Origin of the sequence: Aeromonas sp. QDB23 (assembly GCF_027707745.1) — a bacterium.
Classification (GTDB): domain Bacteria; phylum Pseudomonadota; class Gammaproteobacteria; order Enterobacterales; family Aeromonadaceae; genus Aeromonas; species Aeromonas allosaccharophila.
In genome coordinates this window covers 1-57,671 of the sequence record NZ_JAPCJA010000024.1, presented here as the reverse complement: position 1 = coordinate 57,671, position 57,671 = coordinate 1, and the positions used below count along the sequence as shown (strand labels likewise).

The window sequence follows — 57,671 nt, the reverse complement described above, 5'->3', positions numbered from 1 at the left end:
AACAAGTTGATAACAAACGGAAGTTAGGAGATGCCGATGGAAAGCAAAGTAGTAATCCCGACCCAGGGTCAGAAAATCACAGTCGATGCCAACGGCAAGCTGCAGGTTCCCAACCATCCGATCATTCCGTTTATCGAAGGGGATGGCATCGGTGTTGATGTAACCCCGGCCATGTTGAATGTGGTGAATGCTGCGGTCGAGAAAGCCTACAAGGGCGAGCGCAAGATCGCCTGGATGGAGATCTATACCGGCGAGAAATCGACTCATGTTTATGGTGAAGGTGCCTGGCTGCCGGCCGAAACCCTGGATTTCATTCGTGAATATTGCGTGGCCATCAAGGGCCCGCTGACCACGCCGGTCGGCGGCGGTATTCGCTCCCTCAACGTGGCCCTGCGTCAGGAGCTGGATCTCTACATCTGCCTGCGCCCGGTTCGTTACTACGAAGGGACCCCGAGCCCGGTCAAACGTCCGGATCTGACTGACATGGTGATCTTCCGCGAAAACGCCGAAGACATCTACGCCGGTATCGAGTGGAAGGCCGACAGTGCCGAAGCGAACAAGGTGATCGCCTTCCTGCAAAACGAGATGGGCGTGAAGAAAATTCGCTTCCCCGAGTCCTGCGGGATCGGCATCAAGCCGATGTCCAAGGCCGGTACCGAGCGTCTGGTGCGTGCCGCCATCGAGTATGCCATCGACAACGATCGCGACTCCGTGACTCTGGTGCACAAGGGCAACATCATGAAGTTCACCGAAGGTGCCTTCAAGGATTGGGGTTATGCTCTGGCCCAGAACGAGTACGGTGCCCAGCTGATTGACGGCGGCCCCTGGTGCTCCTTCAAGAACCCGAAAACCGGCAAGACCATCGTCATCAAGGACGTCATCGCCGATGCCTTCCTGCAGCAGATCCTGCTGCGCCCGGCCGAGTATGATGTCATCGCCTGTATGAACCTCAACGGTGACTACATCTCCGATGCGCTGGCCGCTCAGGTAGGCGGTATCGGTATCGCACCGGGCGCCAACATCGGTGACGGTGTGGCGCTGTTCGAAGCGACCCACGGTACTGCACCGAAATATGCCGGTCAGGACAAGGTCAACCCGGGTTCGCTGATCCTCTCCGCCGAGATGATGCTGCGCCACATGGGCTGGGTCGAAGCGGCCGATCTCATCATCAAGGGGATGGAAGCGGCCATCGCCAACAAGACCGTCACCTATGACTTCGAGCGTCTGATGGAAGGTGCCACCCTGCGCTCCTGTTCCCAGTTCGCCCAGGACATGATCGATCAGATGTAATGAGCGGTTGAGGGTCAGAAATGCAAAACCGGCGCCATGAGCGCCGGTTTTTTATCGGTGAAGAGCGAAGGGGCTTATTGCGCCTGCTCTACGTGTTGCTGGTAGCGTTGCTGCCATTTGCTGGTTTCTGCTTCATCACCCTGTGCCTTCCAGAAGGCGCAGATGGTGTTGGCAAGTTCCGAAGCCATCGCGTGATCTCCGTCACGGCGACTCATCAGATAATCACCCAGCCAGCCTTGATATTGTTTCATTACCCGATCTCCTTATCTCATGTGCCCTTGATGGTGTCCTCTCTGATGGGAACCGGATGGCTCGCCATGAGGGGTGACATCACCAGACATGATGGTGCAGAGTCACGACCCGGGCAGAGTGCCCAATGGGCAATCTGGCGGCGAACGTGACGCGAGATGTCAAAAAACGAGCGCCATTTTAGCACAAACTGAGCAACTTGGGGAAATTGTCGCCACGGATTGCAATGGAGCGGCCCCATCCCCTTGTTCCCAAAACAGAAAACCCGCCGTGATGGCGGGTTTGTTTGCAGATAAATGTGGCGAAACAGCCTAGATCTTGGCGCTGGCCAGGTACTTTGCCATCTCCTCGGCGGGCACCATGCCACCACCGGTGGCCCATACCAGATGGGTGGCCTGTGCCATGGTGGTCTCATCGAAACCACGCGCCGCCTGCCACTCCGGGTTGGCCGCCACGCGCCACGGGCCTGCCATACCCGCCAGGGCGGAAGGTTCGAGTTTGATCTTCTCATCGCGCGCAAGCAGCCCCAGCAGGTCATACATCTCCTGATCGCTCAGGGTGTAGAAGCCATCGAGCAGTCGCTCCATGGCGCGACCGACGAAACCGGAGGCGCGACCTACCGCCAGACCATCGGCGGCGGTGAGGTTGTCGATGCCCAGATCCTGCACCGCAATGGCATCGTGCAGCCCGGTGTGGACTCCCAGCAACATGCAGGGGGAGTGGGTGGGTTCGGCGAAGAAGCAGTGGACGTTGTCCCCGAACGCGAGCTTGAGACCAAAGGCCACCCCGCCCGGGCCGCCGCCGACACCGCAGGGCAGATAGACGCACAGCGGGTGCTCGGCATCCACCTTGATGCCCATTTCGTCGAACTGTTTTTTCACCCGCTCGCCCGCGACCGAGTAGCCGAGGAACAGGGTGCGGGAGTTCTCGTCGTCGATAAAGAAGCAGTTGGGGTCGCGCTCGGCCTCTTTGCGCCCCTGTTCCACCGCCACCCCGTAATCTTCGGCATATTCGACCACGATCACCCCGTGCTCACGCAGCTTGCGCTTCTTCCACTCCCGCGCATCGGCCGACATGTGGACGGTGACGGTAAAGCCGAGCTTGGCACTCATGATGCCGATAGACATGCCGAGGTTGCCGGTGGAGCCCACTGCAATGCTGTACTGGCTGAAGAACTGGCGAAACTCGTCCGTGAACAGTTTGCGGTAGTCATCCTCTTCCCGCAGCAGACCGGCCTTGATCGCCAGTTGCTCGGCATGGGTCAACACCTCGTAGATACCGCCGCGCGCCTTGATGGAGCCGGAGATGGGCAGGTGACTGTCTTTTTTCAGCAGCAGCCTGCCGGTGACCTCAACGCCGTAACGCTCATTGAGGGTGCGTTGCATCGCCGGAATGGCCGCAATCTCTGACTCCAGAATGCCGTTGCTGGCGCGGGTCTCGGGGAAGGCTTCACACATGTAGGGGGCAAAGCGTGCCAGACGGGCGGAGGCATCCGCCACATTGTGGTTATCGAGCCCGACATAGGGCAGACCGACTGCCAGGGTGGTGGCGTTGGGGTTGAACCAGCTGACCTGCTCGAGATCAATCAGGGATTGCACCAGCGGGAATTGGTTGGTGAGCTGTTGTACGTCGATGTTTTTCATGGGGTTCTCGGTCTTGTTACACGATATAGGAGAGCAGGAAAGTACCGGCCAGTGCCATCAGGGAGGCAACAAAGGTGGCGGTGGTGTAGTACTTGAGCGTTTCGTTCAGGGTGGCACCGCAGTATTGCTTGACCAGCCAGAACAGGGAGTCGGTCACCATGGTGCAGCCGATGGCGCCGGAGCCGATGGCGAGCGTCATGATCTCCGGGCTGATGTTCGGGTAGTGCACCATGATGGGGGAGACGATAGCGGTGGCGCCCATCATGGCCACGGTGGCGGAGCCCACGGCAGCGTGCAGCACGATGGCGACCAGCCAGGCCAGCAGTATGGGGTGCATGTCCAGCTGGGAGAGGATGGTGGCCAGAGAGTCGCCCAGCCCGCTTGCCTTGAGTACGCCGTTGAAGGCGCCCCCTGCACCGATGATGAGCAGAATGTTGGCGATGGAGGAGAAGCACTCCTCGGTCTTGTTGAGCAGTCCTTCCATCTTCATCTGCTGGCGGATCCCCAGCACGTAGTAGGCGGTGAAGGCGGCGATAAACATGGCGGTGATGGGGTTGCCGATAAACTCCAGCACAACATAGAGGTGGCTGGCGTGATCCATGTTGAGCTCGGCGACTGTCTTGGCCAGCATCAGCAGGATGGGCAGCAGCACGGTAAAGAGTGAGGCACCCAGGGTCGGGAGAGTTGCCTCATCGCGGGCCTTGATGTCGGCAAAGGCGGCGGGCACTTCCTTGAATGGTACCCGTTTGCCCAGCAGTTTCAGGAACAGCGGGCCACCTACCAGCGAGGCAAAGAGGCCCACCGCCAGACCATAGACGATGACGGAACCGATGTCGGCACCCAGCTGATTGGTGACATAGAGGGCGGCAGGGTGAGGCGGCACTATGCAGTGCACGGCCATCAGGGCGGTGCAGAGCGGAATGGCCAGGGTCAGCAGCGAGGTTCTGGTCTTGCGGGCGATGGAGAAGGCGAGCGGAATCAGCAGTACCACCCCCACTTCGACGAACAGGGTGATGCCGCACACCAGACCGACCAGCACCATGATGACCTGGGGCGAGAGCCAGCGGCATTGCTGCAGGGCGAGACCGATGCGCTCCGCCGCGCCAGATACTTCCATCATTTTGCCGAGTATGGTGCCAAGGCCGATGACGGCGGCGAGAAAGCCCAGAGTGCCACCAATGCCCTCTTCCATGGCACTGACCATCTTGAGAGGGTTCATCCCCATCATGGTGCCGACATAGAAACTTGCCAGCAGCAGGGCGAGGAAAGGGTGTACCTTGCCCTTCACTATGGTTACCACGATAAGAATGATGCTGCTTAGCAATGTAGCGATGACCCACAATTCTGAACTCATACTGCGCCTCGACATCTGTTATGTGTGATTGTTTATGCGCTATTGAATGAAAATGGCGGGTCGCTGACAAATGATGAAATTCGGCTCTTGGGTGAACTGAGATGATGCTAATTCGCCACATTCATCACATTTTCTCGAAACCACATTTCTTGATTCTTCTCAGGTCACCCTGAAGGCGGGGCCTTGGGTGTATCATCGGCAGCCATTGCGAAGAGGGGGATGAATGTATAACGGGGATAATTACATATCGCGCAACAAGCTGCTGAGTGGTTACCAGCTGGCCAAGCTGCATACCTTCGAGGCGGCCGCCCGTCACGGATCCTTTGCCATGGCGGCCGATGAATTGTCGCTGAGCCCCAGTGCCGTGAGTCACCGGATCAGCGCGTTGGAGGACGCGCTGGGTTTTCAGCTATTTACCCGTTTTCACCGCAAGGTGGTACTGACGGCGGAGGGACAGCGGGTATTCTGGGCGCTCAAATCCTCGCTGGAGTTCATCAATCAGGAGATCCTGGAGATCAAGAATCAGGAGCTCTCCGGTACTCTGACCATCTATTCGCGCCCCTCCATCGCCCAGTGCTGGCTGGTGCCCAGGTTGGCGGACTTCTCCCGCCTGCATCCGCAGATCGAGCTCAATATCATCACCGGCAACGAGAACATCAACCTGCACGGTTATGGTATCGATTTGACCCTCTATTTCGATGAGAAGAGCCCGGATCGGCTCGCCATCCACTCGCTGATGGATGAGTACATGCTGCCGGTCTGCAGCCCGGAATATGCCGAGCAGCACGGGCTTGTCGGCAATCCCGCCAACTTGTCCCGGTGCCGTCTGCTTCATGATCGGCAGGCGTGGGGATTTGACTCGGACACCGACGAGTGGAGCTGCTGGGCTCGCCATGCCGGGGTCAGCCTTGAGGCATGTCAGCTGAGCATGGGCTTTGATCGCTCGGATCTCGCCATTATCGCCGCCATGAATCACGCCGGTATCGCTATGGGGCGCAAGAATCTGGTGAGCAAGCGGCTGGTGCGCAACGAGCTGGTGGCCCCTTTTGCCGGGCTGGAGGTCAAGTGCGAGCAGCGTTATTACATGGCGACTCTGCCCAACCGCGAGTGCCCCAAGATCCAGGCCTTTATCGACTGGGCACAGGGGATGGCTGCCGAGATGGAATGAACAGAGGCCGGTGCGCAAGAGCAACATGAAGACGGTAAAGCGCGAGTGAACGAAGGTAGCGGTTTAACGTAGCGGGAATATTGGGGGAGAGAGGTTGGCTGATGGTGGTTGGTCGCGAGTGGCCTTGCTGCCAACACCGGATGGCTGGCAGCAAGGCAGCGGTTGGGATCAGGTGGTCTTTTCCAGATGGTTCTGGTAAATCTGCTGCCACTTGTCCAGTTCGTTTTCATCACCCTGTTGCTGCCAGAACTCGCAGATGGAACTCGCCATCTCGCATGCCATGGCGTGGTCACCGTCACGGCGACTCATCAGGTATTGCCCCAGCCAGCTTTGATACTGTTTCATTGCAGATCTCCTTATCTATTTAACCCTTGATACTGCTGCTGTGGGCCACCCGTCCGGCAGTGTTGCACCACACTCCACCTTCGCCGCGCGCTGCTTGTTATCGCCTCGCTTGTTGTCAATCAGGACAGAGAGCGTATGAGAAAACAGCGAAAGTGTTAAAAATTGGCCACCACCTTATCACAAAATGGTGTGATATGCAGGCTTTGGGGCCAATTGAGTTATAAGCGTGAGCTGAGTATCCCGATATAACGACAGAGATTGACGGAGGGCGCCGGCACGCAACTTGTACCGCGAGCAGGGGTGTAAGCCGTTACTGGGTCACCCGACGCGCCTGCCAGTAGCGGCTGTTCCAGTAGACGTTGTCGAGGCGCGAGCGGATCACCCCCTTGCTGGTGGAGGCGTGAATAAACTCGCCAGCACCGGTGTAGACCCCCACATGGTACTGCTGCCAGCCGGTCTTGAAGAAGACCAGATCCCCGTGTTGCAGCCGGTAGCGATCCACCGGTTTGCCAATGCTGGCCTGGGATTCGGTGGTTCTTGGCAGGTTGAAGCCCAGCACCTGACCGTAGGCGAGCTGGGTGAAGGCGGAGCAGTCGAGCCCGGCGCGGCTGGCACCGCCCATCCGGTAAGGGACTCCGCGCCACTGCTGGTAGAAGCCATCAAAGGCACTGCTCTGCCGGGGGGCCGGAGGCGGCTCCGGCGTGCTGGAGCAGGCGGCCAGCAACAGAGTCAGCAGGGATAGCAGCAGCGTGCGATACATCGGGGCTCTCTCCACGGACGGATCTACCAAACGAGACATTCATCGAGCGCCAGTTTCTGCCCCACCGTTTTGGCTACAGGCGCTGGCGCGACAACTTTTCCATCATAAACAGGGATCTGGCTTCATACCTAGTCTCTGGAGGGAAAAATGTGGCGGGGGATTGAAAAACGCCAGCCCGAGGGCTGGCGTTTGTTGTCACTTGCAGTGGCTGACCAGCGGGGTCAGCAGCTCTGCCAGCTTGTAGAAGGTCTGCACCCGGGTGGTACTGGGGCGCCAGACCAGACCGATCTCGCGATAGGGGGTCTCTCCCGGCAGCGGGATGGCCACCAGATCGGAGTTGGCGAGAATGCCGGCATCGATGGCCATCTGCGGCAGGAAGGTGGTGCCGAGGCCCGCTTCCACCATCTGCACCAGGGTGTGCAGGCTGGTGGCGGCAAACGGGTTGATCTTGCTCCTGTCCCGCAGGCGACAGGCGCTCACCGCGTGCTCGGTGAGGCAGTGCTCCCGCTCCAGCAGGAAGATGCTCTGGTTGGGCAGCTCCTTGTAGTCGAACGGGGTATGCAGACCGGCCGCCATGCTGGCGGGCATCACCATGTGGAACGGATCCTGACCGACGGTCTTGCAGTGAAATCCACCGATCTCGATGGGCAGGGCGAGGATCAGCAGATCGAGCTGGCCCTGTTCCAGCTGCTTGAGCAGATTGCTGGTGGTGTCTTCACGCAGCAACAATTCGAGGTCAGGATAGGTCTTGCTGCACTCTTTCAGCAGCTTGCTCAGCAGGAAGGGGGCGATGGTGGGAATGCAGCCCAAACGTACCGTCCCCTGCATGACGCCACCCTGATGTTGCCCGAGCTCCATCAGGTCCCGCGCATCGGAGAGCAAATTGCGAGCGCGCTCGACGATTTCCATGCCGACCGGGGTCATAATGAAGCTCTTGTGGTCCCGCTCCACCAGTTGCAGGTTCATCATATCCTCCAGCGTCTGGATCCCGGTACTCAGGGTCGACTGGCTGACATGACAGGCCTTGGCGGCGCGGTTGAAGTTCTTGTGCTCATCGAGAGCGACCAGATATTGCAGCTGTTTGAGGCTGGGCCAACGTTGCATAGAAAAACCCGATTAATGCTATCTATTTAATTTGATTTAACTAATCTACCACCGGGTCTATAGTTTGTCGCTTGAATTAGATGGACTTGGCTCTAGGTAGCCCAATCCTCACCGGATTGTTCACTTCACATAAAGAGGAATTGAATATGGTATTGGTAGGCCGTCCCGCACCCGATTTTACCGCCGCTGCTGTTCTGGGTAATGGCGAGATCGTTGATTCATTCAACCTGTCATCCCACATCAAAGGCAAAGCTGCCGTTGTCTTCTTCTATCCGCTCGATTTCACCTTCGTCTGCCCGTCCGAGCTGATTGCCTTTGATCACCGATATGAAGAGTTCCAGAAGCGTGGCGTGGAAGTGATCGGTGTTTCCATCGATTCCCAGTTCTCCCACAACGCATGGCGCAACACCAAAGTGGAAGATGGCGGTATCGGTCAGGTCAAATACCCACTGATCGCCGACGTGAAACACGAAATCTGCAAAGCCTATGACGTTGAGCATCCGGAAGCCGGTGTGGCGTTCCGTGGCTCCTTCCTGATCGACAAGAACGGTGTCGTTCGTCATCAGGTGGTCAACGATCTGCCGCTGGGCCGCAACATCGACGAGATGCTGCGCATGGTCGATGCCCTGCAATTCCACGAAGAGCACGGCGAAGTGTGCCCGGCTCAGTGGGAAAAAGGCAAAAAAGGTATGCAAGCCTCTCCGGACGGCGTTGCCAAGTACCTGTCCGAGAATGCTGACTCCCTGTAATCGGGTCGCACTCTGCGTGAAGAACCGGCGTCTTGGCGCCGGTTTTTTTATACCTGCGATTTACCTATCCCCTGACATATCGGTCACACTCTTCGCCTCTTCGCCTCTTCGCCTCTTCGCCTCTTCGCCTCTTCGCCCCTTCGTTACTCGCTATTCCAAGCAGCCGTTCGCTGGCGTACTCGTCGTTTCGGAATGAGATGCTGACCCTGTGGTTGGGGACGGGATGGCCCGACAGACAAACAACAGCCATAAAAAAAGCGCGCCATAGGCGCGCTCAGTTCACAAGCGGAGGCGTTACTCCTCAAAGATCCCGAAGTGATCCTTGGCGAAATTGACCCGCTGCTCCACGTTCATCTTCACCTGGCCCAGCTTCTCGATGGTCTTGAGATTGGGCACCAGGCCGCGACCGTTGGCGATTTGAATGGCCAGACCCGGGCGGGCGTTGAGCTCCAGCAGCATGGGGCCGCGGAACTTGTCCAGCACCATGTCTGTTCCGATATAGCCCAGACCCGACATCTCGTAGCAGGAGGCAGCCAGGGTGAGCAGGGTATCCCAGTGGGGCACCTTGAGCTCATAGAGATCGAGGCCGGTATCCGGGTGGTGACGCAGCGGATTGCCAAACTGCACCGCCCGCAGGGCACGACCGGTACGCAGGCACAGACCCACCCCCACGGCGCCCTGGTGCAGGTTCGCCTTGCCGTCCGAGGCGGCGGTGGAGAGGCGCATCATCGCCATCACCGGGAACCCCTTGAAGATGATGACCCGGGCATCGGGTACCCCTTCGAAGGAGTAACCGTCGAACACATCATCAAAGTTGATGAGGCCTTCGACCAGCGCCACGTCTGGCTTGCCGCCCAGCGAATAGAGCCCTGCCAGAATGTTGGAGACATGGCGCTCCAGATCCTGACCGGTAGAGGCGCTGCCATTGGGCTTGTAGAAGAGGCCATTTTCCTGACGCAGGATCACCAGGATCCCCTTGCCGCCCGAGCCACGGGCCGGCTTGATGCAGAAGCCCGGCCAATCTTTGACCAGCTCGGTGATGCGACCCACATCGTGCTGGGCACGGATGGTGCCGATAAGCTCCGGCACGGTGACCCCTGCATCCAGCGCAATCCGCTTGGTCTGCAGCTTGTCATCCACCAGCGGGTAGAGGCTGCGCGGATTGTAGCGGCTGATGTAGGAGTGGTTGCGCTTGTTCATGCCGAGGATGCCTGATTGGGACAGGCTCCACGGGGTGGTGTATTTTTCCCAGAACCACATCGGTTACTTGTCCTTACCCGGGGTGACGCCAGATTTCATCTCGTCCACCAGCGGCTTGAAGCGCTTCAGTTCGCTCAGCTTGTAGCCGGTGTAGTTACCCATCAACAGTACGGTCGCCATCAGCACCAGCTGCAGGCCGAGGAAGTTGAAGGTGAGGTGACGGATCAGCTCGTTATCCATGGCCAGATAGGCGATGACGGCAACCAGCAGAGAGCCACCACCCTGGCGGAACACCTCTTTCGGGCCCTCTTCTTCCCACAGGATGGACATCCGTTCGATGGTCCAGGAGAGGATGATCATCGGGAAGAAGGTGATCTTCATCCCGTCGGTCAGCCCCAGCTTGAAGGCGAACGCGGAGAAGATACCGATCATCGAGATAACCATGATGATGATGGCCGATATTCGGGCGACCAGCAGCAGGTTAAGCCGCGACAGGTAGGAACGGATAACAAGACCGGTACCGACGATCAGCAGGAAGCCGATGAGACCGGTGACCAGCGAGGTCTGGATAAAGGCAACCGCGATCAGCACCGGCATGAAGGTACCGGAGGTCTTGATCCCCACCAGCACCCGCAGGAACACCACCATCAGCACGCCGATCGGGATCAGCAGCAAGCCCTTGAACAGGGTCTGCTCTTCCAGCGGCAGGCTGTGGATGGAGAAGTTCATCATCTCTGATTTCTCGAACTTCTGCGCCAGTGCCACGCTCACCGGCTGTTCCTGCTCGATCATCGAGAAGCTGACACGGGAGTTGTGACCACCGGTCACGTCCAGCAGGGCGCCGGAGTTGTATTCCCACAGCAGCAGGTTGGCCGGACGACCCTGTTCACCGGTTTGCGGGTTGAACAGTTTGTAGTCGGTCGGGCTGTTGAACACCTGCAGGTAATCCACCAGCTCCTGACGACGGCGGCCATCTTCCAGATTCAGGGCATGCACCACGCGGGTCGGCACGTCAGCATTGTTGAGCAGCTCGGCGATCAGGTTGGCGCGGCTCTTGTGCTTTTTCAGCAGCTCGGCGTTCTGCTCCTGCTTCTCGATCTCCTTGATGATCTCGCGAGTCAGGGTGTAGCCGTCGGCGGAGCGCTCCTGCGCCCGCTCGAGGATCTGCTTCATCGCGGTGGCGTAAGGCTCACTCTCGATCTGCTTCTCGATGGCGGGCGGCTGTGGATTGGCGGCCGGTTTGGCATGGGCATCCGCCATCATGTCGACGCGGTAGTAGAGCTCCTGACGGCCAGAGGCGGTGCGGATGGACCACTCGGCGCGGGCATCGCCATCTTTCTCGACAAAGGAGAGGCCGTAGCCGGGGCTGGCGGCGTTCTCGTTCATCAGGGTGAAACCGGGCTGGGTGCCCGGAATGGCCAGGGAGGCGATCACCGGATCACCGGTCGCCTCGAACTCCAGCTTGGCTTCGATGGACCAGATCTGGCGCTTTTCACCGGGCGTCAGCGGCACATCCAACGCGATATGGTGATAGATCGTCATCCCCAGGCCGACAATGTACAGCAGGGCTACCAGCAAATAGAACGGCTTACGGGAAACCATGGATTATTTCACATCCTTGAGCTTGGGTTTGGGTTGGATATATTCGCGGGCCACATCAACCACGGCGATGTCTTTCAAAAATTCGCGACCCAGCAGCACAGGGAAGGTCATGTCGCTACGGTCTTTCAGGGTAAATTCGGCTTTCTCGGTCATGTCGCCAATGCGCACGGCCAGACGCACCACCGGACGGCGGTCAAGATCATCGGCAGAGGCCTGACGCACCCGCACGTGACGTACCAGCGGCGCTTCGATCTGGATCTTGTCGTCCACATCCTGATGGCTCAGGAAGAAGCGCACCCAGTTTTTGCCGTTGCGCTCGAAAATGGTGATCTCCTGCGCACTGATGGAGGAGGTGGTCGCACCGGTATCGACCCGTGCCTGGAAGGCGTCGTTGGCGGCATCAACCCAGATCCACTCGGCTTCACCGACCATCAGCTTGCCATCGATGGTGTGACCCTGATTGGGGGCCGGGCACTTCTCGGTGGGGATGGCCATCGGCTTGGGCGGCTCGGACGGGAGGGTGGCGAGCTTGTGGTCTACTTGTTTGACGGACTCTTTCATATTGGTGACATCTGTGTTGAGCTGAACCAGCAGGTGCTGTTGCTGCACATACTGCTTCTGTTGCTGTTCCATGGATGTTTGCAGGCGCTGCTCGCTCTGGCTCAGCTCGCTACGAAGCTCGGCCAGCGTCAGAGCTGGAACCTGAGGCGCTTTTTCCATATTGACACACCCGCCGAGACTAAGCAGGGAGAGCAGGGTCATTCCTTTTAATTTGCTTTTCATGTCATTCATTTAACTGTGCTTCCTGGAATGGGGTCAGTGTAACTTCCACAAGCGCCACCGGCTAGTCTTTGGCCTTGCGGGCAATCAGTACGGCACGTTTCGGCGCCGGGTGTCCTTCAACCGTGAGTGCCGGATTGTCTGGATCCAGATAGTCACTCAGGGATTCATTAATCATCCAGTCGGTACGACGCTGTTCGTCGGTGCTGGTCATATTCTCGTCTACTATCCGCACGTCGGTAAAACCGCAGCGCTCGACCCACAGCTTGAGGGCGCTACTTGAGGGAATAAACCAGACGTTGCGCATCTTGCCGTAACGGTCGGTGGGCACCAGCACATCGTTGACGCCACCATCGATCACCAGCGTCTCCAGCACCAGCTCGCCATCATCTTTCAATTGATTGCGTAGCTGTTCGATGTGCTCGATGGGGGATTTGCGGTGATAGAGCACCCCCATGGAGAAGACGGTGTCAAAGGCGCGCAGCTCCGGCAACTCCTGAATGCCGAGCGGCAACAGGTGGGCGCGCTGATCATTGCCCGCGAAGTGGCGAATGGCCTCGAACTGGCAGAGGAACAGCGGGCTCGGGTCGATGCCGACTGCCAGCTTGGCCCCTTCACCCACCATGCGCCAGAGGTGGTAGCCGCTGCCACAGCCTACATCCAGCACGTAGCGTCCCTCGAGCGGGCTGATATGGGGCAACACCCGATCCCACTTCCAGTCAGAGCGCCACTCGGTATCTATGTGGATGCCGTGCACGGTGAACGGACCTTTGCGCCATGGCATAAAGTGGCGCAGCAGGCTCTCGACCTTCTTTCGCTCCCCTTCGCCAAGGCTCTCGGCCGAGCCTATCTCGACCCGGCTTTTCAGCTCGATGTTGCCGGGGGATACCACCGGCAGCTTGTTGAGGGCACGATTCCAGCGCGGCAGATCGCCATGCTGGTTGTCATGTTGCCAGGCATGCAGCTGGGCGGGCAGGGTATGCAGCCAGTGGCTCAGCCGGTTTTTGGCAATCAGTTGATAGAAATTGGCAAAGTCGATCATGGCTGGGCGTCGCTGGATTTGATGGCAATCATGGAGCCGAAGTTGAAGCACTGGAACCAGAGATCCTGATGGGTGAAACCGGCGTCCCGCAGGCGGGCACGGTGGGTCTCCAGGCTGTCGGTGCGCATCACGTTCTCAAGGGCGGTGCGTTTCTGGCTGATCTCCAGCTCGCTGTAGCCGTTGGCCCGTTTGAAGTCGAGGTGCAGCTCGATAAGCAGCTCGTTGACCGGTTCATCTTCGAAGCGGAACTTCTCGCTCAGGATCAGGATCCCGCCCGGGCGCAGACCATGGTGAATGCGCTGGATCAGGGCAGCCCGTTTCTCTGGCTCGACAAATTGCAGGGTGAAGTTGAGCACCACCACAGAGGCGTTCTCAATCTCGATGTCGCAGATATCTGCTTCCACCAGCTCCACCGGCACCTCGGATTTGAAACCGGAGAGGTGGGCGCGGGCACGCTCGATCATCGGGTGGGAGAGATCCACCGCGGTGATGCGGCACCCGGGCTGGCTGATATGGCGACGCATCGCCTGAGTGGCGGCGCCCAGTGAACAGCCCAGATCATAGAGTCGGCTCTCGGGCTGAGCGTAGCGGGCGGCCATCATGCCGATGGCGGAGATGATGTTGCTGTAACCCGGCACCGAGCGCTGGATCATATCGGGAAATACGTCGACGACCTGTTCGTCAAAACAGAAGTCGCCCAATCGGGCGATCGGGGCGGCAAAAATTTGGTCTTTGGTCTGCATGCTGGCGCAACCTGACAGTCGGGACATCACCCGGCTGTATTGTTCAATTGAGTCGTTGGATGACACCCATAAGAGTAGGTCAATCATCTGTTTACGAACGGGGTGGCTGGTCATGAAATCCTTTGGACCTGTCCTGTTCGTACGGGCCATGTTCCGGACCCTTACTTGGGGCGGTAGTGTAGAGGATTGATGGCCGTTTGTCTTGACGCCAGGGCTTGCCTCGCCACAAAAAAGCGCTTTTTTTGCAGCGAAACGATGGCCGCAGAATGGGTTGGCTAAAAGCGCAGCACTCCCTGACGTGCGCGATCGTTTTCCCCCGGCCAGGGGGCCATCTCCTGCTCCAGCAAGCGGGTGATCTGGCGGGCCAATTCCGGTGCCTGGGCGTTGTCGGCAGTATGTATATAGAGGTAGAGATCTTTCCCTTCCGCGAGCCACTGACGCCAGTGGGGGAGCCAGCTTGGCAGGAAGGGGTGGTTCGCCGCCGGATCCGGCAGGCCGATAAAGCGCACCATGGGGGCACTGGCGGTGGCCAGCAGATGCACCGGCAGGCGCGGCTTCTTGCCCTGGGCATCGACAAGGGCCGCCGTGGTTGCTGGCACCGAGAAGAGCGGGCGGCTATCGAGCATCACCCGGTTGACCCCTTGTTCCATCAGCAGCCGGTTCAATGCCCGCTCGGCCTCTCCCTTGGCGAAGAAGTCGGGGTGACGCACCTCGAGGGCGTAGCGAAACGCCTGCGGCAGCCGCTCGAGAAAGGCCGACAGTCTGGCCATCCCCTCCGGGCCGAAACGGGCTGGCAACTGCAGGGTGAGCAGTCCCAGCTTGTCATGCAATGGGGCAAGCAGCCGGATAAAGTCGGCTACCTGTTTGTCTGCGCTCACCAGATCGCTCTGGTGGCTGATGGTTTGCGGAAACTTGAAGTTGAAGCGAAAGTAATCGGGCACCGCATCGGCCCAGCGCTGCACCGTATCGGGGGTCGGCAGGGCGTAGAAAGTGGTGTTGCCCTCCACCGAATTGAACACGGTGGCGTAGTGGGCGAGGTGTTCGGCAGGCTTGGCGCCAAGGCCCAGCAACTGACCGGGCCAGCTGGGGTGGGACCACTGCGGCAGGCCCAAATAGAGGCTCATGGTGGCTATTCTCTTCGCTCTTGGTGCATTCGTGCCGATTTTTTGCCCGCTTTTTGCCATCGAGTGCAAAAAACTGGCGAAAGGAGGCTGCTGGCCATTTTACCCAAAAGGGGGTTTTCCTCTATAATGCCAGCCCTTTTGTTTTTCAATTTCTTGTGACCCATGCCTATCTACGAATATCGTTGCGACGTCTGTGGCCATGAATTGGCAAAACTGCAAAAGCTTTCCGATGCCCCTCTGACCGACTGTCCGGCCTGTAGCAAGCCGAATCTGGTCAAGCTGATATCGGCGGCAGGCTTCCGGCTCAAGGGAACCGGATGGTACGAGACTGATTTCAAACCGGGTAAGAAAAAGAATCTGGCCAGCTGTGAGACAGACGGTGCTTGCCAGTCGTGCCCGGCGGCCCAAGGTTAACCGTCTCTCTACAATTTCGAAGGAAGAAGTCCATGCGCTCTATCTATTGCGGACAGGTCAATGAGGCCCATGCAGGGCAGACCATTACATTGTGCGGTTGGGTTCATCGTCGTCGTGATCTCGGCGGTCTGATCTTTATCGATATGCGCGACCGGGAAGGGATCGTTCAGGTGTTCTTCGATCCGGACAAGCCGGACGCGTTCGCGCTGGCCTCCGAGCTGCGCGGCGAGTTCTGCATCCAGGTGACCGGTGTGGTGCGTACCCGTCCGGACTCCCAGCGCAACAGCGACATGGCCACTGGCGCCATCGAAGTGTTCGCCCACGAACTCAACATCATCAACCGTGCCGAGCCGCTGCCCCTTGACTTCAATCAGGTCAACAGCGAAGAGATCAGCCTCAAGTATCGCTACCTGGATCTGCGTCGCCCCGAGATGGCCAAGTACCTGAAGACCCGTGCCAAGGCCAGCGCCTTCGTACGCCGCTTCATGGACGAGCACGGCTTCCTCGATATCGAGACCCCGATGCTGACCAAGGCCACCCCGGAAGGTGCCCGTGACTATCTGGTGCCGAGCCGCGTGCACAAGGGCAAGTTCTACGCGCTGCCGCAATCTCCGCAGCTGTTCAAGCAGTTGCTGATGATGTCCGGCTTCGACCGCTACTACCAGATCGTCAAGTGCTTCCGTGACGAAGACCTGCGTGCCGACCGCCAGCCGGAATTCACCCAGATCGACGTGGAGACCTCCTTCATGACCGCGCCGCAAGTGCGTGAAATCATGGAAGAGATGATCCGCAAACTGTGGCTGCACATCCTGAACGTGGATCTGGGCGACTTCCCGATCATGACCTTCGACGAAGCCATGCGTCGCTTCGGCTCCGACAAGCCGGACCTGCGTCTGCCGATGGAGCTGGTCGATGTGGCAGATCTGCTGACCGCCGTCGAGTTCGCCGTGTTCGCCGGTCCTGCCAACGATCCGAAAGGCCGCGTAGCAGCCCTGAAAGTCCCGGGCGGCGCCGAGCTCTCCCGCAAGCAGATCGACGAGTACACCAAGTTTGTCGGCATCTACGGTGCCAAGGGCCTGGCCTGGATGAAGGTCAACGAAGCCGCCAACGGCCTCGAAGGCGTGCAGTCTCCGGTTGCCAAGTTCCTCTCCGACGAGATCGTGCGCGAGATCCTGGCCCGTACCGGTGCAGCTGACGGCGACATCATCTTCTTCGGCGCTGACAGCAAGAAAGTGGTCTGCGATGCCATGGGCGCTCTGCGCCTGAAAGTGGGCCGCGATCTGGGTCTGCTGGAGAACAGCTGGAAGCCGCTGTGGGTCATCGACTTCCCGATGTTCGAGGAAGATGGCGAAGGCGGTCTGGCTGCCATGCACCACCCGTTTACCGCACCGAGCAACATGGGCCCCGCCGAGCTGAAAGCCAACCCGGTGGCGGCTTACGCCAACGCCTACGACATGGTGATCAACGGTTACGAAGTGGGTGGCGGTTCTGTCCGTATCCACAACAGCGAAATGCAGTCCACCGTGTTCGACATTCTGGGTATCACTCCGGCCGAGCAGCGCCTGAAGTTTGGCTTCCTGCTGGATGCCCTGAAGTACGGTACCCCGCCGCACGCCGGTCTGGCCTTCGGTCTGGATCGTCTCAGCATGCTGCTGACCGGCACCGAAAACATTCGGGACGTGATTGCCTTCCCGAAAACGACCGCGGCTGCCTGTCTGATGACAGACGCCCCCAGCCTTGCCAACGCCGCCCAACTGGGTGAGCTGGCGATTGCAACCACCGTCAAGGGCGACGAGTAAGCCGATACCGGCACCGGAGGCCGCCGCCGTGCGGCCTCCGTGTTTCCCTTGGGTTAGTCATGACCAGTGTTACTGACATTTAAAAAATAACGGAGAGTCTCTATGGCAGGTCACAGTAAATGGGCCAACATCAAACACCGCAAGGCCGCTCAGGACGCCAAGCGTGGCAAGATCTTCACCAAACTGATCCGCGAAATCACCACTTCCGCGCGTCTTGGTGACCCGGATCCGGCCAACAACCCGCGCCTGCGTGCCGCGGTGACTGCCGCCCTGACCAACAACATGACCCGCGACACCATCAACCGTGCCATCCAGCGTGGCGCCGGTGGTGGCGATGGCGAGCAGCTCGAGACCATCGTGTACGAAGGCTACGGCCCGGCTGGCTCTGCCGTGATGGTGGAGTGCCTGACCGACAACCGCAACCGTACCGTTGCCGAAGTGCGTCACGCCTTCAGCAAGTGCGGTGGCAACCTGGGCACCGACGGCTCTGTCGCCTATCTGTTCAGCAAGAAAGGTCTGCTGACCTTCGTGGGCGTTGACGAAGATGCCCTGATGGACGCCGCACTGGAAGCGGGTGCCGATGACGTGGTCACCGAAGAGGATGGCTCCATCGAGGTGTACACCACCCCGAACGACTTCGGCACCGTGTTGGATGGTCTGGAAGCTGCTGGCTTCAAGGCCGAGAGCGCCGAAGTGACTATGATCCCTTCCACCGAAGCCGAGCTGGATGCTGAAACTGCGCCCAAGCTGATGCGTCTGATCGACATGCTGGAAGATCTGGACGACGTGCAAGAGGTGTATCACAACGGCTCCATCTCCGATGAAGTTGCTGCGACCCTCTGATCGCTGAATCGTGCTCTCCCGATGGCAGCCAGATGGCTGCCATTTTTTTATCTTTGCATCGGGGCAACTGCTGACGAGTCAGGTGATCCGCCGCTGCAACAGCGCTCTCCACTTATTCCTATTCCGTTTTCTCTGTTGATGGTCATTCCAGGCTTCCTGTGGGTTGGTTCGCCCCGAACATACGCTGATCATCGTTCTGCTGCGTTGCGTTGCGTGGTGATGGCGCGGCTCCGCTTATCCTGTTTATCACGCGCTCAGCTCTTTAGATGGCGTTGACTGCTCACATCTGCCCGTCAGGGCAATTGCGTTGCGGGTAAGGGAGACGAGGTGATGGGGGCGCACCCTTGTTATCACAGGGTGGCCAGCAATGCTGAGTTACCGGTTGGGATGCTGATAACGGATTAGCCAGGGCCGGGTTTGCAGGTTGGTTGGTTGATGGGGAGAGTACCGCAATCGGCAGGGAGAGGAGGGTGGTGATAAGTGGCAGATAAAAAAAGCCCGCGCAATGCGCGGGCTTGTAATCTCAGGGCTGGTTATCAGGCCTTGGATTTTTTCTTGCCTTCAACCTTGGCTTCAACCGGTGCAGCAGCAGGAGCAGCAACGCCTTCGGTGAACGGACGGCCGTAGTAGGTGTCCATCAGGATGGCTTTCAGCTCGCTGATCAGCGGGTAGCGTGGGTTGGCGCCGGTGCACTGGTCATCGAAGGCTTCGATGGCCAGCTGGTCAACCTTGGCCAGGAAGTCAGCTTCAGACACGCCAGCTTCACGGATGGAGGCCGGGATGCCCAGAGTGGCTTTCAGGTCGTCCAGCCATACCAGCAGCTTCTCGATCTTGGCAGCGGTGCGGTCACCGGCAGCGCTCAGACCCAGATGGTCAGCCACTTCGGCGTAACGACGGCGAGCTTGCGGACGGTCGTACTGGGAGAACGCAGTCTGCTTGGTCGGGTTGTCGTTGGCGTTGTAGCGGATCACGTTGCTGATCAGCAGGGCGTTGGCCAGACCGTGCGGAATGTGGAATTCAGCACCCAGTTTGTGAGCCATGGAGTGGCACACACCCAGGAAGGCGTTGGCGAACGCGATACCGGCGATGGTAGCGGCGTTGTGTACTTTCTCGCGAGCAACCGGGTCGTTGGCACCGTTCAGGTAGCTGGACGGCAGGTACTCTTTCAGCAGTTTCAGAGCTTGCAGCGCCTGACCATCAGAGTACTCGTTAGCCAGTACGGAGACGTAGGCTTCCATGGCGTGAGTCACGGCATCGATACCACCGAAGGCACACAGGGATTTCGGCATGCCCATAACCAGGTTGGCATCAACGATGGCCATGTTCGGGGTCAGCTCGTAGTCAGCCAGCGGGTACTTCATGCCAGTGGCGTCGTCGGTTACGACCGCAAACGGAGTCACTTCAGAACCGGTACCGGAAGTGGTGGTGATACAGACCAGTTCGGCCTTCACGCCCATTTTCGGGAACTTGTAGATACGCTTGCGGATGTCCATGAAGCGCATGGCCAGATCTTCGAACGCAGTTTCCGGGTGCTCGTACATGACCCACATGATCTTGGCCGCATCCATCGGTGAACCACCACCCAGCGCAACGATAACGTCAGGCTTGAAGGAGTTCGCCATCTCGGCACCTTTGCGTACCACAGACAGAGTCGGGTCAGCTTCTACTTCGTAGAACACTTCCACTTCCATCTTCAGGCCCTTGAGCAGACGAACCACTTCGTCGGCGTAACCGTTGTTGAACAGGAAGCGGTCGGTCACGACCAGTGCGCGCTTTTTACCTTCCAGGTCGCCCAGAGCGATCGGCAGGGAACCACGACGGAAGTAGATGGATTTCGGAAGTTTGTGCCACAGCATATTTTCTGCCCGTTTTGCGACTGTCTTCTTGTTGATCAGGTGCTTGGGACCCACGTTTTCGGAGATGGAGTTACCACCCCAAGAACCGCAACCCAGCGTCAAGGACGGAGCAATGGCAAAGTTGTACAGGTCACCGATACCACCCTGAGTGGTCGGGGTGTTGATCAGGATACGGGCGGTTTTCATCTTGTCGCCGAAGTACTTGATGCGGTCGGCGTTGCGATCCTGGTCGGTGTACAGACCGGAGGTGTGGCCGATACCACCCAGGTTGACCATTTTGCAGGCCATTTCGACGGCTTCTTCGAAGTTCTTGGCACGGAACATACCCAGAGTCGGGGAGAGCTTCTCGTGAGCGAACTCTTCCTCTTCACACACTTCCAGACCTTCACCGATGAGGATCTTGGTGGTAGCAGGTACGGTCACGCCAGACATTTCGGCGATCTTGGTAGCAGGCTGGCCCACGATGTTGGCGTTCATGGCACCGTTGATCAGGATGACCTTACGGACCTTGTCAGCTTCTTCTTTGGTCAGCACATAACCGTTGTGAGTCGCGAAACGCTCTTTCACCTGGTCATAGATGGAGTCAACCACAATAACGGCTTGCTCGGAGGCACAGACTACGCCGTTGTCGAAGGTTTTGGACATCAGGATGGAGGCGACAGCACGCTTCACATCGGCAGTTTCGTCGATAACAACAGGTACGTTACCGGCACCTACACCGATAGCCGGCTTACCGGAGGAGTAAGCAGCTTTCACCATGCCCGGGCCACCGGTGGCCAGGATCAGGTTGATGTCGTTGTGCTTCATCAGGGCGTTGGACAGTTCAACAGTCGGTTGATCGATCCAGCCGATGATGTCTTTCGGTGCACCGGCGGCAATGGCTGCATCCAGTACCAGCTTGGCAGCGGTATTGGTGGAGTTCTTGGCACGGGGGTGCGGGGAGAAGATGATGGCGTTGCGGGTCTTCAGGGAGATCAGGGATTTGAAGATCGCAGTGGAAGTCGGGTTGGTGGTCGGTACGATACCGCAGATGATACCTACCGGCTCGGCGATGGTGATGGTACCCATCTCGTCATCTTCACTGAGGATGCCGCAGGTCTTCTCTTCTTTGTACTTGTTGTAGATGTATTCGGAGGCGAAGTGGTTCTTGATAACCTTGTCTTCGATGATACCCATACCGGACTCTTCCACGGCCATTTGGGCCAAGGGGATACGGGCATTGCTGGCGGCCAGGGCGGCGGCACGGAAGATCTTGTCTACCTGCTCTTGTGAGAAGCTGGCGAATTCACGCTGGGCTTCCTTAACGCGGGCGACCAGTGCATCCAGTTCAGCCATATTGGTTACTGCCATGTTTATCTCCTGATTATTTGAAAACTGTTTAGTAAGACGTTGGCAATGCCCGGCAATTATAGTCGCCCTGTCAAGACGGTATCGTTGCAACAGCTTTTTCACATGCCTTACTAAATCGCTTTCTGAGTCGATTATAGAGCGGGGCTGACTCAGAAAAACTTGATCTGGATCATGTGTAACAAAAGAACAAAAGAAATTTTATTTCACAATCCTTGTTTGACTGATGTTACAGGAGTGTGCTGACAAGGGGAAGGCGAGTGACTTGTTAATACAGGGTAATAAACCACATTTATCAAATGGTTAATTGCACTTTGAGATCAGGGTGAAGAGCTGTTTTTGCGGTATTGGTTAGCAAATATGAGTGAATCGGTTTCAAAACCACCGACAAACGCGCTTTATTCCAGCATTTGTTGCGAAAATGATTGTTGTTTTAATCCATGACTAATCTGCTTTATTGCCCGAGGGGGCCATTTCTGCCCGCTTTACCCATTTTGGCATTGCGGCTCTCCGGCCGAGTCATGTCAGTGGTGCCGGGCCGGAAAGATGGAGAACGTCGCAGGTGGAGTCTCTCGGGTCGCTTTTCCATTCGGTCAGTCACCGTCAGCGCTGCCGAGCCTGATTACACAGACTTGCGTTCACGCTTGTGACGCGGGTCGGGCGGTGGCAGGGGCTTTTGGCATTTGTTTATGCCAGTTAGCGCGGATGCATTAGATGAACTAACTAAAAACCCCCAAAAATGGTGAGATTATTTGATTGGTGCCCGCTCTGGCTATGATGTAAATTTACGCACGAAATTAATGGACTGGCCCAGTGGGCCCGAAACTCTATTGGAAGGCGCCTATGGCAGCAATTGACGTCTCGCTGTATCTGAAGTTTTTTGTCGGTTTGTTCGCAATTATCAACCCGCTGGGTCTGTTGCCGGTGTTTGTCAGCCTGACCAGCCACCATACCCAGGCCGAGCGGATGAAAACCAATACCACCGCCAATATCGCGGTGATGGTGATCCTGCTGGTCTCCATGTATATGGGGCAGCTGATCCTCGATGGGTTTGGCATCTCGCTGGCGTCGTTCCGCATTGCCGGCGGTTCGCTCATCACCCTGATCGCCTGGTCGATGCTGCAGGGCAAGCTCGGTGAAGTGAAACACAACAAGCAGGAGAAGGGTGAACTGGCGGTGCGCGAGTCTATCGCCGTGGTGCCGCTGGCGCTGCCGCTGATGGCGGGCCCCGGTGCCATCTCCTCGGTCATCGTCTATGCCAGCCAGAGTCACTGGCAGCAACTGCTCGGCATGTCAGTCGTTGTCGTTGTTTTCTCCTTCTGCTCCTGGCTCATCTTCCGTGCCGCGCCGCTGCTGTTCAAGATCATGGGCAACACCGGCATCAACGTGGTGACCCGTATCATGGGTCTTATCATGATGTCCCTTGGCATCGAGATCATGGTGGCTGGCATCAAGGGGGTTTTCCCCAGCTTGATGTGAGCCAGGTCTGTTTTATGAAAGCCGGTCCTCGTGACCGGCTTTTTATTGGTTGCTTTTTGCCCGCGCTTTTCTAGAATCGGTCGTTTGTGTAAAAAATGAGCGTAGCGCTGGTGTTTTAATACTGAGAAAGCGCGCTGGTGCTGGTTTTTTGACCATAAAATGCCGATTACCCTGACAATATCTGTTGCATTATCGGAATTGGCAGGGAATTATGCTGGGAGCGGGTTTTAACCCCGTCACTTTAAAAAACGCATGGAATGTTCTTGTTGGAGTAGGGAAATGACTCATAAAAAAACAATGATTAACACACTGCTGATGGCTGCACTGTTTGGTGGCGTCAATGTGGCTCAGGCTGCCGATGTCCCGGCGGGAACCAAGCTGGCTGAAGTCCAGCAACTGGTAAAAGGCAACGGCTCGGAGCCTGCGACCCTTGACCCGCACAAGACCGAAGGAACGGTCGAATCCAATATCCTGCGCGACCTGTTCGAGGGTCTCGTTGCTTCCGGCCCGAAAGGGGAAATTCTCCCGGCGGTGGCCGAATCCTGGGAAACCAAGGATAACAAGCACTACGTCTTCCACCTGCGCAAAGATGCCAAGTGGTCCAACGGTGACCCGGTCACCGCGCACGACTTCGAATTTGCCTTCAAACGCGCCGTCGATCCGAAAACCGCCTCTCCTTACTCCTGGTATCTGGAGATCCCGACCATTGCCAACGCATCCGAGATCATCGCCGGCAAGAAGCCTGCGGATACGCTGGGCGTGAAGGCGACCGACGACTACACCTTCGAAGTGCAGCTTGAGAAAGCGATCCCTTACTTCGTCAGCATGCTCTCCCACACCACCACCTACCCGGTGCCGAAGAAGGTGATCGAGAAGTTTGGTGACAAGTGGACCCAGCCGGAAAATATGGTATCCAACGGTGCTTATGCCCTGAAGAGCTGGGTGGTGAACGAGCGCGTCGAAGTGGAACGCAACAAGCACTACTGGAACGATGGCAAGACCGTTATCAACAAGGTGGTCTATCTGCCGATCCAGTCTACCAACGCCGATCTGAGCCGCTATCTGGCGGGCGAAGTGGACATCACCTATCAGATGCCCATCGAGCGCTTCAAGCAGATGAAGAAAGAGAAGCCGGACGAGCTGAAAGTGACCGGTTATGTGGGGACTTACTACTACCAGTACAACGTCAAGAAGAAGCCGTTTGACGATGTGCGTGTCCGTACCGCGCTCTCCTATGCCATCGATCGTAACGTGATCGCCGACAAGGTGATGGGTCAGGGTCAGACGCCGGGTTACACCCTGGTGCCGGACTTCGTCGATGGCTTCAAGCCGGTCGCCCCCGAGTGGTCGAAGATGACCCAGGCCGAGCGTGATGCCAAGGCCAAGGCGCTGCTGGAAGAGGCCGGTTTCGATGCCAGCAAGCCGCTGAAGTTCGAGCTGCTCTACAACACCGACGACAACCACAAGAAAGTGGCTGTGGCCGTTGCCTCCATGTGGAAGAAGCTGGGCGTGCAGGTCAGCCTGGTTAACCAGGAGTGGAAAACTTACCTGGAAACCAAGAAACAGGGTCAATTTGACGTAGGTCGTGCCGGCTGGATCGCCGACTACAACGAAGCCTCGTCCATGCTGGATCTGATGCAGACCACCCACGGCAATAACGACGGCAAGTACTCCAATCCGGAGTTCGACAAGCTGATGGATTCGTCCCGTGATCAGGTTGATGTGGCGGCCCGCAACAAGCTCTACGTCCAGGCTGAAGAGATCCTGGCCAAGGACATGCCGATTGCGCCCATCTACCAGTACGTGACTGCCCGTATGGTTAAACCCTATGTAGGCGGCTACCCGGCCAACCCGCTGGATAACCTCTACAGCAAAGATATGTACATCATTGCTCACTGATTTAAAGCAACAAGTCGCATAACAAGCAGGGCCCGCCAGACGGCGGGCCTTTATTACAACCGCGACCATTTGGAAGCAGTTCAGGACAGGTAATGTCTATGTTGAAATTCATTTTTAAACGGCTATTGGAAGCGATCCCGACTCTGCTGGTCTTGATCACCGTCTCTTTCTTCATGATGCGTTTCGCCCCGGGTAACCCTTTTACCAGCGAGCGCTCACTGCCCCCCGAAGTCATCGCCAATATCGAGGCCAAATACGGGCTCGACAAGCCGATTGGCATGCAATATCTCACCTACCTAGGCAACCTGGTGCAGGGTGATTTGGGCCCCTCTTTCAAATACAAGGATTTCACCGTCAATGATCTGGTGAGTCAGGCGCTGCCTGTGTCTGCCAAGATCGGGACCGCGGCCTTCTTCTTCGCCGTGCTGCTGGGGGTCACCTTCGGCACCATTGCGGCCCTGAAACAGAACACCATCATCGACTATCTGCTGATGTCGTCGGCCATGGCCGGGGTGGTGATACCGGGCTTTGTGCTGGCGCCCTTGCTTGTGCTGTTTTTCAGTATTCATCTGGGCTGGTTCCCTGCCGGTGGCTGGCAGGGTGGTGGCGTGCAGTTTATGGTGCTGCCGGTGTTCGGCATGATGATGTACTACATCTCCGCCATTTCGCGGATCATGCGGGGCAGCATGATCGAGACCATGAACTCCAACTTCATCCGTACCGCCCGTGCCAAGGGCTTGCCGCTGCGCCACATCATCCTGAAACACGCGCTGCGTCCGGCCATGCTGCCGGTGGTCTCCTATCTGGGCCCGGCCTTTGTCGGCATCATCACGGGGTCTGTGGTGATCGAGACCATCTTCGGTCTGCCGGGGATCGGTCAGCTGTTCGTCAACGGTGCCCTTAACCGTGATTACTCCATGGTGCTCGGTCTGACCATTCTGGTCGGCGCTCTCACCATCACCTTTAACGCTGTGGTCGATATTCTCTATGCCTTTATCGATCCCAAGATCCGTTACTAATTCGGGAGTTCATCATGGTTGTTTCAACTGAAAAACGCGATGCCGTCGAGGCCTTCGCGCAAAAAGTAGAGGTGGTGGAGGGGCGCTCCCTGTGGAAGGATGCCCGTCGCCGTTTCCTGCGCAACAAGGCGGCACTGACCAGCCTGATCATTCTGACCATCATCGGTCTGGCGGTCATCTTTGGCCCCCATTTGTCACAATTCACCTTTGACGATCCGGACTGGGGCGCCATGCAGTCGCCGCCGGATATGGAAGCGGGTCACTACTTCGGTACCGACAGCCTGGGCCGCGATCTGTTCGTGCGCACCTTGCTGGGCGGGCGCATCTCGCTGATGGTCGGCATCATGGGCGCCATGGTGGCGGTCATCATCGGCACCCTGTATGGCGCGGCCTCCGGCTTTATCGGCGGGCGGGTCGACAGCCTGATGATGCGGGTACTGGAGATCCTCAACGCCTTCCCCTTCATGTTCTTCGTCATCATGCTGGTCACCTTTTTCGGCCGCAATCTGGCGCTCATCTTTATCGCCATCGGGGCGGTGAGCTGGCTCGACATGGCGCGGATCGTGCGCGGCCAGACCCTGAGCCTCAAGAGCAAGGAGTTTATCGAGGCGGCCCACGTCTGTGGCGTCTCCAAGTGGAAGATCATCACCCGTCACATTGTACCGAACGTGCTCGGTATCGTGGCCGTCTACGCCACCTTGCTGGTGCCGGGCATGATCATGTTTGAATCCTTCCTGAGTTTTCTGGGCCTTGGTGTTCAGGAACCGATGACCAGCTGGGGTGCCCTGCTGGATGAAGGCTCCAAGTCGATGGAAGTGGCCATCTGGCAACTGCTGTTCCCCGCCTGCTTTATGGTGGTGACCCTGTTTTGCTTCAACTTCCTCGGGGATGGTCTGCGTGACGCCCTCGATCCGAAAGATCGTTAATCGAGCATCGGATCGACAGGAAAGCATCACGAAAGATCGATAAGGAGTTTTTATATGAAGTTACTGGATGTGAAAGATCTGCGGGTCGAGTTCAAGACCCCGGACGGCAATGTGGTGGCGGTCAACGACCTCAACTTCTCCCTCGCCGCGGGCGAGACCCTGGGGATCGTGGGTGAGTCCGGCTCCGGCAAGTCCCAGACTGCCTTTGCCATCATGGGCCTGCTGGCCAAAAACGGCATTATTACCGGTTCCGCCAAGTTTCAGGGGGAGGAGATCCTCAACCTGCCGGAGTCCAAGCTCAACAAGATCCGCGCCGAGAAGATCGCCATGATCTTTCAGGACCCCATGACCTCGCTGAACCCCTACATGAAGGTGAAGGATCAGCTGATGGAAGTGCTGATGCTGCACAAAGGGGTAAGCAAGGCGGAAGCGTTTGAAGAGTCAGTGCGGATGCTGGATGCGGTGAAAATTCCCGAAGCGCGCAAGCGGATGGGGATGTATCCCCACGAGTTTTCCGGCGGCATGCGTCAGCGGGTGATGATCGCCATGGCACTGCTCTGCCGGCCGCAACTGCTGATCGCCGATGAGCCGACTACGGCGCTCGACGTGACCGTGCAGGCCCAGATCATGACCCTGATGAACGAGCTCAAGCGCGAGTTCAACACCGCCATCATCATGATCACCCACGACCTTGGCGTGGTCGCCGGTATCTGCAACAAGGTGCTGGTGATGTATGCCGGTCGTACCATGGAGTACGGCAAGGTAGACGATATCTTCTATCGCCCGAGCCACCCCTACACCGAAGGCCTGCTGCGCGCCATTCCTCGTCTCGATACCGAAGGGGAAGTGCTGCCCACCATCCCGGGCAATCCGCCCAACCTGCTGCGTCTGCCGACCGGCTGCCCCTTCCAGGAGCGTTGCCACCGGGTCAGCGAGATTTGCGGCCAGCAGTCACCGATCCTGACCCCGTTCAACGACGGTCGGGAGCGGGCTTGCCACTGGGTTTCGGATGCCATGAACAAGGGGGCCAACTAAATGGGTGCCGACAAAAAATTGCTGTTGGAAGTGTCTGACCTCAAGGTCCACTTCAGTATCAAGAGTGGCAAGGCGTGGCCCTGGGCCAAGCCGTCTGATCTGAAAGCCGTCGATGGCGTGACCATGCGTCTCTACGAAGGGGAGACCCTGGGAGTCGTAGGCGAGTCCGGCTGCGGCAAGTCGACCTTTGCCCGCGCCATCATCGGTCTGGTACCGGCCACCGATGGCAAGGTGGTGTGGCTCGGCGACGATCTCACCAAGCTCGACCAGAATGCCCTGCGCGAGAAGCGCAAAGAGATCCAGATGATCTTTCAGGATCCGCTGGCCTCGCTGAACCCGCGCATGACCATCGGCGACATCATCGCCGAGCCGCTCATCACCTTCTACCCCAAGCTGCCACGGGAAGAGGTGAAGGAGAAGGTGCGCGCCATGATGAGCAAGGTGGGGCTGCTACCCAACCTGGTGAACCGCTATCCCCACGAGTTCTCCGGTGGCCAGTGCCAGCGGATCGGGATTGCCCGGGCGCTGATCCTCGAGCCCAAGATGATCATCTGCGACGAGCCGGTCTCGGCGCTTGATGTATCTATTCAGGCGCAGGTGGTCAACCTGCTCAAATCCCTGCAAAAGGAGATGGGGCTGTCGCTCATCTTCATCGCCCACGATCTGTCGGTGGTCAAACACATCTCCGATCGGGTGCTGGTGATGTATCTGGGCAACGCCGTCGAGCTGGGGACCCGCAAGGAGATCTTCGCCAATCCGTTGCACCCCTACACCAAGGCGCTGATGTCAGCGGTGCCGATCCCGGACCCGGAGCTGGAGCGCAACAAGGTGATCCAGATCCTGGAGGGGGACTTGCCCTCACCGATGAACCCGCCGTCCGGTTGCGTGTTCCGCACCCGCTGCCCGGTGGCTGGCCCCGAGTGCGCCAAGACCCGGCCCGTGTTGGAGGGGAATTTCGATCACGCGGTCTCCTGCCTCAAGGTCGATCCGCTTTGACAGGGGTGTGTTGAACCTGTTTGCGGGGCTCCTTGATGGAGCCCCGATTAATTTTGGCAACAGATGAAGATGCCTCTTGGCGTTATCTTTTTCCGCTGTTAATATCCGCCGCACAAGGGGAGTAACTTCTCGCCGGTTTGTCGTCATTACGGTGCATCCATATCCTGCAGTGCACCCGGCAGCCGGGCAGTTGATGAAAATCAGCTGTAAGTGAGACCTTGCCGAGAGGCAAGGTGTATCTGCTCCAAACGCAAACCCACGCCTCTCGGTCGTGGGTTTTGTCGTTTTTGGGGAGAAGTGAAAATGGGTGAATGGTGGATGTGGACCGGTTTCTTCAGCATAGTGCTGGTCCTGTTATGGATAGACATACGCTTTGTCGGTGGCGGCAAGTCACACAAGGTGTCTCTCAAAGAGGCGGGTGTCTGGTCCCTCATCTGGATCAGTGTGGCCCTGCTCTTCAACCTCGCGATCTGGCTCTGGCTGGATCACAGCGCAGGCCGTGAAATTGCCAACCAGAAAGGGCTGGAGTTCCTCACCGGCTACCTCATCGAGAAAGCGCTGGCGGTGGACAACGTCTTCGTCTGGCTGATGCTGTTTGGCTACTTTGCCATTCCGGCCGAGCTGCAGCGTCGGGTACTGCTCTACGGGGTACTGGGTGCCATCGTGATGCGTGCCGGTATGGTGTTCGCGGGCAGCTGGCTCATCGAGCAGTTCCACTGGATCCTCTACCTGTTTGGCGCTTTCCTGCTGCTGACTGGTGCCAAGATGCTGTGGGCGGCCGACAAGGAGCCGGACTTGGCCAACAACCCGCTGCTGGGCTGGATGCGCCGTCGCTTCAAGGTGACCGAGACCCTGGAAGGGGAGAAGTTCTTCGTCTGGCGTGACGGTGTGCGTTATGCCACCCCGCTGCTGCTGATTTTGGTGCTGGTGGAGGTGAGCGATCTCATCTTCGCGGTGGACAGTATTCCGGCCATCTTCGCGGTGACCACGGATCCCTTCATCGTGCTGACCTCCAACATCTTCGCCATCATGGGTCTGCGTGCCATGTACTTCCTGCTGGCCGGTGTGGCTGATCGCTTCGCTCTGCTGAAGTACGGTCTGGCGCTGATCCTGATGTTTATCGGGGTCAAGATGCTGCTGCTGGATATCTTCAAAATCCCGACCGGCATTGCGCTTGGCGTAGTCGCGCTGATCCTGCTGGCATCCATGGGGCTGAGTCTGTTTGTGACCCGTAAAAAAGCCGCTTGAGCGCGGCAGACAATGAAGTAATAACAGCAAGGGCTCCAGTGGGAGCCCTTTTTCATGTCGCGTATCAGCGTTTGATCTTTTTGGGGTTGGTGTAGCCCCAGATGGTGTACATGTCCGCCAACAGGGCGCCGTTGTACTCTTCCAGATCAGCCTGTTTCACTTCGGCCTCACCCTGACGGCCAAACAGCACCACCTCATCACCGGGTTTCACCCCTTTGAGATCAGTGACGTCCACCATGATGGTGTTCATGGAGGTCTTGCCGACCACCGGTACCTTCTGACCCTGGATCAGCACATAGGCCTTGTTGCTCAGCGCACGGCGGTAGCCATCGGAGTAGCCCAGCGGCAGGTTGGCGAGCCAGGAGTCGCGCTTGAGGGTGAAGGTGCGGTCATAGCCGACGGTGTTGCCGGCCGGGTAGTGGTTGACCGAGGCGACCTGGGTCTTGAATGCCATCACCCGCTTGTATTCGGTGTAGGAGGGGATGGAGTCGCCGTAGAGCAGGCCACCCGGGCGCACCATGTCGAAGTAGGCATCCGGCACTTCCAGGGTAGCGAAGGAGTTGGCGGCGTGGATGGTGATCTTGCTGCGATCCAGCTTGCCCGCTTCCAGCAGCCACTGGGAGTCCAGTTTGAACTGGGCCAGCCCCATCTTGACGTCCTCTTTCTCCTCCACCGGGAAGTGGGTCATGATGCCGACCGGGGTGATCCCCTTGAGCTTGAGCATGGCCAGCGCATCCTGCTTGGCATCGGCTAGACGCAGGTCGATGCCGTTGCGGCTCATGCCAGCAGAGTTGAGACCTATGTGTACCGGAATATTGGTGTGGTGGCGCTGGGCGATGTCAGCGATCCCCTGGGCACTCACCAGACTGCCGATGAGCTCTTCCATCTTGTAGGGCAGCGCCTGCTCGACCTCATCCGGCGTGGCGGCACGCACCCGCATCAGACGGCCGGTAAAGCCCTTCTCGCGGGCGACGCGGGCCTCTTCGTTGCTGGCGATGCCGATACAGGGGATATTGGCCTTGACCACGGAGGGGACCAGCAGGTCGATGCCATGACCATAGGCGTCGGCCTTCATGATGGCGCAGATCTGCGGACCCTTGTCACCGAGGCGATCCTTGAGGGTCTGGATATTGTGTTCGAAGGCGCCCAGATCCACTTCCAACCAGGCGTTGCTGGCGGTTTGCTCCTGACCGTTGCGATGATCCGTCGCAAGGGGCAGATAGGGAGCCGCAACGGCTTGGCCCGCGAGCAGGCCGAAGATCAGGGTGGCCAATAGCGTTTTCTTGTGCATGGTGATTCCTTTTTGTTGTTCGCGTTGGATAGTTTGGATGAGAGCGTCAACATTGGCTGTGGTCTAACGACAACTTGTTGTTATTATTATGATCTTTGTCACTCTCAACAGGCGCTGACTGGTTGGGAGTCTACCGCAACACGGGGTCGGCTGACACTTGTCAGGGGAAGAAAATGGTCAATCTTGAGTTACGTTTGCCACCACCGCTGATCTTCCTGCTCTGTGCGGGAACCATGTGGTGGCTAAGAGGGGAGAGCCAGCCCGGTATCTGGGCAATGGTGCTGATGGCTGCGCTGATCGTGGTAGGGGCCATCATGGGCCTTGGCGCCCTGCAACGGTTTCGTCACCATCAGACCACTGTCAGTCCCACCAGGCCTCAGCACACCAGTCGTCTGGTGACCTGTGGCGTCTATCGTGTCAGCCGCAATCCCATGTATCTGGGGTTGCTCTGCTGGCTTGCCGCCTGGGGCTGTTATCTCGGTGGAGGTTGGGTTTGGGCTGGGCCGATCGTGCTGGTGGCCTGGTTGACCCGTTTCCAGATCCTGCCGGAGGAGCGGCTGCTGCGCGCCCGCTTCGGTGATGAGTATGTGGATTATTGCCAGCGCGTTCGCCGCTGGTGCTGAAGGGCAGTGATCTGTGCGGGGTGAGCGGATAAACCAGATGGGTTGCCGCGGATAAAGAGAACCCCGGGCTGGCCCGGGGTTCTCGCTGGTGGCAGATTAGAACATATCGTCCTTCTCGTCCTTGGTGGGTTCGAGGCTCCAGCCAGTGGCATCGCTGCTGCTGGCAATCTGTCCCTTCTCTTTCCACAGCTTGATCTTGAGGCGCAGGTTGTTGGCCGAGTCGGCGTTCTTCACTGCTTCCTCCTCCTCGATCACCCCTTCCACCACCAGATCGAACAGGGCGCTGTCGAAGGTGACCATGCCGAGCGCCTTGGATTTTTCCATCACCTCTTTCAGGCCGCCAAATTCGCCGCGCTTGATCATGTCACGGATGGTGTGGGTGCCGAGCATGATCTCCACCGCGGCCCGGCGGCCGCCATCGGTAGTTTTCACCAGCCGCTGGGAGACAAAGGCCTTGAGGTTGTTGCCCAGATCGTTGAGCAACTGCGGGCGGCGCTCCTCGGGGAAGAAGTTGATGATGCGATCCAGCGCCTGGTTGGCGTTGTTGGCGTGCAGGGTGGAGATGGCAAGGTGGCCGGTTTCGGAGAAGGCCAGCGCATGCTCCATGGTCTCGCGGTCGCGAATTTCGCCGATCAGGATCACATCCGGTGCCTGACGCAGGGTGTTTTTCAGGGCAGCGTGGAAGCTGCGGGTATCGACCCCCACCTCCCGTTGGTTGATGATGCTCTTGCGGTGGCGGTGAACGAACTCCACCGGATCTTCGATGGTGATGATGTGGCCGCCGCTGTTGCGGTTGCGGTGGTCGATCAGCGCCGCCAGCGAGGTCGATTTGCCCGAGCCGGTACCGCCGACAAACAGCACCAGACCCCGTTTCTCCATGATGGTGTCGAGCAGCACGGGCGGAAGTTTCAGGTCTTCAAAACGGGGGATTTCGGTCTTGATGTTGCGCGCCACCAGGGAGACTTCGTTGCGCTGCTTGAAGATGTTGACCCGAAAGCGGCCGATCTGGGGCAGGGAGATGGCGAGGTTCATCTCCAGCTCCTTGTCAAACTGCAGTTTCTGCTCGCCATCCATGATCTCGGCGGCGATCCGTGCCACCTCTCCCGGCTCCAGCGGCGTTTCATTCAGGGGGCGCAGGCCGCCGTTGAACTTGGCGCAGGGAGGGGCGCCGGTCGACAGATAGAGGTCTGAGCCATCCTGCTTGGCCAGGATCTGTAACATGTCTCGCAATTCCATTTTTTTGCCTCTTCGATCAATGAGATGCCATGAGCGGGATGATATTGAGTGTACAGCGTCAGGCGCCGGTCAGTTTCTCGCGAAAGACAAAAAAGACTGCACCCATAATGCAGAGCCCCGCCCAGAGGTAGTCCCATTTCAGGTCTTCCTTGAGATAGAAGATAGAGAAGGGGACGAATACGGTGAGGGTGATCACTTCTTGCAGAATTTTCAGTTGCCCCACACTCATCACCGTATGGCCGATGCGGTTGGCGGGCACCTGCAACAGGTATTCGAACAGGGCGATGCCCCAGCTCACCAGCGCGGCAATGATCCAGGGTTTGTGGTTCATGCTCTTGAGATGAGCGTACCAGGCGAAAGTCATGAAGACGTTGCTGCACAGCAGCAGGCCGATACTGGCGAAAATCGGGTTCATAGGGTTCTCCTTTAAAATCCGGCGCATTTTATCCCTGAACCACGGGTTTTCATACGTGGTGCGGAAGGGTATTTTTAACCAACAAGATCGGGCCGTGCGAGGTATGCGACGGGATGGGCAAGTTAAGTTGGATAGCGTTGTTACTGTTATTTGCCATGCCGGTGCGAGCGACCTCGACGCTGACGGTGGCCACCGATCTGTGGCCGCCGTTTCGCATCCTGCAGCCGGATGGCCGGTTTTACGGGCTGGACATGGATATTCTGCAACAGCTGGAGAGCCGCAGTGGCATTCGCTTCAAGGTGAAACGGATGCCTTGGGGACGGGCGCTCAAGCAGATGCAGACCGGTAGGGTCGATCTGATGATTGGGCTCGCCTATACCGCCGAGCGAGCGCAGTTCATCGACTATCTGCAGCCTCCCTACTACCAGTGCTGGCCCGCGTTTTACGGTAAGCCGGTCAATGTGGCCCGGATCCACCAATACCGCGACCTGCAGGGGGTGAAGGTGGGCTATGTGCTCAACTCCGCCTACTTTGAGCCCTTCAACTCTGACAGTCGCCTCGACAAGCACGGGGTGCCCACCGAGGAACAGTTGCTGCGCATGGTACAGCGCGGCCACCTGCCGCTGATGATTGGCACTGACTGTCAAGTGGACTATGCCCTGAGTCAGGGAAATGCCAACCGGGTGAGCAAGGCGGATTACCGCCCCGCCAGTCCGGTGACCCTCTATCTGGGGATGAGCAAGCACTCACCTCACCAGTCGCTGCGCCAGCCGTTGTTGGTGGCGCTGCAAAATCTGGTAGCCAGTGGCGAGATAAGCGTGATGGCCAAGCGTTACCAGCCTTGACCTTGGGTGGCAAGCCGCTGTTATCATGCCCTTTTCCTGCTTCCCCCCGGCTCTGCGACAGGGCCGGGGATAAAGCCTAGTTATTGTCGGGGATCATCCTTGTACCTCTCCCTTATCGCCCGCCAGCAGCGTTGGCAGCGGCGCTGGCTGTTTGGCCTGACGCTGCTGACCCTGTTGCTGTTTCTCTTCTCCCTCATCTGGGGCGAGTTTGTGCTGCTGCCCTGGCAGCCCCTTGGCGATCTCGAACAGCGCATCCTGCTGGAGCTGCGGCTGCCGCGTGCCTTGCTGGCCCTGCTGGCAGGCGCTGCGCTCGCCTGTGGCGGCGCCGTGTTGCAGGTAATGCTGCACAATCCGGTGGCGGAGCCCGGGCTACTTGGCGTCTCGAGCGGAGCAGGACTGGCCGCCATGGTGGCGATGGCGGTGGCCAAATCCCTCGGCCTCTATCTGCCCGGCTGGGGGCTGTCGCTGGCGGCCTTTGGTGGCGCGCTGCTGGTGACCATGCTGCTCATTCGGTTGGCTCGCCGCGCACGTCTCGGCCATGCCCGCTTGCTGCTGTTTGGCGTGGCCATCGGTATTCTCACCAATGCCGCCATGACCTGGCTGATGTACTTTGCCGACGACGGCTCCTTGCGTGAATTCATGTTCTGGATGATGGGCAGCCTCTCTTACGGCAGCCAGCAGTTCGGCTGGTGGTGGCTGGTGCTGCCGCTCACTCTGGGCTGGCTATGCTGGCAGGGCAAGGCGCTGCAACAGTTGCTGCTGGGGGAAACCCAGGCCCGCCTGATGGGGATGGATGTGGACAGGATGCGGGTGCGGCTGGTGCTGGCGGTCTGCCTGCTCACCGGTGTGGCGGTGTCGCTGTGCGGCGTGATCGGTTTTGTCGGGCTGGTGGTGCCCCATCTGCTGCGGCTCTGTGGCGGTAGCGATCAACGCTTCCTGCTACCTGCCTCGGCACTGGGGGGCGGGGCTCTGCTGCTGGCCGCCGACCTGTTAGCGCGCTCGGCACTCAGTGCCGGTGAGTTGCCCATCGGGGTGATTACCGCCTCGGTGGGGGCGCCGCTCTTTATCTACCTGCTATTGAGGCAAACTGCCGATGATGCGGCATGAATATCTGCATGATTTGGTCGGTGCGCGCACTCTCCTTATTTACCCGTTGTTGAGGCAAGATGCCGATGTCGCCTGCTGATCCCACCTCTGTTGCTGCTCTTGCGGCTGCCCCGCTGCTGGAGGCGCATGCACTCGCCATTGCCGGTCGGCTCTCCCCCCTCGATCTGCGCTGGCATGGCAGCCAGCTGGTGGCACTGCTCGGCCCCAATGGCAGTGGCAAGTCGACCCTGCTCGGCGCGTTGGCGGGGATCTTGCCCGCTGAAGGCACCGTCCTGCTGGGTGGGGAAGTGCTCACTGACCTGAGTTGGCCCGAGCTTGCCAAACGGCGCGCTATGTTGCCCCAGCGCCAGCCCCAGCTGTTTCATATTCCGGTGTTTCAGGTGCTGAGTCTGGGGCTCGATGAGGCGGTTGCGCCCGCCAGACAAAACGAGGCGATCGGGGCGCTGTGTGAGGCGCTGGAGTTGGAGGCTTTGTTGGCACGGGACTTCAGCCGCTTGTCGGGGGGCGAGCAGCAGCGGGTGCTGATTGCCCGCACTCTGCTGCAGGTATGGCCTAGCCTCAATCCAGCCGGCAAGGTGTTGTTGCTGGATGAGCCGCTGGCTGGGCTCGACCTTCATCACCAGCTGGCGCTGTTGCGCTTGCTGAAAAAGTTGGCCGTGCAGGGACTGCTGGTGATGCTCGCCATCCACGATATCAATCTGGCCATCGACTGGGCCGACCGCATCCTATGTCTGCAACAGGGCGCTGTGGTGCGTGAAGGGGGCGTCGAGTTGGTGGATGAGGCGCTACTGGCGCAGGTATTCCAGATCCGCACCGACCGCATCGAAGCCGCGGGCCGGGTCTGGTTTATGCCCAGTTTGTAAGCGGGTTGTAGAGGAAAGAGTGCGCGTGTAGGGTCGATTAGCGAAGAGTAATCGGCCGACAGCAAGAAGAAGGGGCCGGTATCAAAAATACCGGCCCCTTTGGTTTTATTCGCAGTTCAAACTTGTTTGCTCTGGCCGAAGGGTGATGTCGCAGTCGTTACCGCAGGTTTGCTTTGTTCAACCGCACCTGCGCCGCCTCTGCCAGCATGGCCAGCAGGGTTTCGGTATCGTTCCATGACAGGCAGGCATCGGTGATGCTCTGGCCAAAGGTGGCTGCGCAGCCGTTTTCCACATCCTGACGCCCTTCCACCAGGAAGCTTTCTGCCATGATGCCGGCGATACCGGTACGGCCACGGCGCAGCTGATCGCAGATATCTTGCGCCACCAGCAGCTGACGACGGTGATCCTTCATGCTGTTGCCGTGGCTGAAATCGACCACCAGACGCTCCGGCAGTCCTACATCGGCCAGCGCTTCACACGCTTCATCGACACTGGCTGTGTCGTAGTTGGGCCTGTGGCCACCACGCAGGATCACATGACCAAAGGGGTTACCGGCGGTGCGGTAGATGGTCATCTTGCCGTCCTTGTCCGGCGAATAGAAGATGTGGCTGTGACGTGCGGCGCGCACCGCATCAATGGCGATGCGGGTGTTGCCGTCGGTGCCATTCTTGAAGCCGACCGGGCAGGAGAGAGCCGAAGCCATCTCGCGGTGCACCTGGGATTCGGTGGTGCGCGCGCCGATGGCTCCCCAGGTGATGAGGTCGGCAATATACTGGCCGGTCACCATATCGAGGAATTCGGTGGCGGTGGGCATGCCGATTTCGTTGATGTCGACCAGCAGTTTGCGCGCCAGTTTCAGCCCTTCGTTGACGTCGAAGCTGCCATCGAGGCGCGGATCGTTGATCAGCCCCTTCCAGCCGACGATGGTGCGCGGCTTCTCGAAGTAGGTGCGCATCACGATGCAGAGGCTCGCTTTGTACTGCTCGCGCAGAGCATTGAGACGCAGGGCATACTCGCGAGCAGCAGCGGGATCATGGATGGAGCAGGGGCCGACGATGACCAGCAGGCGCTGATCGTCTCCGGCCAGAATGGCTTCCACTTCGCGACGGGCATCCAGCAGATTCTGGGCAATGGTATCGGTGATCGGAAACGCGTGTGCGAGCTCGCTCGGAGTGATCAGTGACTCCAGGCGACGGGTGCGCAATTCATCTGTGTGAATGGACATACAACTCAAGTCTCGAGTGGGTGGTGTCAGCCGCAAGGGGCGAAAAAGCAAAGAGATAAAATAAAGCAAAAGTCCCCTGATTGAAACCTTGGGGGGCTCTGATAGGATGTGAGGCCAAAATCGATTCCAAATGAGGTAGATAGCGTGGCAAAGCCAGGGGCAACCGGGGTCACCCGCATCATCAACGCAACCGGTTACAGCATCAAGGGGCTCAAGTCAGCCTGGATTAATGAGGCGGCGTTTCGGCAGGAGCTGATGCTGATCCTGTTGCTGATGCCACTGGCCTTCTGGCTGGGGGATTCTCTCAACCAGATCCTGCTGCTTATCGTCATCAGCTGGCTGGTGGTGATCGTCGAGATCCTCAACTCCGCCATCGAAGCCGTGGTTGACAGGGTTGGCTCCGAGCATCACGAGCTCTCCGGCCGCGCCAAGGATCTCGGTTCTGCTGCGGTGTTTATCGCGCTGGCCCTCAATGCGCTGGTTTGGGGCGCGCTGGTAGGCCGCAATCTGTTGGGCTGGTGGTAGATCACATATCTTGCGGGTGCGTTTGCACCCTCTCTCCGGGAGAGGGCAGGGTGAGGGTTGAATCTTCTGCCCCTCATCCCCAACCCTTCTCCCGCGAGGGGAGAAGGGGGCAAAAGCGCCAAGACGCGGACGTGCGTTGAGCATCGCATCATAAAAAAGCCCGTCATCACGACGGGCTTTTTGCTGGGTGGCTCTGCAGGTTAATCAGTGCAGGATGCGGGCGCGGATGGTGCCGCTGATCTCCTTGAGCTTGGCGAGCGCCTTCTCGCTGTGCTCGGTCTCCACGTCGATCACCACGTAACCGATATGACTGCTGGTCTGCAGGTATTGACCGGCGATGTTGATCCCCTCTTCGGCGAAGATCTGGTTGATCTTGTTCATCACGCCCGGCTGGTTGCGGTGAATGTGCAGCAGGCGGCTGGAGCCCTTGTGGCCCGGCAGCGACACCTCCGGGAAGTTGACGGCGGAGAGGGTGGAGCCGTTGTCGGAGTATTTGACCAGCTTGTTGGCCACTTCCAGCCCGATGTTCTCCTGCGCTTCATGGGTGGTGCCACCGATGTGCGGGGTAAGGATGACGTTCTCCAGCCCACGCAGCGGGCTTTGGAACTCCTCGTCATTGGACTTGGGCTCGACCGGGAAGACGTCGATGGCGGCGCCGGCGATATGGCCGCTCTTGATGACGTCTGCCAGCGCGTCGATATCCACCACGGTACCGCGGGCGGCGTTGATGAAGATGGCGCCCGGTTTCATCATCCGCAGCTGCTCGGCACCGATCATGTTCTTGGTGGAGGCGGTCTCCGGCACGTGCAGGCTGATGACGTCAGACATATTGAGCAGCTCGATCATGCTCGGCACCTGAATGGCGTTACCCAGCGAGAGCTTGTTCTCGATATCGTAGTAATAAACCTTCATGCCGATGCTCTCGGCGATGATGCCAAGCTGGGTACCGATGTGGCCATAGCCGATGATGCCAAGCTTCTTGCCGCGCGCTTCCACCGAGCGATTGGCCAGTTTTTCCCACACGCCGCGATGGCACTTGGCGTTTTTCTCGGGGATGCCGCGCAGCAGCAGCAGGATCTCACCCAGTACCAGCTCGGCGACCGAGCGGGTGTTGGAGAAGGGGGCGTTGAAGACCGGAATGCCGCGGATCTGGGCCGCTTCCAGCTCGACCTGGTTGGTGCCGATGCAGAAGCAGCCGATGGCGACCAGCTTGTTGGCGGCGTCGAGTACCTTCTCGGTGATCTGGGTGCGGGAGCGCAGCCCGATGAAATGAACGTCGCGGATCTGCTCGATCAGCTCCTCTTCGGAGAGCGAGGTCTTCAGATATTCCACACTGGTGTAACCTGCGGCACGAAAGGTCTCTACGGTGTTGGGATGGACTCCCTCCAGCAGCAGAACCTTGATTTTATCCTTGTCCAACGAAAACTTGGCAGTCATGACGATCCCTCTGTATGTGCAAACGTAAGTGCAGATTTGGTGTGCGAAGAAAACCGTAAAGTAGCAAAAACGTTTGGGAGAGGGAATATTTGTGACGAAAGTCAAATTCTTTGAAGTTATCAACGATTGTTGTAAACATCCGTATGCAACTTGTTGAGGGATAAATAAAAACGGCGCCATCAGGCGCCGTCATTTATTCACAGTGCAATGTTTGGGTCAGTATCCCATCCCGGGGGCCAATCAACGCCGCTGCTGCTCCAGAACGGGCAGAGTGGCGATGGCGGACGAGGGACTATGCCGCTGCACTGTGCCATCGGGGTCGGGATTACTGGGTAATCACGCCATCCGGCGTACCGATCAGGACCACATCGGCGCCACGGGCGGCGAACAGGCCGTTGGTGACGGTGCCTACGATGGCGTTGAGCTGCACTTCCAGCGCCTTGGCGTCGGTAATGGCCATGCCTTTCACATCCAGAATGTGGTTGCCGTTGTCGGTGACCACCCCTTCACGCCAGACCGGGTTGCCACCCAGTTTGCGGATTTCGCGGGCCACGTATTCGCGGGCCATCGGGATCACTTCCACCGGCAGCGGGAACTGGCCCAGCACCTCGACGGTTTTGGTGTTGTCGATGATGCAGATGAACTTGTCAGCCACGGCGGCAACAATTTTCTCGCGGGTCAGGGCCGCGCCACCGCCCTTGATCATGTCGCGGGTGCCGTTGATCTCGTCGGCGCCATCCACATAGACGGAGAGGGCGTCGATCTCGTTGAGATCATACACGGTGATGCCGAAGCCCTTGAGGCGCTCGGTGGAGGCCACGGAGCTGGATACCGCCCCCTTGATCTCGTCCTTCATGGTCGCCAGCGCGTCGATAAAGTGGTTGACGGTAGAGCCGGTACCCACCCCGACGATGGTGCCGGGAACCACATACTTGAGCGCAGCCCAACCGGCCGCCTTCTTCATTTCATCTTGAGTCATGATCGTTCCTTAAGAAAAAAGCGGGCGCATTATATCCAACCCTGTACCCCGTCGCGACCTTGTTGCTCACGTTCCTGGGTAAAAAGCGGTGATTGGTAAATCGTTTGCCTGTTTAATCTGCGTTTGCGCGCACAAAGCCGGGCCAGCTGGCCAAAAACCGCCTATTCAAAGCGCCAGCAGTAGCTTGGGGTGATGATCTGGGGCAGTGGCACATCCCACTCCTCTTGCGGAACCGCATCCACCTGCTGGCAGTCGTGGGCAATACCGAGTGGCTTGGGGCCCAGCTTGTGCTCATGCCAGATGGCGAGGGTGCGATCGTAGTAGCCGCCCCCCATGCCAAGGCGATTGCCCTGGGCATCGAAGGCCACCAGCGGGGTGCAAATCAGGTCGAGGGTGCTGTGGGGCACCACCTGCAGGATATCCAGCTCCGGCTCTTCGATGCCGTAGCGGTTGCGCACCATGGGGCTGGTGGCGGTGTAGCGCAAAAAGAGCAGGTGACCCGGGGTGAAGGGGTGGAGCACCGGCAGGTAAACCTCTTTGTGCTGGGCCCACAGCCAGTGGATGGTGGGCAGGGGATTGATCTCCCCGTCATTGGCCAGATAGAGGGCAATGCGTTTGGCGGCGAGGATCTCGGGGTGTTGCTTGAACTGGGCCAGCAGCTGTTGGGCCGCCGCTTGCTGCTCGGCCGGACTCAGATTTTTGCGGCGTTGACGAACCAGTTGGCGCAGGGATTGACGTTCGGGTTGGGATTCATGCATGGGGAACCTCTGGTATAGCTGCGCATCGATGGCTTGAACGCGCTCTACCTTAGCACATTCACTCTGGACGTTAAGGGGTGACAGGGGAACTCCCGCCCCGGACGGCTGATGCCCGGGACGGTAGGATAAATGCTGGCGGATCCGTTAGTGAGCCAACAAGGGCCAGGGTGTGGCCCCTGTTGACAGCATGTCGGCGCGTCAGCGTCGGGTCTGTTACTTGTCAGCCTTGCTGCGCATCTGATGTTTCACGAACACGGCAATCAGTGCCGCCACAGCGAGCGCCATCGGATAGAAACTCATGCTCACCACCGCCAGCGGCGAGAGGGCGAAGATGGAGCCCAGCAGCAGCGCCTGTGCGCCCCAGGGGAGCAGACCCTGTACCACGCAGGAGAAGATATCGAGCATGGAGGCGGCGCGGCGCGGGGTGACACCGTGGTGCTCGGCCAGATCCCGGGCTACCTTGCTGGCGACGATAATGGCCACCGTGTTGTTGGCGGTGCAGAGGTTGGTGAGGCTCACTACCCCGGCGATGCCGAGCTCGGCAGCTTTCTCGTTCTGTTCACCGTTGTGCTCGCGAGTGAAGCGGGCAATCAGGGCGCTGATGCGCTCGCTGATCCAGGCCAGCCCCCCCTGACGCTCCATCAGGGCGCCGAGGCCACCGATCAGCATTGAGAGCAGGAAGATCTCCTGCATGCCGGTAAAGCCCTGATAGATATCCTTGCTGAACTGACCGATGGCGTAGCCGTTGATCATGCCCACTGCACCGGCGGCCAGAATGCCGATCCCCAGTACCACGAACACATTCACCCCGGCGAGCGCCAGCCCCAGAATGAGCAGGTAAGGCATCACCTTGAACAGCTCGATGGCAGTGTCGTTGGCAGGGGCTTCACCCACAGACCCCAGGGTCAGATAGAGCAGGATCACCGTGATGGCGGCGGGGGCGGCAATCTTGAAGTTCTCGCGGAACTTGTCCTTCATCTCGCAGCCCTGGCTGCGGGTGGCCGCAATGGTGGTGTCGGAGATGATGGAGAGGTTATCGCCAAACATGGCGCCGGAGAGAATGGTGCCTGCCATCAGCACCGGATCGATACCGGCTGCCTGCGCCACGCCAAGGGCCACCGGCGCTACGGCACCAATGGTGCCCATGGAGGTGCCCATGGCGGTAGCAATAAAGGCAGAGATCAGGAACAGCCCGGGCAACAGCGCCCAGCCGGGGATGAGCGACAGACCCAGCGCCACAGTGGCATCAACCCCGCCGGTGGCCTTGGCCACGCTGGCGAAGGCCCCCGCCAGCAGATAGATAAGGCACATCGCCATGATGTTGCTGTGGCCGACCCCTTTGAAAAAGGTCTCCAGATTGCTGTTGAAGCCCTCTTTGCCAAGCAGCAGGGCGAGCATCACGGCAGGCAGGGCCGCCACGGGGGCGGGCAGCTGATAGAAGGCGAACTCGACCCCCTGCAGGGTCAGCCAGGTACCGGTACCGATAAAGAGTGCGAGAAAAACCAGAAGTGGCAGCAAGGCCCTGGCACTGGGTTGAGTCTGGATCATGTGTTCCTCTGAAATTGAACAATGACCTCCTGTCATGAACTGCTTTGTGCCTGTATCGGATAGGGATAGGGGGAAAACAGGGCGGGCATCCTGCCGCATTGGGGGGCCCACAGTAGTGAGTCAACCCTGCAAGGTCAAGATAGACGTCCAGACGGATAGGTGTTTTTGTTTGGTGATTTTGTCTGTGTGAATAAATCCGTCAAATATTCTGATTTATCCAATATTTCCGTTTATATGTCGAGGTGGTGTGGCGGCGCAGAGTGAGCTTTTCAAAGCGGGCGCGGGCTGGTAAAACGGTCTCTTTCCATAATAAAGAGATGAGAGGGTGGAGATGGACAATCCGATCCGTGTGGCCGTGATGGGCTGTAATGGTCGTATGGGCAAGGTGCTGCTGGAGGCCATTACTCATGCCGATGGCGTGGTGGTCGGGGCAGCGCTGGAGCGGCCGGGCTCTGCGGTGATCGGTCTCGATGCCGGTGAGCTCAACGGGCTGGGCCATCTGGGGGTGGCGATCAGCGACAGTCTCGACAAGGTGCGCGATGAGTTTGATCTTATCATCGACTTCACCCGCCCCGAGGTGACGCTGGCCAACCTGGCTTTTGCGCTGGCCCACCACAAGCAGATGGTGATCGGTACCACCGGCTTTGACGAGGCAGGCAAGGCCGCCCTGAAAGAGGCAGGCAAGCAGATCGGTATCGTGTTCGCCTCCAACTACTCGGTCGGGGTCAACCTGGTGTTCAAGCTGCTGGAGCAGGCCGCCAAGGTGATGGGGGACTACACCGATATCGAGATCATCGAAGGCCACCATCGCCATAAGGTGGATGCGCCGTCTGGCACCGCGCTCTCCATGGGCGAAGTGGTCGCCAAAACGCTGGGCCGGGATCTCAAGGAGTGTGCAGTCTATGGCCGCGAAGGGATCACTGGCGAGCGGGATCGCAACACTATCGGCTTTGCCACCATCCGCGCCGGTGATCTGGTGGGGGAGCACACCGTCATGTTTGCCGACATCGGCGAGCGGGTGGAGATCAGCCACAAGGCCTCCAGCCGCCTGACCTTCGCCAACGGTGCGGTGCGGGCTGGCAAGTGGCTTGGCCAGCAGAGTGCCGGTCTTTATGACATGCAGGATGTGCTTAATCTGAAGTGATGCCTCTGTGCGGCACGCTTGTGCGACTGGTACCCAGTGAAGAACCCCGGCTTGCCGGGGTTTTTGCTGCCTGCCATCCAGAGTGTGTGAAAAATAAGGCTCTTCCGCTGTTTTATCTCTGAATGCCTCATAAATCGCATTATTGATTTATCCTCCAGATTTTTCCTTTCTGAATGTCATCGCCAGGTAAAGGATTTGAGCATCTTTATGGCTGATGCAGCCATTTTTTTACACATCACGAAAAAGATTAAAAATTCAAACGAAGAAAAACGTTTTCTATTTTTCTTGTTCAATCTTGTCACCGAAAAGAAGTCGGATTCATCATTAATCATTTTTATTTTAAAAATAATTGCATTGTTTTTATTGGTTTTTTTGTTGTTTTTTGTCGCTATTACGGGCTTGGTGGTGTCTTTTGGTAGTGGTTTTTCCTTTTCTTTCGTGAGAGGGGGTTGCAAAGCAATGGAGTGCATAGATAATGGGTAATGTTGCTTGTTTATTGAATTTAGATGCATTTCATCTGAGAAAAGACGTTGAAATGCCACTTTTTTTAAGTAGAATGCGCCCAATTTGCCAGAAATCTGCCGGGTTCGAGTCCTGTCCAAGACCGGAACCGAGCCCGCAACACCCAGGTAAATTGCTGAATTTAAAGCTAAATAACTGGAGGTTGTCTTGAATCACACTGCATTGCTAGTGCTGGAAGATGGAACTGTGTTCAAAGGCGTGTCGATAGGCGCCGAGGGATGTTCCGTTGGTGAAGTGGTTTTCAATACGTCGATGACGGGCTATCAGGAAATCCTCACCGATCCCTCTTATTCCCGTCAGATAGTCACCCTCACTTACCCCCATATAGGCAACACCGGCACCAACAGCGAAGATGAAGAGTCCAGTCAAATCCACGCTCAGGGATTGATCATCCGGGACCTTCCGATACTTGCCTCCAATTTCCGCAATCAGCAATCCCTCTCCGAATACCTCAAGTCTCACAACATCGTTGGCATCGCCGACATCGACACCCGTAAACTGACCCGCATCCTGCGCGAGAAAGGCGCCCAGGCTGGCTGCATTCTGGCGGGCAAGCAGATAGATGAAGGGTTCGCCCTCGAGCAGGCTCGCGCCTTCCCCGGTCTGAAGGGGATGGACTTGGCCAAAGAGGTGACGGTTGGTGAGGCGTACAACTGGACCGAAGGGAGCTGGCAGCTTGGCAAGGGGCACGTCACCCCGGATGCCGACCAGCTCAAATACCACGTGGTGGCCTATGACTTTGGCGTCAAGCGCAACATCCTGCGGATGCTGGTTGACCGTGGCTGCCGCCTGACTGTGGTACCGGCCAAGACACCGGCCGCCGAAGTTCTGGCGATGAACCCGGATGGCATCTTCCTCTCCAACGGCCCCGGCGACCCCGAGCCCTGCGACTACGCCATCGAGGCCATCAAGGCTTTCCTCAATACCAACACGCCGGTATTCGGCATCTGTCTGGGCCACCAGCTGCTGGGTCTGGCCTCCGGTGCCAAGACTGTCAAGATGAAGTTTGGCCACCACGGTGCCAACCACCCGGTGAAGAGCCTCGATGAAAACACCGTGATGATCACTGCCCAGAACCACGGTTTTGCGGTAGACGAGAACAGCCTGCCGGATTGCCTGCGCGCCACCCACGTCTCCCTGTTCGACGGGTCGCTGCAAGGCATCCATCGCACCGACCGTCCGGCCTTCAGCTTCCAGGGTCACCCCGAAGCGAGCCCGGGCCCGCACGATTGTGCCGGTCTCTTTGACCACTTTATTGAATTGATCAAGCAGTATCGCGCTTAAGAGGAAAAGAGAAGCCATGCCAAAACGTAACGACCTTCAGAGCATCCTGATCCTCGGCGCCGGCCCCATCGTCATCGGCCAGGCCTGCGAATTTGACTACTCCGGCGCCCAGGCGTGCAAAGCCCTGCGCGAGGAGGGCTACCGCGTCATTCTGGTGAACTCCAACCCTGCCACCATCATGACCGACCCGGAGATGGCGGACGCCACCTACATCGAGCCCATTACCTGGGAAGTGGTGCGCGAAATCATCAAGAAAGAGCGCCCGGACGCCATCCTGCCCACCATGGGCGGCCAGACCGCACTGAACTGCGCACTGGATCTGGAGAAGCACGGCGTGCTGGCCGAGTTCGGTGTCGAGATGATCGGCGCCACTGCCGATGCCATCGACAAGGCCGAAGATCGCCGTCGCTTTGACATCGCCATGAAGAGCATCGGCCTCGAGTGCCCGCGCGCCGGTATCGCCCACAACATGGAAGAGGCGTGGGGCGTGCAGCAGATGGTCGGTTTCCCCTGCATCATCCGTCCCTCCTTTACCATGGGCGGCTCGGGCGGCGGCATCGCCTACAACACCGAAGAGTTCGTCGAGATCTGCGAGCGCGGTCTGGACTTGTCGCCGACCAAAGAGCTGCTCATCGATGAGTCGCTGATCGGCTGGAAAGAGTACGAGATGGAGGTGGTGCGGGATCGCAACGACAACTGCATCATCGTCTGCGCCATCGAAAACTTCGACCCCATGGGTATCCACACCGGTGACTCCATCACGGTCGCGCCAGCCCAGACGCTGACCGACAAGGAGTACCAGCTGATGCGCAACGCCTCCATGGCGGTGCTGCGCGAGATCGGCGTCGAGACCGGCGGCTCCAACGTCCAGTTCGGTATCAACCCGAAAGATGGCCGCATGGTCATCATCGAGATGAACCCGCGGGTGTCGCGCTCTTCTGCGCTGGCCTCCAAGGCGACCGGCTTCCCCATCGCCAAGATCGCGGCCAAGCTCGCCATCGGTTACACCCTCGACGAGCTGATGAACGACATCACCGGCGGTCGCACTCCGGCCTCCTTCGAGCCGGCCATCGACTACGTGGTCACCAAGGTGCCGCGCTTCAACTTCGAGAAGTTCGCCGGAGCCAACGACCGCCTGACCACCCAGATGAAATCGGTCGGTGAAGTGATGGCCATTGGCCGCAACTTCCAGGAGTCTTTGCACAAGGCGCTGCGCAGCCTCGAGACCGGCAAAACCGGCTTCGACCCCATGGTTGACCTCAATGCCCCGGACTCCCTGACCCGCATTCGTCACGAGCTGCAGGACGCCGGCTGCGACCGGATCTGGTACATCGCCGATGCATTCCGCGCCGGTCTCTCCATGGATGGCATCTTCAAGCTGACCAAGATTGACCCCTGGTTCCTGGTGCAAATTGAAGATCTGGTGAAGCTGGAAGAAGAGGTGAAAGAGCGCGGCATGGCCGGTCTCGATGCCGACTTCCTGCGCGCCCTCAAGCGCAAAGGCTTTGCAGATGCGCGTCTGGCCAAAATTCTCGGTGTGGCCGAAGGGGAAGTGCGCAAACTGCGCGCCCGCCACAACATCTTCCCGGTCTACAAGCGGGTCGATACCTGCGCCGCCGAGTTCGCTACCAACACCGCCTACATGTACTCCAGCTATGACGAGGAGTGCGAAGCGGTGCCGAGCAACCGCGACAAGATCATGATCATCGGCGGCGGCCCGAACCGTATCGGTCAGGGTATCGAGTTCGACTACTGCTGCGTCCACGCGGCGTTGGCCCTGCGCGAAGACGGTTACGAGACCATCATGGTCAACTGCAACCCCGAGACCGTCTCCACCGATTACGACACCTCGGATCGCCTCTACTTCGAGCCGGTGACCCTGGAAGATGTGCTCGAAATCGTGCGCATCGAAAAACCCAAGGGTGTCATCGTCCAGTACGGTGGCCAGACCCCGCTGAAACTGGCCCGCGCATTGGAAGCCAACGGCGTGCCGATCATCGGCACCAGCCCGGATGCCATCGACCGCGCCGAAGACCGCGAGCGCTTCCAGTCTGCCGTTGAGCGCCTCGGCCTCAAGCAACCGGAAAATGGCACCGTCACCGCGCTGGAGCAGGCGGTGCTGACCGCCGAGCGGATCACCTACCCGCTGGTGGTGCGCCCCTCCTACGTGCTGGGTGGCCGCGCCATGGAGATCGTCTATGACGAGACCGACCTGCGTCGCTACTTCGCCGAGGCGGTGAGCGTCTCCAACGAATCGCCGGTGCTGCTGGACCGCTTCCTGGACGATGCCACCGAGCTGGATGTGGATGCCATCTGCGACGGTACCGATGTGGTTATCGGCGGCATCATGGAGCACATCGAGCAGGCCGGTATCCACTCCGGTGACTCCGGTTGCTCCCTGCCGCCCTATACCTTGTCCAAGAAAATTCAGGACGAGATCCGCGAGCAAGTGCGCAAGCTGGCACTGGAGCTCGGTGTTATCGGCCTGATGAACGTGCAGTTTGCGGTCAAAGGCGATGATATCTACCTCATCGAAGTGAACCCGCGTGCCGCCCGTACCGTGCCGTTCGTTTCCAAGGCGACCGGTGCGCCGCTGGCCAAGATTGCCGCCCGCGTGATGGCCGGTCAGTCGCTGCAACAACAGGGCTTCACCAAAGAGATCATCCCGCCCTACTACTCGGTGAAAGAGGTGGTACTGCCGTTCGCCAAGTTCCCGGGGGTTGACCCGCTGTTGGGGCCAGAGATGCGCTCTACCGGTGAGGTAATGGGTGTGGGCAGCAGCTTTGCCGAGGCCTATGCCAAGGCGCAGCTGGGTGCCAACCACGCCGTACCGAAAGAGGGGCGCGCCCTGCTGTCGGTGCGTCACAGTGACAAGGCGCAAGTAGTCGACTTGGCTGCCAAGCTGCTGGAGCTGGGCTACGAGCTGGATGCCACTCACGGCACCGCAGTCGCACTGGGCGAGGCGAGCATCAACCCGCGTCTGGTCAACAAGGTGCACGAAGGTCGTCCGCACATTCTCGACCGTATCAAGAATGGCGAGTACACCTACATCGTCAACACCGCCGAAGGGCGGGTAGCGATCCAGGACTCCAAGCAGCTGCGTCGCGCCGCCTTGCAGAACAAAGTGGCTTATACAACCACCATGAATGAGGCGTTTGCCACCTGCATGGCCATCAGCGTGGATGCCACCGCCAACGTCAACTCGGTGCAAGAGCTGCACCAGAAGGTGAAAAACCGCTAAGCGGTTTGCCGCGGGCATCCGCCCGACTCGCCAGACGATCAACCCCCGCCAGCGATGGCGGGGGTTTCTTTTTATCTGCAGCTGACAATTTGGTTCGGGATGAGTGAGTCATTGAGAACGGTGATGAGTGCTGCATCGCAGACAGCGGATGGCGCGTGAGGTGGCAAAAGCAGACAAGGGGAGGGGATGCCGAGAGCGCGGGTTTCAACTGCAGCAGCCAATCCTCTACAATGGCGCCACTTTGCTTGTCAGTGCAGTGCCAGAGTCACTGCCTGTAGGGCCTACAAAAAATGGACATGCTTATGACCGCTTTGCCTTCCTGTCGTCTTCTCGCCTTCTGCTCTGCCTTGCTGCTGGCCGGTTGTGCCAGCGATCCTGCTTCTGCCCCTACGCCGAGCGACGCAACGGGCACCACCACTCCAGCCCCAAAAGTGACACCACCCGCCATGCAGCCGCGCAAACCGGCGGACATGAAGAGCCGCATCGTGAGGTTTTTGCCCCGCCATGTGGTCGACAAACAGGGGTGGGCCAACGACGTGGTGACGGCGCTCACCACCCAGGGGGTGACGGTCAATGATCACAACGTCTGTACCGTGCTGGCGGTGGCGGAGCAGGAGGCGACCTATCAGGCCGACCCCGTGGTGCCGGGCCTTGGCAAGATCGCCTGGAAAGAGATCAACTCACGGGCGGCCAAGCTGCTGATCCCCGAGTTTATGGTGCGGGCCGCGCTCTCCATCAACTCGCCGACCGGCAAGAGCTACGCCGAGCGGATCGACAAGTTGCGAACCGAGCGGGAGATGAGCGAAATTTTCGAAGACATGATCAGCATGCTGCCGATGGGCAAGACGCTGTTTGGCAACATGAATCCGGTGCATACCGGTGGCCCGATGCAGGTGAGCATCGCCTTTGCCGAGGCCAATGCCCGTGGCTACCCCTATCCCATCAAGGATTCCATTCGCCACGAAGTCTTTACCCGTCGCGGCGGCATCTGGTTTGGTACCAAGCATATCTTCGGCTATGAGGCGGAGTACCCCGATACCCTCTACCGGTTTGCCGACTTCAATGCCGGCTGGTACGCCAGCCGCAACGCCGCCTTTCAGGCCGCTGTCAGCCGTTTGAGTGGCAAAACCCTGGCGCTGGACGGAGACCTTATCCGCTATGACTCCGATCTGCCGGGTAACACCGAACTGGCCGTCTACACCCTCGCCAACCGGGTCAATATGAGCAAACAGGCGATCCACCAGAGCCTCAAACTTGGCGATACCGCCGACTTTGCCGAGACCGATCTTTACCATCGCATCTTTACCCTGGCCGACAAGCAAGCTGGCAAGCGGCAGCCCCGCGCCATCCTGCCCGGCATTGTGCTAAAGAGCCCGAAAATCACCCGCAACCTCACCACCGCCTGGTTTGCCAAGCGGGTGGATGACAGGGAACAACGCTGCGTGCGGCAGATGGCGACTATTAGGTAGGGCTGGGTTTACCATGCGGGTTGCCATTGTTAATGACAACCCGCAGACATGCTTAATAGACTCTCCAACGGAAGCCTTTAGCTTGCATGCAATCAGTGATGACTTCGTTTTTTTCTTCAGCAGAAATATCGTTAAGACGTATCTCATATTTGCATTGAGATAATGCAGTGAGGGTATCGTCATCTGTAACGCCTTCTTTTTTCCATGTCGGTTGTGGTGGTGATGCACAGGATGTCATTAGCATGCTGATGCTGGCCACTGCTGCTAATACCGACATTTTCTTGATGTTCATTAATCAACTCCCTTTGAATAGATGTGTTTTGGTTTGTGAATGTGAATATGGGTGAAAATTTTATGGCTCGGGTCGTACTTTAAGTCGGCATGTTTATTGGTGTGGTGTAATTCCCCGACATGTTGGATATCCACTGCATCCCCAAAACTGATTGCCTTTGTTATCCCCCCGTTTGGCGGTACGCAATACCATCTGGTTGCCGCATCTAAATAACTGATCCCAATAGTGCTACACCTTCGCTGTGCCATAGCCATTCCCCGGGAAAGGAGACACCGTATCCATGAAGTGTTTCACTCGGGCCAGCAGGCTGGCCATTCCTCTACATTGATGATTGCGCGTGATGGTTTCATGTAACTTGTGCCACAGCCGTTCTATGTGATTGACCCAAGGACAGTAAACTGGCTGGAATACCAGGCAGAACTTGGGATTCTTCTTCAACCATCGCTCGGTCTGTTTGCTTTTGTGAATGATGTAGTTATCGAGGATCAGCGTGATGGTTTTGGCTCGTCGGTAGTGGCGACGCAGCTTTTCCAGCATGGCGATAAACAGGGATGAGTTTTTCTTTATCCCACTGACGTAAAGCACTCTTCCGTTGCCTGCATGGAGAGCGCCTGCCAGGTAATGTTTCGCGTTCTGTCCCGGTGTGACAATCCGCCTTTGCTGCGCTCTGAACATCCAGTCGGCCCCTAATTTGGGATTGAGGTCTATATCGACTTCATCCTCATAAAACACCGGATTATCGGCATCACAGCGGGCCAGTGCCGCGTCGATATCCGCCATTTTCTCCTGATAGGCCGGGTCTTTTATCCGCAAGGTCGGCACGGGCCTTCGCCAGACAATGCCCATACGCGGTAACCATCGGCGGAGCGTGGAGGCTGCCATATTGAGGCCTGTTAACCGATTGATTTTGATAGCCAATAGTTCGGTACACCAGCGGCTGCGCTGATAACCAAAATCTTGCGGAGAAAACTGCATGAGCAGCACCAGTAAGGTGACAATCTTGGCGACAGGTAAGACCGGGGCACGGCCAGCCGGTAAGGCTTCTAGCGCCCCCACACCTTCATCCCGATACCACCGAAGCCAACGGCCGATGGTCGAGCGAGCCGCGCCGGTAAGGTGATGAACATCAGTGATCGTGCGGCCTTCATGTAACAGCAAGATGGCCATCAAGCGACGAGCATGCCCTTTATCACGCGTGGCATGGATGATTTTGTGAATGCGGCGCCGTTGTGGTCGTGGCAGGGGTGGTAGGATAGGCATCAACTCAGTCCTTTGGGTGTGGCTTGTTTTGTTTGGCGACTAATGAGATCGCACAAACTGGACTGAGTTCCCTTCCTCCAGTGATCTACTATTCGGAACAGCTATTTAGGGCATAGCGGATTTGGCTTGGTGAGCGATTCGGTGATGGTTGGCGCGGCGTTCACCACCTGATTGACGACAGGCATCGCAGCTACGGATAAAGGCGGCTGGGGAACCTCGCTGTGACGTGCTTTTAACTGCGCCACATGCTGTTTATGGGTTTGTCAATTGGCGGCCAGTCGTCCCCGCTGGATGGTGTCGATCACCCGAGTGACCTCGGCAGGGGTCAACACTGGTGTGGTCTTGCCCTTGATATAGCGAATAAGTCCGCGGTTCATCACGTTATCCGGCATGGGGGTTTTAAAGGTGCAGTCGCCAATAAAGTAGATGATCGAGTGGAGCTGATGATCCGCCAGCCCGAGCAGGGATTTGAGCGTCATCAGGTGCAGATAGTTTTGGCGCAGTGGGTTTTGAAAGGTATGCCTGCGGCGATAGAGCTGCTGGGTCCAGCTTTTGTGGGCCGGATTGCCAAATATCCACCCCTTGATGTTTTTGGTCTCGATCACAAACAGCCCGAAGCGCGAGACGATCACCTGGTCGATCTGAGTAGTGCCCTGCGGGGTTGGCAGCGTCACATTCTTGAGCAGGTGGTACTCCCGCTTGTCGAGAAAAAGCCGGATGCCCAAATTGATAAATCTCTCCCCGATCATCCCCTTGAACCAGGGCGTTTTGATCAGGGTGACAATCAACAGCAGGGGCAGCAGATACCAGAGCTGGCCCAGCAGAACCGTAATAACGGGTGTGAAGTCCATTTCAACTCGCTTTGGAACGGGGGCGTAGGGTGCCAAATTGAGCCATTCTACCCATTCCATCAAAAGGAATATGTGATTGATTGCACTAACTGTGACGCGGCTCGAGTTTGCCGGGAGAAGATGGCCGCAGGATTGCGGCCATGGGTCAACGGGGGAGTTATAACCAACCTTCGGCCAGATAAATCAGCTTGAGCTGGCTGGGGGCACCGCACACCTTGAGGGCATCCAGCTGGGGTTGGCTGAGGTCGGGGCTCTTATCCAGATAGACAGTGCGATTGTCGAACTCGAGGGGCACCTTGTAAGTCAGCTCATGGTTGAGGTCGCTGCTCTCTCCTTTGTCGAGCAGACGCACGGCGTGTAGTAGCCAGGTGTAATCCTCTGCCAACAACTTCTCGAACACCTCATGACTGAGTTTGAGCTCGGTGGTTGGGGCGTTTGCTTGTTTGTCACCCGGCAACAGGTGTTCATGGGCCGGTGAGCCGAGCTGGGCTTTGAGGGTCAATCTGGCTTGTTCCATCTCTTTGATCGCCACCGGCGTATTGACCCCGAGCAGGCTCTCGTCGGCCTTTGGCCCAAGATAGGTGAGCAGGGCGCGCACCGCGGCCCCGTCCAGCATGCTGAAACTGAAGTTCCCTTTGGTATTGCAGATTTCAAGGCGCGGTAATACGGGCAAAAGCTGGTTCCCTTGTGGCATCGTGCTGGCCTGCTGATTGATCAGGTAGGCGGCGCCCATCTTGGTTGCGGCAGGCAGCCCCGTCATCAACACCGTATCTGCTATTGTGGGCAAGGCTTTGGCCGCGATGCTTGCCACGCCGGTTGTCGCACCTCTAATGCCGAAGTTGCCGAGACCAGAGAGGGCGACCCCCAAGGTGACGCTGGTTGCCCCTTCAATGGCGGCTTTGTCATGGCCCTGACTCAATGTCTGCTGGCTTAGTCTGGCGAGTCGACTGGTGCGACCGGGCAGTTCTCCGATCTGGGCAACCTGATGATGGTGGTTCAGCCGGTCGCTGTGTTTTGCTACTTGATAAAATTCCCGTCCGGCGGCAATGAAAGTGCCTATCCCGGGCAACAGTAGGCTGATGGCGATATTGACGCCAGTGGTACTGGTAAAATCTATGATTTTATTTTTCAGCTCCTTGCCCAGCCCATCCATCTTGCCTGGGTATTGCTGCTCCAGGCAGACCTGTAGCCTCGGATCCTGGCTGATCTGGTCAAACAGCTGCTTGAGTTGACCATAACTGGTGGGATCGGCCTTGAGATCTGCCAGTAGGGCGGTGACTTCCATCATCGTCTCCCGAGTCAAAGGTTCGCCCCGGTAAGCAGCCGGACTCAACAGTGAGAAGGCTTGTAGAGCGATCTCTTGAGGGGCTGCATTTTTCAGCGCCTCTTTAAGATCGAGGTGGGTCTTGATGTTCTCCTGCTTGACACGGCTGGTGGTGCTGTGCAGCAGATGCTTGTTGAGCAGTTCATATTTGTGGCCTCGGTGGAACAGGGGGGCGGCATTTACGTCCCCCCGTTTGCTGAGAAGCCGGGTATCGTCCGGCGCGGCATGAGTGATGAAACTGGCAAGATCGGGAACGGGTGCACCTGTGATAGAGCTGGTTTTCATGGGGTCTCCTAGATGCGAATGGCATCGTGCTGTGACGGAAGTGTACTGTTCAGGGCCAGTTGCTCTGGCAGCAGGGCAAATCGGGATTGCCACTCGAGGGCCTGTCGGGTCAGCTGCGTCAGCCATTCGGCCAGATCCTGCGGTGTGAGAGTGGCGAGGGGGCGCAACCCGAACAGCACCAGCTGGCAGCCATCAGGAGCCAGAGCCAGGGTGTGTCCCGGCGCATCGGTTGTGCTGTAGTTGGCGCGAGCGAGCAGCTCGAGGCTCTGTTGACGAAGGATTCCCGTTGCAGCCAGCAAGCCGATGGAGGCTCTCAGCATCAGGGCCGGTTCGTGTTGGAGGGAATAAGCGAGCAGTGAGAGGGGGAGTTTATCGTCGATCAGCAGCTGGCAACCCCCCTCGTCATCGAGTTGCAGCGGGGGAAAGCCATGTTGTTCGCTAAAGGCATCGAGTAATGTTTGCTGGTGGATCATGAGGCCACTCCTTATTGGTTATGACCCTATTGAAAACCTTCCTTGTTCAGACCGCTGTCATTGCTGACCGGTTTTTTATCAACAAGCGGACGGGATGTGGCGAGACGGGAGCCAGATCCGGTGTTGGTCAGTTGCACAAGAGCTCCTGACAGGGTTTGGTGTCTGGCAAGGCATGTGTGGGGGGGCAATCGAACAGGCACTGGTCGTTGCCAGCACAGGGCAAATCAGCCGTTACTCACAGCCTGTATGACCACTACGACATCAAAAATCGGTGTACGATGATTTTGCTGTGGCAAAGTTGTTGCCAAACAGACAGCTTGTTCTTTGCCAGATATCACTGCGCAGGGGGAAAGCTGGGGGAAATACGGAATGGCTGTAGGCTAATGCATAAAACGACCGTCAATGTGGACGTGGTTATCGGGATTGTCGCGGCTATATATCGGAAAAGTGCCCGGTTTTGCCGGGCGTGAAACGACAGCTTAAAAACTCATGGCCAACCCGATGGAATAACCGTTGGTGTTGTGGCTGAACATATAGCGGGCGACCAGACGGGTCCGGCTGACGATGATGTCGTATTTGCTGCTGTCGATCTCCAGCCCCAGACCAAGGGAGTTGAGGGAGTTGAACCCGAGCAGGCCGCGCTGCTCGCCGAGGTATTCGGTGCGCGCCCCCTCCATCACATAGCGCAGCGGGCGATCGAGCAGGGTCCAGTCAAACACCGGGGCCCGGCGGCGCAGATAGAGGCCGAGGTTCTCCGCCTCGGCGCTGCCGCGCACGCTTTGCGTGGTGTTGCCAAAGCTCTGCAGGTGCTGGTAGGAGTAACGCAATTCGGCATCGATATCCTGGGTCTTGGAGAAGAGCTCGTAGTCGAGCATCACCGAGCCCCCCAGCCCGTACATATTGAGCTGACCGTTATCGAGAAAATCCAGCGAGTAGCCCTTGGTGCGATCCAGCAGCCAGTTGCCGATCCGCAGATCGCTGGCCATGGTGCCCAGCGAGACGTTGGCGATGGGGCGTAGTACCCAGTGACCGCCACGCGGGTCTTCATGAATAGCGATATCCCAGCCGACGCCGCCCGAGGCGGTCACACTGTTCCATTTGGTCGGGATGGTGCGGCTATCGGTGCCGTTGCTCACCACAAACTGGGGATCGTAGCGGCTAAAACCGATCGCCCCTTCCAGATAGATGGGCACGGCCTCGCTCATGGTGGCACCGCCGCCGATCTGGGTCAGGTTGAGGGCGGCGGATTGATCGGTGCCGCTGCCGATATCCAGGTTACTTGCGGTGATGTCGGGCACCACGGTGAAGGTCATCAGCGAGAGCACCGCATTGGCACGATCCTGTGCCCACTCCTGCTCTTGTGTCGCGGCATGTACGGCGCTGCCGGATAGCGCCAGCAGCATCGGTAACAACATCAGCAATAAAGAGGATAAAGGTCGGAGCATGCGCGTGGTTCCCGATAAGCGGCCTCTGGCTGTTCTGGCTTTACTGTAGCGAGCTTCCCGTTGGTTGGCACGGGGTAAATGTGGCCAATGAGAGCCGATTGTTGCTGGCTGCCAACGGGGCAAGCTTTTGCCACACACACGGCAGCGCTTTGCAGTTTGTCGCTAAAGCTTGGCGCCTTGCCGCCGATATCTCTTGTGAGATCGTGTGGAGGGCAGGCAATTGAACGCTTGGTTGTTGGGGTTGGTCAGCATATCCGTGAGTATGCAGTTACAGGCTGGGGTCACCGAATTTGGTGCCGGTCTGGATCAATCCGTCTGGCGTTTGACCTCTGATACCCAGATTGAGTGTCGCCTCGAACACCCCATTCCCAACTGGGGAACGGGGGCCTTTGTCAGCCGCGCCGGGCGCAAGATCAACCTCGACTTCGAGCTCAAGGGCAAGCGGCCGCAGGCCCAGACCCAGACGGTGAGCCTTGGCATCATGCCGCCGGTATGGCGCCCGGGGATTGCCGGGCGAGAAGTGAGCCAGCTGCGCTTCTATCAGCAGTTCGATGGTCTGGTGGAGGGGCAAACCGCCTGGACCATGCTCGACGAGCTGGAGGGGGGGCGGATGCCGACCTTCCAGTATCGGGACTGGTATCGCCAGAACCGTGCGGTGCGTGTGTCGCTCTCGTCAGTCAATTTTCGGGTCAAATATCAGGCCTTTATCGACTGTCTGAGCGGACTGTTGCCCTACAGCTTCAACGATATAGCCTTTAGCGTGCTCACCTACGACAAGAACAGCGATCAGCTCTCCATCGCCTCCAAACGACGGCTGGCGATGATCAGCGAGTTTATCAAGGCGGACAAGAGCATCGACGTGGTGGTGATCGACGCCTACAGCGACAGCTACGGCGGCCGCTGGCCGAACCAGAAGCTCTCCGAGAAGCGGGCCGATGCCATCAAGAAGGTGTTTGTCGATCTGGGGCTGGAACCCGGCAAGATCTCGGTGGAAGGGCACGGCGAGAAGCAGCATGTCTCCTCCAATGAAACCGAGCAGGGTCGTGCCAAGAACCGGCGGGTGGTGATCAGCATGGGGCGCAACGGCGAGATCTAGCGCAGTCCCCGGCAGAGAGGCATAAAAAAGAGCGCATCTGCGTAATGCCGATCAGTTAAGGATCCATTGACCGATCCTCCTGATGTGTAAAAATCCGAAACCTGTTGATTGGTTTCGGA

The 57,671-nt window shown here is 58.3% G+C and carries 50 protein-coding genes and 2 pseudogenes; 24 read left to right on the top strand and 28 right to left on the bottom strand.

All coding sequences use genetic code 11. The features are described 5' to 3' along the window. Positions 1-36: 36 nt before the first annotated feature. Positions 37-1,290, top strand: coding sequence for an NADP-dependent isocitrate dehydrogenase (gene icd / locus PG888_RS12135; RefSeq protein ID WP_182937777.1), 1,254 nt, complete (start codon positions 37-39; stop codon positions 1,288-1,290). A 74-nt stretch (positions 1,291-1,364) separates the two neighbouring features. Here icd and PG888_RS12130 read toward each other — a convergent pair whose 3' ends face one another. From PG888_RS12130 to dsdX, 3 genes are all read right to left on the bottom strand, one after another. Then, a complete protein-coding gene (locus PG888_RS12130; protein WP_111805851.1) occupies positions 1,365-1,541 on the bottom strand; it encodes a hypothetical protein in 177 nt (58 codons plus the stop codon). Between the two features lie 309 nt (positions 1,542-1,850). Continuing rightward, the gene (locus PG888_RS12125; protein WP_182933858.1) at positions 1,851-3,182 is read right to left on the bottom strand and encodes a D-serine ammonia-lyase; all 1,332 of its coding nucleotides are present in this window, start codon (positions 3,180-3,182) and stop codon (positions 1,851-1,853) included. A 16-nt stretch (positions 3,183-3,198) separates the two neighbouring features. Continuing rightward, the gene (gene dsdX, locus PG888_RS12120) at positions 3,199-4,536 is read right to left on the bottom strand and encodes a D-serine transporter DsdX (protein WP_182933859.1); all 1,338 of its coding nucleotides are present in this window, start codon (positions 4,534-4,536) and stop codon (positions 3,199-3,201) included. Positions 4,537-4,759: 223 nt separating this feature from the next. Here dsdX and dsdC point away from each other — a divergent pair, with 223 nt between their 5' ends. Continuing rightward, on the top strand, positions 4,760-5,704 hold the full coding sequence (dsdC, locus tag PG888_RS12115) for a DNA-binding transcriptional regulator DsdC (RefSeq protein ID WP_182933860.1): 945 nt from the start codon (positions 4,760-4,762) through the stop codon (positions 5,702-5,704). 168 nt (positions 5,705-5,872) lie between these two features. On the opposite strand, the gene PG888_RS12110 is transcribed toward dsdC, so the two are convergent. The 3 genes from PG888_RS12110 to PG888_RS12100 form a co-directional block, all read right to left on the bottom strand. Continuing rightward, a complete protein-coding gene (locus PG888_RS12110) occupies positions 5,873-6,049 on the bottom strand; it encodes a hypothetical protein (RefSeq protein WP_005337704.1) in 177 nt (58 codons plus the stop codon). Positions 6,050-6,359: 310 nt separating this feature from the next. Then, positions 6,360-6,809 (bottom strand): C40 family peptidase, encoded by a 450-nt coding sequence (locus tag PG888_RS12105; RefSeq protein WP_182934264.1) that lies wholly within the window; start codon positions 6,807-6,809, stop codon positions 6,360-6,362. A gap of 195 nt (positions 6,810-7,004) precedes the next feature. Next, positions 7,005-7,913, bottom strand: coding sequence for a hydrogen peroxide-inducible genes activator (locus PG888_RS12100; RefSeq protein WP_182933861.1), 909 nt, complete (start codon positions 7,911-7,913; stop codon positions 7,005-7,007). Positions 7,914-8,059: 146 nt separating this feature from the next. On the opposite strand from PG888_RS12100, the gene PG888_RS12095 reads away from it, so the two are divergent. Continuing rightward, on the top strand, positions 8,060-8,662 hold the full coding sequence (locus PG888_RS12095) for a peroxiredoxin C (protein WP_005337701.1): 603 nt from the start codon (positions 8,060-8,062) through the stop codon (positions 8,660-8,662). A gap of 294 nt (positions 8,663-8,956) precedes the next feature. On the opposite strand, the gene PG888_RS12090 is transcribed toward PG888_RS12095, so the two are convergent. The 6 genes from PG888_RS12090 to PG888_RS12065 all read right to left on the bottom strand — a co-directional run bounded on the left by PG888_RS12090 (position 8,957) and on the right by PG888_RS12065 (position 15,153). After that, complete coding sequence (locus PG888_RS12090; RefSeq protein WP_040067876.1) at positions 8,957-9,922, bottom strand: alpha-L-glutamate ligase-like protein; 966 nt, start codon at positions 9,920-9,922, stop codon at positions 8,957-8,959. Positions 9,923-9,925: 3 nt separating this feature from the next. Next, positions 9,926-11,464 carry an inactive transglutaminase family protein gene (locus tag PG888_RS12085; protein ID WP_040067874.1) on the bottom strand — a complete coding sequence of 513 codons (1,539 nt, stop codon included), beginning with the start codon at positions 11,462-11,464 and terminating at the stop codon, positions 9,926-9,928. Between the two features lie 3 nt (positions 11,465-11,467). Next, complete coding sequence (locus PG888_RS12080; protein WP_040067873.1) at positions 11,468-12,256, bottom strand: ATP-dependent zinc protease family protein; 789 nt, start codon at positions 12,254-12,256, stop codon at positions 11,468-11,470. A 52-nt stretch (positions 12,257-12,308) separates the two neighbouring features. After that, positions 12,309-13,286, bottom strand: coding sequence for a tRNA 5-methoxyuridine(34)/uridine 5-oxyacetic acid(34) synthase CmoB (gene cmoB, locus PG888_RS12075; RefSeq protein WP_005353161.1), 978 nt, complete (start codon positions 13,284-13,286; stop codon positions 12,309-12,311). Then, positions 13,283-14,029, bottom strand: a complete 747-nt coding sequence (gene cmoA / locus PG888_RS12070) for a carboxy-S-adenosyl-L-methionine synthase CmoA (protein WP_182937775.1) — start codon at positions 14,027-14,029, stop codon at positions 13,283-13,285. Before cmoA ends, cmoB begins: the two co-directional genes overlap by 4 nt. Before the next feature lie 275 nt (positions 14,030-14,304). After that, positions 14,305-15,153: a DUF72 domain-containing protein gene (locus PG888_RS12065; RefSeq protein WP_182937774.1), complete on the bottom strand. Its 849-nt coding sequence runs from the start codon at positions 15,151-15,153 to the stop codon at positions 14,305-14,307. A 162-nt stretch (positions 15,154-15,315) separates the two neighbouring features. Here PG888_RS12065 and PG888_RS12060 point away from each other — a divergent pair, with 162 nt between their 5' ends. From PG888_RS12060 to PG888_RS12050, 3 genes are all read left to right on the top strand, one after another. After that, positions 15,316-15,567, top strand: coding sequence for an FmdB family zinc ribbon protein (locus PG888_RS12060; RefSeq protein WP_005337686.1), 252 nt, complete (start codon positions 15,316-15,318; stop codon positions 15,565-15,567). Between the two features lie 32 nt (positions 15,568-15,599). Further along, positions 15,600-17,366 carry an aspartate--tRNA ligase gene (aspS, locus tag PG888_RS12055; protein WP_163129807.1) on the top strand — a complete coding sequence of 589 codons (1,767 nt, stop codon included), beginning with the start codon at positions 15,600-15,602 and terminating at the stop codon, positions 17,364-17,366. A gap of 102 nt (positions 17,367-17,468) precedes the next feature. Beyond that, complete coding sequence (locus PG888_RS12050; protein ID WP_033137210.1) at positions 17,469-18,209, top strand: YebC/PmpR family DNA-binding transcriptional regulator; 741 nt, start codon at positions 17,469-17,471, stop codon at positions 18,207-18,209. 536 nt (positions 18,210-18,745) lie between these two features. Here the strand turns inward: PG888_RS12050 and adhE are convergent. Next, positions 18,746-21,415, bottom strand: a complete 2,670-nt coding sequence (adhE, locus tag PG888_RS12045) for a bifunctional acetaldehyde-CoA/alcohol dehydrogenase (protein ID WP_075112056.1) — start codon at positions 21,413-21,415, stop codon at positions 18,746-18,748. An 840-nt stretch (positions 21,416-22,255) separates the two neighbouring features. Here adhE and PG888_RS12040 point away from each other — a divergent pair. The 7 genes from PG888_RS12040 (at position 22,256) to PG888_RS12010 (ending at position 30,014) form a co-directional block, all read left to right on the top strand. Then, entirely contained in the window at positions 22,256-22,891 is a 636-nt protein-coding gene (locus PG888_RS12040; protein WP_005337678.1) for a YchE family NAAT transporter, read from the top strand. 279 nt (positions 22,892-23,170) lie between these two features. After that, complete coding sequence (locus PG888_RS12035; RefSeq protein WP_075112057.1) at positions 23,171-24,790, top strand: ABC transporter substrate-binding protein; 1,620 nt, start codon at positions 23,171-23,173, stop codon at positions 24,788-24,790. A 98-nt stretch (positions 24,791-24,888) separates the two neighbouring features. Next, positions 24,889-25,809, top strand: coding sequence for an oligopeptide ABC transporter permease OppB (gene oppB / locus PG888_RS12030; protein ID WP_042057779.1), 921 nt, complete (start codon positions 24,889-24,891; stop codon positions 25,807-25,809). 14 nt (positions 25,810-25,823) lie between these two features. After that, positions 25,824-26,735, top strand: a complete 912-nt coding sequence (gene oppC, locus PG888_RS12025; protein WP_042057777.1) for an oligopeptide ABC transporter permease OppC — start codon at positions 25,824-25,826, stop codon at positions 26,733-26,735. A gap of 54 nt (positions 26,736-26,789) precedes the next feature. Beyond that, positions 26,790-27,770 (top strand): ABC transporter ATP-binding protein, encoded by a 981-nt coding sequence (locus PG888_RS12020; RefSeq protein WP_182937773.1) that lies wholly within the window; start codon positions 26,790-26,792, stop codon positions 27,768-27,770. Beyond that, on the top strand, positions 27,771-28,766 hold the full coding sequence (gene oppF, locus PG888_RS12015; RefSeq protein ID WP_042057772.1) for a murein tripeptide/oligopeptide ABC transporter ATP binding protein OppF: 996 nt from the start codon (positions 27,771-27,773) through the stop codon (positions 28,764-28,766). Between the two features lie 303 nt (positions 28,767-29,069). Continuing rightward, entirely contained in the window at positions 29,070-30,014 is a 945-nt protein-coding gene (locus PG888_RS12010) for a TerC family protein (RefSeq protein ID WP_005353134.1), read from the top strand. Between the two features lie 64 nt (positions 30,015-30,078). On the opposite strand, the gene alr is transcribed toward PG888_RS12010, so the two are convergent. After that, positions 30,079-31,305: an alanine racemase gene (gene alr, locus PG888_RS12005; protein WP_075112059.1), complete on the bottom strand. Its 1,227-nt coding sequence runs from the start codon at positions 31,303-31,305 to the stop codon at positions 30,079-30,081. 173 nt (positions 31,306-31,478) lie between these two features. On the opposite strand from alr, the gene PG888_RS12000 reads away from it, so the two are divergent. Next, positions 31,479-31,928, top strand: a complete 450-nt coding sequence (locus tag PG888_RS12000; RefSeq protein WP_182937772.1) for a methyltransferase family protein — start codon at positions 31,479-31,481, stop codon at positions 31,926-31,928. A gap of 96 nt (positions 31,929-32,024) precedes the next feature. Here the strand turns inward: PG888_RS12000 and tapW are convergent, their stop codons facing one another. Further along, positions 32,025-33,164, bottom strand: coding sequence for a type IVa pilus ATPase TapW (gene tapW, locus PG888_RS11995; protein ID WP_042057762.1), 1,140 nt, complete (start codon positions 33,162-33,164; stop codon positions 32,025-32,027). Between the two features lie 58 nt (positions 33,165-33,222). Beyond that, the gene (locus PG888_RS11990; protein WP_075112061.1) at positions 33,223-33,579 is read right to left on the bottom strand and encodes a DMT family protein; all 357 of its coding nucleotides are present in this window, start codon (positions 33,577-33,579) and stop codon (positions 33,223-33,225) included. A gap of 113 nt (positions 33,580-33,692) precedes the next feature. Here PG888_RS11990 and PG888_RS11985 point away from each other — a divergent pair, with 113 nt between their 5' ends. The 3 genes from PG888_RS11985 (at position 33,693) to PG888_RS11975 (ending at position 36,394) form a co-directional block, all read left to right on the top strand. Next, positions 33,693-34,424 carry a substrate-binding periplasmic protein gene (locus PG888_RS11985; protein WP_182937771.1) on the top strand — a complete coding sequence of 244 codons (732 nt, stop codon included), beginning with the start codon at positions 33,693-33,695 and terminating at the stop codon, positions 34,422-34,424. 99 nt (positions 34,425-34,523) lie between these two features. Then, positions 34,524-35,531, top strand: a complete 1,008-nt coding sequence (gene btuC, locus PG888_RS11980; protein ID WP_182937770.1) for a vitamin B12 ABC transporter permease BtuC — start codon at positions 34,524-34,526, stop codon at positions 35,529-35,531. 65 nt (positions 35,532-35,596) lie between these two features. Next, positions 35,597-36,394, top strand: a complete 798-nt coding sequence (locus PG888_RS11975; RefSeq protein ID WP_182939764.1) for an ATP-binding cassette domain-containing protein — start codon at positions 35,597-35,599, stop codon at positions 36,392-36,394. A gap of 157 nt (positions 36,395-36,551) precedes the next feature. Here the strand turns inward: PG888_RS11975 and PG888_RS11970 are convergent, their stop codons facing one another. Beyond that, complete coding sequence (locus PG888_RS11970) at positions 36,552-37,619, bottom strand: 3-deoxy-7-phosphoheptulonate synthase (RefSeq protein WP_111806688.1); 1,068 nt, start codon at positions 37,617-37,619, stop codon at positions 36,552-36,554. Between the two features lie 144 nt (positions 37,620-37,763). On the opposite strand from PG888_RS11970, the gene PG888_RS11965 reads away from it, so the two are divergent. Further along, positions 37,764-38,144 carry a diacylglycerol kinase gene (locus PG888_RS11965; RefSeq protein ID WP_075112066.1) on the top strand — a complete coding sequence of 127 codons (381 nt, stop codon included), beginning with the start codon at positions 37,764-37,766 and terminating at the stop codon, positions 38,142-38,144. A gap of 204 nt (positions 38,145-38,348) precedes the next feature. Here PG888_RS11965 and serA read toward each other — a convergent pair whose 3' ends face one another. The 4 genes from serA to PG888_RS11945 all read right to left on the bottom strand — a co-directional run bounded on the left by serA (position 38,349) and on the right by PG888_RS11945 (position 42,866). Then, entirely contained in the window at positions 38,349-39,581 is a 1,233-nt protein-coding gene (gene serA, locus PG888_RS11960) for a phosphoglycerate dehydrogenase (RefSeq protein WP_075113090.1), read from the bottom strand. A gap of 325 nt (positions 39,582-39,906) precedes the next feature. Then, positions 39,907-40,560: a ribose-5-phosphate isomerase RpiA gene (gene rpiA, locus PG888_RS11955; RefSeq protein WP_042656049.1), complete on the bottom strand. Its 654-nt coding sequence runs from the start codon at positions 40,558-40,560 to the stop codon at positions 39,907-39,909. A gap of 161 nt (positions 40,561-40,721) precedes the next feature. Then, positions 40,722-41,318 carry a 5-formyltetrahydrofolate cyclo-ligase gene (locus tag PG888_RS11950; RefSeq protein ID WP_042057745.1) on the bottom strand — a complete coding sequence of 199 codons (597 nt, stop codon included), beginning with the start codon at positions 41,316-41,318 and terminating at the stop codon, positions 40,722-40,724. 213 nt (positions 41,319-41,531) lie between these two features. Next, positions 41,532-42,866, bottom strand: a complete 1,335-nt coding sequence (locus PG888_RS11945) for a Na+/H+ antiporter NhaC family protein (protein WP_182937769.1) — start codon at positions 42,864-42,866, stop codon at positions 41,532-41,534. 331 nt (positions 42,867-43,197) lie between these two features. On the opposite strand from PG888_RS11945, the gene dapB reads away from it, so the two are divergent. The 5 genes from dapB (at position 43,198) to PG888_RS11920 (ending at position 50,526) form a co-directional block, all read left to right on the top strand. Then, complete coding sequence (gene dapB, locus PG888_RS11940) at positions 43,198-44,010, top strand: 4-hydroxy-tetrahydrodipicolinate reductase (protein WP_182937768.1); 813 nt, start codon at positions 43,198-43,200, stop codon at positions 44,008-44,010. A 207-nt stretch (positions 44,011-44,217) separates the two neighbouring features. Beyond that, entirely contained in the window at positions 44,218-44,493 is a 276-nt protein-coding gene (locus PG888_RS11935; RefSeq protein ID WP_182937767.1) for a hypothetical protein, read from the top strand. A gap of 186 nt (positions 44,494-44,679) precedes the next feature. Further along, complete coding sequence (gene carA / locus PG888_RS11930) at positions 44,680-45,816, top strand: glutamine-hydrolyzing carbamoyl-phosphate synthase small subunit (RefSeq protein WP_182937766.1); 1,137 nt, start codon at positions 44,680-44,682, stop codon at positions 45,814-45,816. Positions 45,817-45,832: 16 nt separating this feature from the next. Next, complete coding sequence (gene carB / locus PG888_RS11925; protein WP_182937765.1) at positions 45,833-49,057, top strand: carbamoyl-phosphate synthase large subunit; 3,225 nt, start codon at positions 45,833-45,835, stop codon at positions 49,055-49,057. Between the two features lie 302 nt (positions 49,058-49,359). After that, the gene (locus PG888_RS11920) at positions 49,360-50,526 is read left to right on the top strand and encodes a DUF1615 domain-containing protein (RefSeq protein WP_182937764.1); all 1,167 of its coding nucleotides are present in this window, start codon (positions 49,360-49,362) and stop codon (positions 50,524-50,526) included. Positions 50,527-50,578: 52 nt separating this feature from the next. Here the strand turns inward: PG888_RS11920 and PG888_RS11915 are convergent, their stop codons facing one another. The 7 genes and pseudogenes from PG888_RS11915 to PG888_RS11885 all read right to left on the bottom strand — a co-directional run bounded on the left by PG888_RS11915 (position 50,579) and on the right by PG888_RS11885 (position 56,456). Beyond that, a complete protein-coding gene (locus tag PG888_RS11915) occupies positions 50,579-50,818 on the bottom strand; it encodes a hypothetical protein (RefSeq protein WP_075113096.1) in 240 nt (79 codons plus the stop codon). A 93-nt stretch (positions 50,819-50,911) separates the two neighbouring features. Further along, positions 50,912-51,025, bottom strand: a pseudogene (locus PG888_RS11910) (topoisomerase DNA-binding C4 zinc finger domain-containing protein); the annotation flags it as partial. 21 nt (positions 51,026-51,046) lie between these two features. Then, entirely contained in the window at positions 51,047-52,078 is a 1,032-nt protein-coding gene (locus PG888_RS11905) for an IS630 family transposase (RefSeq protein ID WP_182937763.1), read from the bottom strand. 266 nt (positions 52,079-52,344) lie between these two features. Beyond that, positions 52,345-52,929: pseudogene (locus PG888_RS11900) on the bottom strand (nuclease-related domain-containing protein); the annotation flags it as partial. A 157-nt stretch (positions 52,930-53,086) separates the two neighbouring features. Beyond that, positions 53,087-54,538: a CesT family type III secretion system chaperone gene (locus PG888_RS11895; RefSeq protein WP_182937762.1), complete on the bottom strand. Its 1,452-nt coding sequence runs from the start codon at positions 54,536-54,538 to the stop codon at positions 53,087-53,089. A gap of 8 nt (positions 54,539-54,546) precedes the next feature. Next, positions 54,547-55,011: a type III secretion system chaperone gene (locus PG888_RS11890; protein WP_182937761.1), complete on the bottom strand. Its 465-nt coding sequence runs from the start codon at positions 55,009-55,011 to the stop codon at positions 54,547-54,549. A gap of 479 nt (positions 55,012-55,490) precedes the next feature. Beyond that, positions 55,491-56,456, bottom strand: a complete 966-nt coding sequence (locus PG888_RS11885) for an autotransporter domain-containing protein (protein WP_058054044.1) — start codon at positions 56,454-56,456, stop codon at positions 55,491-55,493. Positions 56,457-56,676: 220 nt separating this feature from the next. On the opposite strand from PG888_RS11885, the gene PG888_RS11880 reads away from it, so the two are divergent. After that, positions 56,677-57,552 carry a flagellar protein MotY gene (locus PG888_RS11880; protein WP_175566093.1) on the top strand — a complete coding sequence of 292 codons (876 nt, stop codon included), beginning with the start codon at positions 56,677-56,679 and terminating at the stop codon, positions 57,550-57,552. Positions 57,553-57,671: the final 119 nt, after the last annotated feature.

Bases quoted from the DNA above. Each gene is read 5' to 3' on its own strand.
- icd (WP_182937777.1), top strand. From the start codon at position 37: ATGGAAAGCAAAGTAGTAATCCCGACCCAGGGTCAGAAAATCACAGTC.
- PG888_RS12130 (WP_111805851.1), bottom strand. From the start codon at position 1,541: ATGAAACAATATCAAGGCTGGCTGGGTGATTATCTGATGAGTCGCCGT.
- PG888_RS12125 (WP_182933858.1), bottom strand. From the start codon at position 3,182: ATGAAAAACATCGACGTACAACAGCTCACCAACCAATTCCCGCTGGTG.
- dsdX (WP_182933859.1), bottom strand. From the start codon at position 4,536: ATGAGTTCAGAATTGTGGGTCATCGCTACATTGCTAAGCAGCATCATT.
- dsdC (WP_182933860.1), top strand. From the start codon at position 4,760: ATGTATAACGGGGATAATTACATATCGCGCAACAAGCTGCTGAGTGGT.
- PG888_RS12110 (WP_005337704.1), bottom strand. From the start codon at position 6,049: ATGAAACAGTATCAAAGCTGGCTGGGGCAATACCTGATGAGTCGCCGT.
- PG888_RS12105 (WP_182934264.1), bottom strand. From the start codon at position 6,809: ATGTATCGCACGCTGCTGCTATCCCTGCTGACTCTGTTGCTGGCCGCC.
- PG888_RS12100 (WP_182933861.1), bottom strand. From the start codon at position 7,913: ATGCAACGTTGGCCCAGCCTCAAACAGCTGCAATATCTGGTCGCTCTC.
- PG888_RS12095 (WP_005337701.1), top strand. From the start codon at position 8,060: ATGGTATTGGTAGGCCGTCCCGCACCCGATTTTACCGCCGCTGCTGTT.
- PG888_RS12090 (WP_040067876.1), bottom strand. From the start codon at position 9,922: ATGTGGTTCTGGGAAAAATACACCACCCCGTGGAGCCTGTCCCAATCA.
- PG888_RS12085 (WP_040067874.1), bottom strand. From the start codon at position 11,464: ATGGTTTCCCGTAAGCCGTTCTATTTGCTGGTAGCCCTGCTGTACATT.
- PG888_RS12080 (WP_040067873.1), bottom strand. From the start codon at position 12,256: ATGAATGACATGAAAAGCAAATTAAAAGGAATGACCCTGCTCTCCCTG.
- cmoB (WP_005353161.1), bottom strand. From the start codon at position 13,286: ATGATCGACTTTGCCAATTTCTATCAACTGATTGCCAAAAACCGGCTG.
- cmoA (WP_182937775.1), bottom strand. From the start codon at position 14,029: ATGCAGACCAAAGACCAAATTTTTGCCGCCCCGATCGCCCGATTGGGC.
- PG888_RS12065 (WP_182937774.1), bottom strand. From the start codon at position 15,153: ATGAGCCTCTATTTGGGCCTGCCGCAGTGGTCCCACCCCAGCTGGCCC.
- PG888_RS12060 (WP_005337686.1), top strand. From the start codon at position 15,316: ATGCCTATCTACGAATATCGTTGCGACGTCTGTGGCCATGAATTGGCA.
- aspS (WP_163129807.1), top strand. From the start codon at position 15,600: ATGCGCTCTATCTATTGCGGACAGGTCAATGAGGCCCATGCAGGGCAG.
- PG888_RS12050 (WP_033137210.1), top strand. From the start codon at position 17,469: ATGGCAGGTCACAGTAAATGGGCCAACATCAAACACCGCAAGGCCGCT.
- adhE (WP_075112056.1), bottom strand. From the start codon at position 21,415: ATGGCAGTAACCAATATGGCTGAACTGGATGCACTGGTCGCCCGCGTT.
- PG888_RS12040 (WP_005337678.1), top strand. From the start codon at position 22,256: ATGGCAGCAATTGACGTCTCGCTGTATCTGAAGTTTTTTGTCGGTTTG.
- PG888_RS12035 (WP_075112057.1), top strand. From the start codon at position 23,171: ATGACTCATAAAAAAACAATGATTAACACACTGCTGATGGCTGCACTG.
- oppB (WP_042057779.1), top strand. From the start codon at position 24,889: ATGTTGAAATTCATTTTTAAACGGCTATTGGAAGCGATCCCGACTCTG.
- oppC (WP_042057777.1), top strand. From the start codon at position 25,824: ATGGTTGTTTCAACTGAAAAACGCGATGCCGTCGAGGCCTTCGCGCAA.
- PG888_RS12020 (WP_182937773.1), top strand. From the start codon at position 26,790: ATGAAGTTACTGGATGTGAAAGATCTGCGGGTCGAGTTCAAGACCCCG.
- oppF (WP_042057772.1), top strand. From the start codon at position 27,771: ATGGGTGCCGACAAAAAATTGCTGTTGGAAGTGTCTGACCTCAAGGTC.
- PG888_RS12010 (WP_005353134.1), top strand. From the start codon at position 29,070: ATGGGTGAATGGTGGATGTGGACCGGTTTCTTCAGCATAGTGCTGGTC.
- alr (WP_075112059.1), bottom strand. From the start codon at position 31,305: ATGCACAAGAAAACGCTATTGGCCACCCTGATCTTCGGCCTGCTCGCG.
- PG888_RS12000 (WP_182937772.1), top strand. From the start codon at position 31,479: ATGGTCAATCTTGAGTTACGTTTGCCACCACCGCTGATCTTCCTGCTC.
- tapW (WP_042057762.1), bottom strand. From the start codon at position 33,164: ATGGAATTGCGAGACATGTTACAGATCCTGGCCAAGCAGGATGGCTCA.
- PG888_RS11990 (WP_075112061.1), bottom strand. From the start codon at position 33,579: ATGAACCCGATTTTCGCCAGTATCGGCCTGCTGCTGTGCAGCAACGTC.
- PG888_RS11985 (WP_182937771.1), top strand. From the start codon at position 33,693: ATGGGCAAGTTAAGTTGGATAGCGTTGTTACTGTTATTTGCCATGCCG.
- PG888_RS11975 (WP_182939764.1), top strand. From the start codon at position 35,597: ATGTCGCCTGCTGATCCCACCTCTGTTGCTGCTCTTGCGGCTGCCCCG.
- PG888_RS11970 (WP_111806688.1), bottom strand. From the start codon at position 37,619: ATGTCCATTCACACAGATGAATTGCGCACCCGTCGCCTGGAGTCACTG.
- serA (WP_075113090.1), bottom strand. From the start codon at position 39,581: ATGACTGCCAAGTTTTCGTTGGACAAGGATAAAATCAAGGTTCTGCTG.
- rpiA (WP_042656049.1), bottom strand. From the start codon at position 40,560: ATGACTCAAGATGAAATGAAGAAGGCGGCCGGTTGGGCTGCGCTCAAG.
- PG888_RS11950 (WP_042057745.1), bottom strand. From the start codon at position 41,318: ATGCATGAATCCCAACCCGAACGTCAATCCCTGCGCCAACTGGTTCGT.
- PG888_RS11945 (WP_182937769.1), bottom strand. From the start codon at position 42,866: ATGATCCAGACTCAACCCAGTGCCAGGGCCTTGCTGCCACTTCTGGTT.
- dapB (WP_182937768.1), top strand. From the start codon at position 43,198: ATGGACAATCCGATCCGTGTGGCCGTGATGGGCTGTAATGGTCGTATG.
- PG888_RS11935 (WP_182937767.1), top strand. From the start codon at position 44,218: ATGGCTGATGCAGCCATTTTTTTACACATCACGAAAAAGATTAAAAAT.
- carB (WP_182937765.1), top strand. From the start codon at position 45,833: ATGCCAAAACGTAACGACCTTCAGAGCATCCTGATCCTCGGCGCCGGC.
- PG888_RS11920 (WP_182937764.1), top strand. From the start codon at position 49,360: ATGACCGCTTTGCCTTCCTGTCGTCTTCTCGCCTTCTGCTCTGCCTTG.
- PG888_RS11915 (WP_075113096.1), bottom strand. From the start codon at position 50,818: ATGAACATCAAGAAAATGTCGGTATTAGCAGCAGTGGCCAGCATCAGC.
- PG888_RS11905 (WP_182937763.1), bottom strand. From the start codon at position 52,078: ATGCCTATCCTACCACCCCTGCCACGACCACAACGGCGCCGCATTCAC.
- PG888_RS11895 (WP_182937762.1), bottom strand. From the start codon at position 54,538: ATGAAAACCAGCTCTATCACAGGTGCACCCGTTCCCGATCTTGCCAGT.
- PG888_RS11890 (WP_182937761.1), bottom strand. From the start codon at position 55,011: ATGATCCACCAGCAAACATTACTCGATGCCTTTAGCGAACAACATGGC.
- PG888_RS11885 (WP_058054044.1), bottom strand. From the start codon at position 56,456: ATGCTCCGACCTTTATCCTCTTTATTGCTGATGTTGTTACCGATGCTG.